General features: G+C 54.5%; 42 protein-coding genes, 1 tRNA gene and 1 pseudogene (1 of these 44 running past the window's edge). 31 read left to right on the top strand and 13 right to left on the bottom strand.

Annotated features, from left to right (window positions below; translation table 11 throughout):
* Both VH413_17085 and VH413_17080 read left to right on the top strand, forming a co-directional pair.
* A protein-coding gene (locus tag VH413_17085) for a glycosyltransferase (GenBank protein ID HEX3800411.1) crosses the window boundary here: on the top strand, window positions 1–4,560 show its 3' portion. Its footprint begins 1,353 nt before the window's first position; only the last 4,560 of its 5,913 coding nucleotides appear in the window; its start codon lies off the left edge, out of view; it ends in the stop codon at window positions 4,558–4,560.
* A gap of 180 nt (window positions 4,561–4,740) precedes the next feature.
* Window positions 4,741–5,976 (top strand): serpin family protein, encoded by a 1,236-nt coding sequence (locus tag VH413_17080; protein ID HEX3800410.1) that lies wholly within the window; start codon window positions 4,741–4,743, stop codon window positions 5,974–5,976.
* A gap of 7 nt (window positions 5,977–5,983) precedes the next feature.
* On the opposite strand, the gene VH413_17075 is transcribed toward VH413_17080, so the two are convergent.
* Window positions 5,984–8,788 (bottom strand): hypothetical protein, encoded by a 2,805-nt coding sequence (locus VH413_17075; GenBank protein ID HEX3800409.1) that lies wholly within the window; start codon window positions 8,786–8,788, stop codon window positions 5,984–5,986.
* A gap of 536 nt (window positions 8,789–9,324) precedes the next feature.
* Between VH413_17075 and VH413_17070 the strand changes: the two genes are divergently transcribed.
* The 6 genes from VH413_17070 to VH413_17045 all read left to right on the top strand — a co-directional run bounded on the left by VH413_17070 (window position 9,325) and on the right by VH413_17045 (window position 15,650).
* A complete protein-coding gene (locus VH413_17070; GenBank protein HEX3800408.1) occupies window positions 9,325–10,113 on the top strand; it encodes a DUF4412 domain-containing protein in 789 nt (262 codons plus the stop codon).
* A 3-nt stretch (window positions 10,114–10,116) separates the two neighbouring features.
* Complete coding sequence (locus tag VH413_17065) at window positions 10,117–11,493, top strand: MBL fold metallo-hydrolase (protein ID HEX3800407.1); 1,377 nt, start codon at window positions 10,117–10,119, stop codon at window positions 11,491–11,493.
* Window positions 11,494–11,622: 129 nt separating this feature from the next.
* Window positions 11,623–12,756 (top strand): glycosyltransferase family 2 protein, encoded by a 1,134-nt coding sequence (locus VH413_17060; GenBank protein HEX3800406.1) that lies wholly within the window; start codon window positions 11,623–11,625, stop codon window positions 12,754–12,756.
* 59 nt (window positions 12,757–12,815) lie between these two features.
* Entirely contained in the window at window positions 12,816–13,871 is a 1,056-nt protein-coding gene (locus tag VH413_17055; protein ID HEX3800405.1) for an NAD-dependent epimerase/dehydratase family protein, read from the top strand.
* A gap of 5 nt (window positions 13,872–13,876) precedes the next feature.
* The gene (locus VH413_17050) at window positions 13,877–14,950 is read left to right on the top strand and encodes an NAD-dependent epimerase/dehydratase family protein (protein ID HEX3800404.1); all 1,074 of its coding nucleotides are present in this window, start codon (window positions 13,877–13,879) and stop codon (window positions 14,948–14,950) included.
* A gap of 25 nt (window positions 14,951–14,975) precedes the next feature.
* A complete protein-coding gene (locus VH413_17045; protein HEX3800403.1) occupies window positions 14,976–15,650 on the top strand; it encodes a hypothetical protein in 675 nt (224 codons plus the stop codon).
* Between the two features lie 9 nt (window positions 15,651–15,659).
* Here the strand turns inward: VH413_17045 and VH413_17040 are convergent, their stop codons facing one another.
* Entirely contained in the window at window positions 15,660–16,556 is an 897-nt protein-coding gene (locus VH413_17040) for a DUF1559 domain-containing protein (GenBank protein ID HEX3800402.1), read from the bottom strand.
* 21 nt (window positions 16,557–16,577) lie between these two features.
* Window positions 16,578–16,886 carry a hypothetical protein gene (locus VH413_17035; GenBank protein ID HEX3800401.1) on the bottom strand — a complete coding sequence of 103 codons (309 nt, stop codon included), beginning with the start codon at window positions 16,884–16,886 and terminating at the stop codon, window positions 16,578–16,580.
* Window positions 16,887–17,452: 566 nt separating this feature from the next.
* On the opposite strand from VH413_17035, the gene VH413_17030 reads away from it, so the two are divergent.
* The 3 genes from VH413_17030 (at window position 17,453) to VH413_17020 (ending at window position 21,536) form a co-directional block, all read left to right on the top strand.
* The gene (locus VH413_17030; GenBank protein HEX3800400.1) at window positions 17,453–19,624 is read left to right on the top strand and encodes a hypothetical protein; all 2,172 of its coding nucleotides are present in this window, start codon (window positions 17,453–17,455) and stop codon (window positions 19,622–19,624) included.
* Window positions 19,625–19,733: 109 nt separating this feature from the next.
* Window positions 19,734–20,675 carry a prepilin-type N-terminal cleavage/methylation domain-containing protein gene (locus VH413_17025; GenBank protein ID HEX3800399.1) on the top strand — a complete coding sequence of 314 codons (942 nt, stop codon included), beginning with the start codon at window positions 19,734–19,736 and terminating at the stop codon, window positions 20,673–20,675.
* A gap of 129 nt (window positions 20,676–20,804) precedes the next feature.
* Window positions 20,805–21,536, top strand: a complete 732-nt coding sequence (locus VH413_17020; protein ID HEX3800398.1) for a hypothetical protein — start codon at window positions 20,805–20,807, stop codon at window positions 21,534–21,536.
* Window positions 21,537–21,573: 37 nt separating this feature from the next.
* Here VH413_17020 and VH413_17015 read toward each other — a convergent pair.
* Window positions 21,574–21,647, bottom strand: a tRNA-Gly gene (locus tag VH413_17015).
* A 466-nt stretch (window positions 21,648–22,113) separates the two neighbouring features.
* On the opposite strand from VH413_17015, the gene VH413_17010 reads away from it, so the two are divergent.
* The 4 genes from VH413_17010 (at window position 22,114) to VH413_16995 (ending at window position 25,790) form a co-directional block, all read left to right on the top strand.
* The gene (locus VH413_17010; protein ID HEX3800397.1) at window positions 22,114–23,484 is read left to right on the top strand and encodes a dihydroorotase; all 1,371 of its coding nucleotides are present in this window, start codon (window positions 22,114–22,116) and stop codon (window positions 23,482–23,484) included.
* Window positions 23,485–23,503: 19 nt separating this feature from the next.
* Complete coding sequence (locus VH413_17005; GenBank protein ID HEX3800396.1) at window positions 23,504–23,947, top strand: thioredoxin fold domain-containing protein; 444 nt, start codon at window positions 23,504–23,506, stop codon at window positions 23,945–23,947.
* An 80-nt stretch (window positions 23,948–24,027) separates the two neighbouring features.
* On the top strand, window positions 24,028–25,188 hold the full coding sequence (gene carA / locus VH413_17000) for a glutamine-hydrolyzing carbamoyl-phosphate synthase small subunit (protein HEX3800395.1): 1,161 nt from the start codon (window positions 24,028–24,030) through the stop codon (window positions 25,186–25,188).
* 74 nt (window positions 25,189–25,262) lie between these two features.
* A complete protein-coding gene (locus VH413_16995) occupies window positions 25,263–25,790 on the top strand; it encodes an FHA domain-containing protein (GenBank protein ID HEX3800394.1) in 528 nt (175 codons plus the stop codon).
* A 77-nt stretch (window positions 25,791–25,867) separates the two neighbouring features.
* On the opposite strand, the gene hemB is transcribed toward VH413_16995, so the two are convergent.
* Together hemB and VH413_16985 are read right to left on the bottom strand one after the other, a co-directional pair.
* Window positions 25,868–26,875, bottom strand: a complete 1,008-nt coding sequence (hemB, locus tag VH413_16990; protein HEX3800393.1) for a porphobilinogen synthase — start codon at window positions 26,873–26,875, stop codon at window positions 25,868–25,870.
* A 97-nt stretch (window positions 26,876–26,972) separates the two neighbouring features.
* Entirely contained in the window at window positions 26,973–27,656 is a 684-nt protein-coding gene (locus VH413_16985) for a hypothetical protein (protein ID HEX3800392.1), read from the bottom strand.
* 150 nt (window positions 27,657–27,806) lie between these two features.
* Between VH413_16985 and dinB the strand changes: the two genes are divergently transcribed.
* On the top strand, window positions 27,807–28,886 hold the full coding sequence (gene dinB / locus VH413_16980; GenBank protein ID HEX3800391.1) for a DNA polymerase IV: 1,080 nt from the start codon (window positions 27,807–27,809) through the stop codon (window positions 28,884–28,886).
* A gap of 880 nt (window positions 28,887–29,766) precedes the next feature.
* Window positions 29,767–30,363: a hypothetical protein gene (locus VH413_16975; GenBank protein HEX3800390.1), complete on the top strand. Its 597-nt coding sequence runs from the start codon at window positions 29,767–29,769 to the stop codon at window positions 30,361–30,363.
* Between the two features lie 141 nt (window positions 30,364–30,504).
* Here VH413_16975 and VH413_16970 read toward each other — a convergent pair whose 3' ends face one another.
* Window positions 30,505–34,563 carry a transglutaminase domain-containing protein gene (locus VH413_16970; protein ID HEX3800389.1) on the bottom strand — a complete coding sequence of 1,353 codons (4,059 nt, stop codon included), beginning with the start codon at window positions 34,561–34,563 and terminating at the stop codon, window positions 30,505–30,507.
* A gap of 291 nt (window positions 34,564–34,854) precedes the next feature.
* On the opposite strand from VH413_16970, the gene VH413_16965 reads away from it, so the two are divergent.
* From VH413_16965 to VH413_16955, 3 genes are all read left to right on the top strand, one after another.
* On the top strand, window positions 34,855–36,264 hold the full coding sequence (locus VH413_16965) for a TonB-dependent receptor (GenBank protein HEX3800388.1): 1,410 nt from the start codon (window positions 34,855–34,857) through the stop codon (window positions 36,262–36,264).
* A gap of 150 nt (window positions 36,265–36,414) precedes the next feature.
* Window positions 36,415–36,966, top strand: coding sequence for a hypothetical protein (locus VH413_16960; GenBank protein HEX3800387.1), 552 nt, complete (start codon window positions 36,415–36,417; stop codon window positions 36,964–36,966).
* Window positions 36,963–38,885, top strand: a complete 1,923-nt coding sequence (locus tag VH413_16955) for an Ig-like domain-containing protein (protein ID HEX3800386.1) — start codon at window positions 36,963–36,965, stop codon at window positions 38,883–38,885. Before VH413_16960 ends, VH413_16955 begins: the two co-directional genes overlap by 4 nt.
* 103 nt (window positions 38,886–38,988) lie before the next feature.
* Here VH413_16955 and VH413_16950 read toward each other — a convergent pair whose 3' ends face one another.
* Window positions 38,989–39,861: a helix-turn-helix transcriptional regulator gene (locus VH413_16950; GenBank protein ID HEX3800385.1), complete on the bottom strand. Its 873-nt coding sequence runs from the start codon at window positions 39,859–39,861 to the stop codon at window positions 38,989–38,991.
* 252 nt (window positions 39,862–40,113) lie between these two features.
* Here VH413_16950 and VH413_16945 point away from each other — a divergent pair, with 252 nt between their 5' ends.
* Window positions 40,114–40,617: an NUDIX domain-containing protein gene (locus VH413_16945; GenBank protein HEX3800384.1), complete on the top strand. Its 504-nt coding sequence runs from the start codon at window positions 40,114–40,116 to the stop codon at window positions 40,615–40,617.
* A complete protein-coding gene (gene tadA / locus VH413_16940; protein HEX3800383.1) occupies window positions 40,610–41,131 on the top strand; it encodes a tRNA adenosine(34) deaminase TadA in 522 nt (173 codons plus the stop codon). Before VH413_16945 ends, tadA begins: the two co-directional genes overlap by 8 nt.
* Window positions 41,132–41,140: 9 nt before the next feature.
* Here the strand turns inward: tadA and VH413_16935 are convergent, their stop codons facing one another.
* Window positions 41,141–41,461 carry an isoamylase early set domain-containing protein gene (locus tag VH413_16935; GenBank protein ID HEX3800382.1) on the bottom strand — a complete coding sequence of 107 codons (321 nt, stop codon included), beginning with the start codon at window positions 41,459–41,461 and terminating at the stop codon, window positions 41,141–41,143.
* Window positions 41,462–41,699: 238 nt separating this feature from the next.
* Here VH413_16935 and VH413_16930 point away from each other — a divergent pair, with 238 nt between their 5' ends.
* The 9 genes and pseudogenes from VH413_16930 to VH413_16890 all read left to right on the top strand — a co-directional run bounded on the left by VH413_16930 (window position 41,700) and on the right by VH413_16890 (window position 50,655).
* Window positions 41,700–42,497, top strand: coding sequence for a glycosyltransferase family 2 protein (locus VH413_16930; protein ID HEX3800381.1), 798 nt, complete (start codon window positions 41,700–41,702; stop codon window positions 42,495–42,497).
* Window positions 42,473–43,285 carry a glycosyltransferase family 2 protein gene (locus VH413_16925; protein HEX3800380.1) on the top strand — a complete coding sequence of 271 codons (813 nt, stop codon included), beginning with the start codon at window positions 42,473–42,475 and terminating at the stop codon, window positions 43,283–43,285. The genes VH413_16930 and VH413_16925 overlap by 25 nt, the downstream gene beginning before the upstream one ends.
* On the top strand, window positions 43,263–44,435 hold the full coding sequence (locus VH413_16920; GenBank protein HEX3800379.1) for a glycosyltransferase: 1,173 nt from the start codon (window positions 43,263–43,265) through the stop codon (window positions 44,433–44,435). Before VH413_16925 ends, VH413_16920 begins: the two co-directional genes overlap by 23 nt.
* Before the next feature lie 120 nt (window positions 44,436–44,555).
* Window positions 44,556–45,635, top strand: a pseudogene (locus tag VH413_16915) (DegT/DnrJ/EryC1/StrS family aminotransferase).
* The gene (locus tag VH413_16910; protein HEX3800378.1) at window positions 45,618–46,169 is read left to right on the top strand and encodes a GNAT family N-acetyltransferase; all 552 of its coding nucleotides are present in this window, start codon (window positions 45,618–45,620) and stop codon (window positions 46,167–46,169) included. The pseudogene VH413_16915 and the gene VH413_16910 overlap by 18 nt, the downstream one beginning before the upstream one ends.
* Window positions 46,166–47,365: a glycosyltransferase gene (locus tag VH413_16905; GenBank protein ID HEX3800377.1), complete on the top strand. Its 1,200-nt coding sequence runs from the start codon at window positions 46,166–46,168 to the stop codon at window positions 47,363–47,365. Before VH413_16910 ends, VH413_16905 begins: the two co-directional genes overlap by 4 nt.
* Before the next feature lie 83 nt (window positions 47,366–47,448).
* Window positions 47,449–48,513 (top strand): glutamate 5-kinase, encoded by a 1,065-nt coding sequence (gene proB / locus VH413_16900; protein ID HEX3800376.1) that lies wholly within the window; start codon window positions 47,449–47,451, stop codon window positions 48,511–48,513.
* Window positions 48,514–48,516: 3 nt separating this feature from the next.
* The gene (locus VH413_16895; protein ID HEX3800375.1) at window positions 48,517–49,182 is read left to right on the top strand and encodes a MazG family protein; all 666 of its coding nucleotides are present in this window, start codon (window positions 48,517–48,519) and stop codon (window positions 49,180–49,182) included.
* Between the two features lie 165 nt (window positions 49,183–49,347).
* A complete protein-coding gene (locus VH413_16890; protein HEX3800374.1) occupies window positions 49,348–50,655 on the top strand; it encodes a hypothetical protein in 1,308 nt (435 codons plus the stop codon).
* A 228-nt stretch (window positions 50,656–50,883) separates the two neighbouring features.
* On the opposite strand, the gene VH413_16885 is transcribed toward VH413_16890, so the two are convergent.
* The 4 genes from VH413_16885 to VH413_16870 form a co-directional block, all read right to left on the bottom strand.
* Complete coding sequence (locus tag VH413_16885) at window positions 50,884–51,945, bottom strand: Ig-like domain-containing protein (GenBank protein HEX3800373.1); 1,062 nt, start codon at window positions 51,943–51,945, stop codon at window positions 50,884–50,886.
* The gene (locus VH413_16880) at window positions 51,942–56,633 is read right to left on the bottom strand and encodes a LamG-like jellyroll fold domain-containing protein (GenBank protein HEX3800372.1); all 4,692 of its coding nucleotides are present in this window, start codon (window positions 56,631–56,633) and stop codon (window positions 51,942–51,944) included. The genes VH413_16885 and VH413_16880 overlap by 4 nt, the downstream gene beginning before the upstream one ends.
* Window positions 56,634–56,796: 163 nt before the next feature.
* Window positions 56,797–57,273, bottom strand: coding sequence for a hypothetical protein (locus tag VH413_16875; GenBank protein ID HEX3800371.1), 477 nt, complete (start codon window positions 57,271–57,273; stop codon window positions 56,797–56,799).
* A gap of 29 nt (window positions 57,274–57,302) precedes the next feature.
* On the bottom strand, window positions 57,303–57,551 hold the full coding sequence (locus VH413_16870; protein HEX3800370.1) for a hypothetical protein: 249 nt from the start codon (window positions 57,549–57,551) through the stop codon (window positions 57,303–57,305).
* Window positions 57,552–57,671: the final 120 nt, after the last annotated feature.

Below are 57,671 nucleotides of genomic sequence, written 5' to 3'. Positions count from 1 at the left end.
CTCGGCGTCTGCGACATCGGTTACAGCGCGTCGGCGCAAATGCAGATCCATCGCATTTTCGAACTGGAAAAAAATCCGACCAAACTCGTCGGCTGTTATCTCGTCACGTACGAACGCGCCGCCAGCCGCGTGCTCGATGGCATGGACATCCGCCATTTTCTCGGCGCGTACGGCAAGCCGGATTATAACTTTCGTTCCTTCATTCGTTCCCCGGCGTTTATCGAGCAGGCGCTCGTCGCGCCCATTGGCACGACGCTCGGCTACGAACGCCACGCTGATGGCTCCGTCACTCCCGTGCTCGATCGCACGCCGTTCGGCCCCGAAACTTTGCTCCGCCAGAAAGCCTTCAAGGAAGGCGTGCTTTTATTTCAAGACTTGTGGCTGAATTTTTGCGCCGCGAAACCAAACCTGCTCGGCGGCAAATCCGAATTGTCCAAGCGCGTGCTCAAGGACGTTGATGCCGTCTCGCAACCCATTCTTTTGCGCGCCACGAGTTTTCCGACCACTTCCGAACTCACTCATTTTGGCGCGCTCCCGCTCGACGATTATTATTTCGGCGATTCCCTCAAGCAGCTTTGCGGAACGAAAGACCGCGAGAAGCTTCGCCAAACCGGTTATGGCCGCTTGCTCGGCGATGCCGAAATCCATTGGCCCCAAGGCGTGCACGCGATGGAGAACCCGCGCAGCAATGCCGAATTTTTCTCTTACGCCAAGACGTTCATCATGTGCAATCCCGAGCGCGATGCCGATGGCGCCGACGTGGACCTCACAGTGTTCGTGCGCGGCCTCGCCAATCCCGCGATGTTGCGCGAATGCCTCAACCGCGTGCGCGGCGTGAGCAATCCCGAATTGCGCCTGGAGTTGGTCGTTTGTGTGCCTGCGGAAAATAAGGAATTGCTCGCCGCTGCCAAGGAATTCGCGCGCCAATTCAAACGCTTTCGCGTCGGTGAAATCACCAAGCGCGATTCCATCAATGATTTCATGAGTGGCGCCGCCGATGATTCGCCCGCGCCATACGTTTTATTCCTTCAGGAAGACACGTTGCTGCCCGCCGGCTGGGATAAATCGTTGTATGAACCGTTGCGCGCCAATGCCCGCGCTGCCGCGACTTTCCCTGCTTTGAAATCGGCCAGCGCGATCATCACCGACCCCACGGTTCGCTGCCTCCTCGTCCGCCGCGCCGCCTTCATTGAAGGTCTTGGTTTCAAAAAGGAACTCACGCCCGATGGTGCCGCGTGGAATTTGCTTCTCCGTCTCCAATCGCAAAACTGGAAATCGCTCCCGTGCCCGGACGTCATCGTTGAGAGCAAATCACTCGTCAAAAACCGCGACCTACCTTTCACCGATTCACATTTTCTCAAGCAACGCTGGCCCGATTACGCCGCGCGCATGCAGAAACTCGCGGATGCCGATGCGGTGCCTGCCAATAAATCATCCAAGGTGATCGCCCCGGCCATCACTTCCGCCGCTCCGCAAAATATCAAGGTGGACTGGATCGGTTCCTTTCTCGATTACGGCAGTCTCTCGCACGTGAACCGCGAATGTGTCAACGCGCTCGCCGCCGATTCGCGTATGCAGCTCAAGCGCATCGCTAATTCCGCGATTAAAACTGCGGATGCTCCCGCCGGTCTGCGCGATTTCGCCAAAACTCTTTCCAGCTCTGCTTCGACCGATGCCGCCATCACAGTGCGCCATCAATGGCCACCCGATTGGAGCCGCCCAAAACATGGCGCGCTCGTCGTGATTCAGCCGTGGGAGTTTGGCGCGCTGCCCGCTGACTGGGTGAAAGCCGCCGCGGGCGTGGACGAATTTTGGGTTCCGTCCCATTATGTGCGCAACGTCTATATCACTTCCGGCATCGCCGCCGAAAAAGTTTTTGTCGTGCCCAACGGCGTGGATACAGCGCATTTTAATTCCGAAGTAAAACCGCTGGAATTGGCGACTAAGAAAAAATTCCGTTTCCTCTTTGTCGGCGGAACTATTTCACGCAAAGGCCCGGATGTATTGCTCAAGGCGTATCTCGACGCTTTCACCGCCAGCGACGACGTTTGCCTTGTGATCAAGGATTTTGGCGGCCAGTCGGTTTATCAAGGCCAGACGTTTGAAAAGGAAATCGAAGCCGCGCGCACTCGTCCCAACGCGCCGGAGATTCTTTATCTCAATACCGATCTCGCGCCCGAAGACATGCCTCGTCTTTACGCCGCCTGCCAATGCCTCGTGCATCCCTATCGGGGCGAAGGTTTTGGCATGCCCGTGCTCGAAGCGATGGCTTCCGCCCTGCCCGTTGTCGTGACTCGCGGCGGTGCGACGGATGATTTTGTTCCTGAAAACGCCGGCTGGCTCATCGCCGCGCAAAGAAAAAATCTTGGCCGCAAACTTGGCACGATTGATCTCGCCGCCGAAGGCTGGTGGCTTGAACCGGACGCCGCGGATTTGTCAGCAAAGTTGAAACATATTTTCGCCCACCCCGGCGAGGCCCGCACTCGCGGCCAGCACGCCGCCGAAACCGCCCGCAAAAATTATTCCTGGGCCAATATCGCCGGGAAAATGACTGCGCGTTTGCAAACGCTCGCCGCCCGCTCCCATCCCGCCGCCAGCGCGAGCCCAAAACAAGTCACTCGCATCGAATTGCCGCCCGTCGCGCTCGTCGGCCATCTCGCCGCCGCTCGTGAAGCTTTAAAAAATAAGAAACATCGCGAAGCCTGGACGCTCACCACTGAAGCCATCAACGCCCGTCCGTTTCATCCTGAAGCGTGGCTGACGCTCGCCGAAATCGCGTGGGCCACCGGCGCCGCCGCTGAAGGCAAGCAATGTCTCGTGCGCGCCTGCCAGCTTGCGCCCAAGTGGAAGCAAGTCCAGCAAGCCGCCAAGCACGCGCCGCGTCATCCCGTGAAATCCGGCGTGGAACTTTCACCCCTGCCTGCGATTTCCGCCACGCCGCGTTTGTCCGTCTGCCTCATCGTCAAAAACGAAGAGCAGTTCATCGAGAAGTGCCTGGCATCCGTGCGCGACCTCGCCCATCAAATCGTGGTGGTGGATACCGGCTCGACCGATCGCACCGTCGAGCTTGCGAAAAAATTTAACGCCGAAATCCATACTTTTGCCTGGAGCGATGATTTCAGCGCCGCGCGCAACGAAGCCTTGAAGCACGCCACCGGTGATTGGGTTTTGAGCCTTGATGCCGACGAGGAACTTTCGCCCGAGCATCGCGAGACGATCAAACAGGAAATGCTCGCAAGCGAGGTCATGGGCTATCGCCTGCCGATCATTGACGACGGCCGCGAACTCGAAGGTTGCAGCTACGTGCCGCGCCTCTTCCGCAACGCACCCGGCCTGTTCTTCCTTGGCCGCGTTCACGAACAAATTTTCAGCAGCGTCGAAGTCCGCGCCCGCGAATGGAGCCTCGAAAATCGCCTCGGCAAATCCGCGTTGCTGCATCACGGCTATCGCCCGGAAATCGTTGTGAGCCGCGATAAGATCGCCCGCAATTTGCGTTTGCTGCGCCTCGCGATGGAAGAATTGCCCGGCGAACCGAACCTCGTGATGAATCTCGGGCTCGAATTGATTCGCTCCGGCGAAGTCGAGACCGGCATCCAGCAATATTATGAAGCCCTGCGCCTGATGGCCGCGCTGCCCGCGCCGCAAGTCGTTCCTGAATTGCGCGAAACCTTGCTCACGCAACTGACGAATCATTTGCTCAAGGCGCGCCGCTTCGCCGAAATCGTTCAACTCTGGCAGCAGCCGTTCCCGCGCGCCGCCGCGATGACTGCCTCGCAACATTTCCTGCTCGGCCTCGCGCACTTGGAACTCAAGCAACCCGCCGAAGTCGCCGGGCAGATGCGCGAATGTATTGCCAAGCGCCATCAACCCGCGCTGTCGCCCATCAACCAGGAAATTCTCAAGGCCGGCCCTAACCATTGCCTCGCTCTCTCGCTCGCCGCGCTGGATCAGCACGACGCCGCCGCTGAAGCGTTCCGCGCCGCGATGGGTGATGATGCCAAATCCCGCACCGTGCGTTTCGATTTCGCAAAGTTTCAATTCCGCCACAACGCGTCCGTCGAAGCCTTGACCCTCCTCAACGCGCTCGTGCAGGAAAATCCCGCCGAGATTCACGTCTGGCAACTTGGCGGCCAAATCGCTTTGAGCCAGCCGGAATTTCTGGAGTTCGCCCAAAACTGGACGAGCGAAGCCATCAAACATTTCGCCGAACAACCCGTGATCGCGTTGCAACACGCCGAGGCGCTCTTGTTGAACCAGCAAGCCGAAGCCGCGCTGCCCTTCTGGACTAAAGCGCACGCGCCCAATTCCGCCCGTCATCTGGCCGCGCTGGTTATCTGCGAATTTGCCTCCAGCGGAACCACCCGCCAATTTTCCGCCGCCGACGAAAAAATCGTCAGCCAAGAATTCCTCAAATGGTATCGCCAGTTGATCAAGTGCGGCGCGAACTCCCTCGCCAGCCAGATCAACGAAAAACTGGACGACCTCCACACCACCTTGCCCACCGCCGCCGCCATCCTCACCGCCGCGATGAAGCAAGCCGAAACCGCACAGCCCGCCTGACGCGGACACGCCCTGACGCTCCGTCTGCCAGTCGTTTCATATTCCGATTGCCGCAAAAATGACGCGGCGCAATTTTTTGGATTACGGCGTGGCAACGCGCCTTGGGCGATGTCAAGATGCGCCAGTCAAACTGATGAGCGAATTCTTCTAATAAATCGCCGGTTGCCATGTCGTATAGTTATGACAACGCTTTTCAAAGGACTATTTGCCGCGGCGGTGGCGGGCATCTTGGTGGCCGCACCAGCGAGGTCTGAAGAAGTTTCCACCACGAACCTGGTGTCAGGAAATAATGCCTTTGCGCTCGAGCTTTATTCGCGGCTGGCCGCGGGCGACGGGAATGTATTTTTTTCGCCGTATAGCATTTCGACTTGCTTGGCCATGACTTATGCCGGGGCGCGGGGCGATACAGCATCGCAAATCGGACACGTGTTTCATTTCGATTCGGACGGCGCGCAACTTTCCAGCAACTTCGCTGAACTTCAAAAACATCTCGACGAACTGGAGCAAAAGGCGGAGGTCAAACTGGACATTGCCAACGGCATGTGGGTTGAAAAAAATCAAAAGCTGCTCAAGGAATTTACTTCGGTGGTGCGGGATAGTTATGGCGCGGAAGTAAAGCAGGCGGATTTTCGTTCGTCCGCCGAGCCGACGCGCCGCGACATCAATGACTGGGTCAGCGAAAAGACGAGTGGAAAGATCACCGACCTTTTGCAGCCGGGAGTTGTAAATGCCGCGACGCGATTGGTATTGGTGAACGCCATTTACTTAAAGGGGTCATGGGTGCATTCGTTCAAAAAAAGCGCGACCGTGGACGGTCCGTTCAGTGTGAGCGACACGCAAAAAGCGACCGCCCATTTCATGCACCAGGATTCTTCCTTTGAATATGCCGAGAACGAAGACTGCCAACTTTTGGAAATGCCCTATGGCGATTCCAAGACCGGGATTGGCGGGAACAATTTGCTGGCGATGGATATATTGCTTCCGCGAAAAGCGGATGGTTTGAAAAAGTTGGAGTCGTCGCTGACGGAGCCGGCTTTGATCGCGCTGGTGGGAAAGGCGAGGCCGCAAAAAATAAACGTGACCTTTCCGAAATTCACCACGACGGCACAAATCAGCCTCGGACAAACTTTGGCGGCGATGGGCATGCCGCTGGCATTTTCGAATGAAGCGGATTTTTCGGGAATGGACGGCGAGCGTGATTTATATATTTCCGCCATTGTCCACAAGGCTTATGTGAAGGTTGACGAGTCGGGCACGGAAGCAGCAGCGGCGACGGGAACAGTGATGGCATTGACTTCGGTCATGCGCCAGCCATCACCGGTATTTCGCGCCGATCATCCCTTTATTTTTCTGATACGCGATACGCAATCCGGCGCGATTCTTTTTCTTGGGCGCATCACGGACCCGACGAAATAATGGGCGATCAAACTTTGGCGTCGGCGGACGGCGTTTCTTTTTCCTCGGTTTCGTCTTCGCTGCCGCTGACGATCAGCAGCACGGTAAGCGCGATGCCGATGATGATGGCCGTGAGGCTGACGTAAAGCGCGGTCAGCGACGGTGCGAAGTGGAATACCACAGTGTGCTTGCCCGGTGTCAGGAAAACGCCGCGCAAAATAAAATCACAGCGCAACAACTGGGCCGGTTGCCCGTCCACGGTGACTTTCCATTTCGGACTGTAACGCTCGCTCAATAACAGCACCGACGGAACTTTGACATCGGCCGAGACTTCGATGCGTTTTGAGCGGTAGTTGGGATTGATCTCGACTGCGCCAGGATTCGCGCTGACGTCGGCGACGCCGGGCTTGGGCAATCCCGAGTCGGCGGCCACGATCACTTTTGAGCGCGGATCGAAATTCTGGCTGGCGACGGTTTGGAGGGTATTGGTGTCGTCCATCGCTTCCCAATTCGGGTACAATTTTGCCCGGGGCAGCGCGCCGAGGAATTCCACCACGGCGAGGCTGCCGGTGGTGTTGGTTTTTGTGATAAAATCCACGGAATTCACGGGGTTCGCGCTGCGCGGAACAAAATCGAATTGGCGCACGACGCGGAAAGTTTTTCCACTGGGGTCAAGCTGTGTGCTCACGAAATCGCCGCCCGGCGCGAGGATGTAGCGGGTATTGGACAACGCCCAAAAACGCAAAATGTTGAAGAGACTGTTTTGCGGCAGGGCTTCGTTGAACCGTTCCTTGTCGGTCGAGACGCGCGGTTCCTGCACCACGTCGGCGCATTGGATGTTGTTGTAGAAAAAGAGTCCCTGCTTCCAATGGCTGCCGTAAGCAGCGTTCAGGAGAGCCATCTGGTCGGTGCCGGTGGGCACGGGCAACATGGCCACGCGATGTTCGTAAGGTTTATCCGCGAGGAACATGATGATCGGATCGTCGGCATATTTATACGGCACGTCCTGGTAAACGATCCACGGCGCGCCCGCGCGTCCGAGGTCGAACACAATCAATGCTCCCAGCAGCGTCGCCGCGATGATGCCCCGCATGCCGATTGAGCCCGGCAGGATTTCGGATCTTAGCGAATCTTTTTGTGGTGCCTGCGATGCCGCGAACTGCCCGCTGAAAATCAGCGCCAGCAAAATAACTGTCACCACCAGCAACAGCACGAACCAGCCTACGGCGTGAATACTGAACGCCGCAACTTTCGGCGCGATGTCTTCCGGGATGGCGACAGTTTGCAGATAGGCCACAAGTTGCTTGGTGTCCGTCGAATAAACTGCCCAGCCGAGAAACGAGACGATGACCACTCCGATGCAACCGCCGAGCCAGCCGCGCTCGAACGGGTTCGCTTTGGCCCACCAATTTTTGAATTGCGTGAGCACACCTCCGGCGCGGACCACCGGGTTTTTCAGATACAATTCGACCAACCCATGCACGCCAAAGGCGAAGACGATCAGCAACGCCCAGGTGAAGACGTGCATGAACTTATCGGGATTGCGAATCGCCGACGCGTAGGGCAGCGCGTAAAAAAACTGATAGAACGGCGCGTATTTGCCGTACGAAAACAACAATGAGATAAGCGTCGCACCGCCCCAAAACAAAATCATGCGCCGTTGGAATTTCGTGAAGGGCGATCTCTCGCCGCGAAACGCCTGGAACAATGCCCAGAGCGCGATCACAACCACCGGCACGCCCATGTAAAATCCGGTGCCGATGAGGCGCCAGAGCAAATTGGGGTTCTTCAGATAACCTTCCGCTTGCGCCTGCGCGTCGGGATTGGAACTCTTGAGAAGGTCTTGCGCCATGCCGATGTTTGGGTCTTCGCCGATGATTCCCCAATATTGATCTGCCTGCGGCTGGTCACTGTCATACATGTGCCAGGTGTTGCGATAACCGAAGATGCCCGGGATGATGATTTGGAATGTCTCGGCCTTGGGCAAACTCCATTCGGTCATCACGGGCCAGACTTTTTGCTTGGTGCTGGCGTCTTGTTTCGCGGCTTCAATGCCGCTGAGTTGCGTGCCGATCAGCGTGGTCAACGCCTGTGCGGAAATAAAGAGTGCGAACACCGCCACGATGGCGACGCGGACAAAGCCTTTGCCGGCCTTCGCGGGCACTTCGCCTTCGCTCATGAACAGCGATTGAAACACGATGAAGGCGGCGATGAACAAGCTGAACAGCGCGCCGATGTCGTACGCCTCCATCACACCGATGCCGACCGCCAAACCGGCGAGAATCACGCGAACCCATTGTTTCCACGAACCGTTTCCCGCGAGCAAGCCGAGCGCGACATACATCGCGCCGAAACCGACGGTTTGCGACGCCACACCCCAGCACGAGGTGGAGAGAAAATCGGAATTCAGCCCCACCGCCAGTCCGCCAAGGATGCACGCGATAGGCGATAATTTATAGCGGCGAAAACAAAAGCAGGCCGAGAGGCCCACGATGAACAATGACGCGGGCGGCAGAATGCGCGCGTAAGTAAAGGGCGAGAGCAGCCGCATGAACGTGGTGATCGCGGGTGCGGGCGCGAGGCCTTCGCTGCCGAGCCAGTTCAAGTCCACCCACAAACCGGTGAAAATGCGTGGCATGAGGTTTTGCTCGGCGACCATCGCGCCCAGCGGGCCGTCGTTGGAGAAGTGGACTTTGTTGATGTCGTAACTCTGGATGAAAAGGCCGGAGAGCACGGCAAACAGCAAAAATGCCGTCAGTAAAAGCGAGCATTGCCACCAGCGTTTCCCGCCAGCCGCAGCATTGGAAGATTTGGATTGGGTTGCAGTTTTCATGCCCGGCTTGATTTAACAGGGTTGGGACATAATTGCATAAATGCCAGCATAACGAAACTGGCAAGGGGTTTACAATGGCATAAAGTTGGGCGGTTTGGTGGGGGAATGGATTGGGACGCGCGACGAGTTTGTAACCTATGGAAGGGTGGACTGGCTTCGGAGATTGTGGCATGGTGGGGGCAGTTCTTTGAAAAAGGAAAAAGGAGATGAGAGTTTGCACCAAGGCCGATTTTAGTGATTCGGGGGGTTCTGAAGGCTGAAGTGGATAAAAATAGCCATTTGATGCGGCTGGTTCGGTTTGGCTCGGATAAGTTCGCAAAAATCGTTCGGATAAGTTCGCTTAAGTTCGCCTTGGCTCGGATAAGCTCGGATAGGTTCGCTTAAAGGTGCGAAAATTAAATTGGGAGGACCTTAGGGTGATGTCACTGATATCCATCAGATTCCGGGTTGGTGAACGAAGATGCGCTCGTTTGGCCTCGTTAGCCAAATTTAACTGGTTAAAATCACCGGAACGACTATGTTGACGCTTGAATAGCATGAAATCATTCAATTTTCTCGGGCGGGTATCCGGTGCCGGGCTTCTCGCTTTGCTCATCGGTTCGGCAACAGTATTTGGCCAGGTTCCTTCCACGGCGGATAAATCGGCGGCGGGTCCGGGCAGCGCCCCGGGCATGAACGCGGCGATGATTCGTTTCTTTGGCAGCAATACCAATTTCATTTCCAAGGCGGAAGTGCGCGTGCTGGATAAAAACCAGAAGGAAACGACCGCCATGAACATGGGTTTCCAAATGCTCGCGGGCAAGATGCGTGTGGACATCAATATGGCCGAAGTCAAAAGCAAGGAGATGTCTCCCGAATTCGCCGGCATGATGAAACAAATGGGCATGGACCAGATGTCCACCATTCTTTTGCCGGAGCAGAAAGAAATCATTACCATTTATCCCGGGCTCAAATCCTACGCGCTCACGCCCATGCCGAAGGAAGAAGCCGATGCCGCCGCGATGACATATAAGTTGGAAAAATCCCGCATCGGCAAGGAAACGGTGGATGGCCATTCCTGCGAAAAGGACAATGTCACCGTGACCGACACGAAGGGCAATCAGCAGCATGCCGTGGTTTGGTATGCGACCGATCTCAAGGAATTTCCCGTGCAGATGCAAATCCCCGATGACGATTCCACGCTCATCATGAAGTTCAAGGACGTCAAACTTGGACGCCCGGAGACAAGCCAATTCCAGGCTCCCGCGGGTCTGGCCAAGTATGACGATGTTGCCGCATTGATGTCGGATGCCGTGACCAAAAAAATGGGCATGGCCCCGAAATAATTTGTGAGAATCGTTAATCTGAATCCTGACGCCGACATTGGCGCCAGCTCGTGGTTTGTTGACCTCGAGGGCCACCGGCTGCTAATGGATGCCGGCACGCATCCCAAACGCGAAGGCCGCGCGAGTCTTCCGCTCTACGACCTCATCGCCAAAGAGGATCTCGATGCCGTGGCGCTTTCGCATTGTCATCATGATCACGTCGGTTCGCTGCCGGTGGCTTTGCGGCATTTTCCCAAGGCGCACGTGCTCATGTCGGAGCTGAGTTATTTCATCGTCGAGCGCGTGCTGCACAATTCCGTCAATGTCATGACCCGCCAGCGCGACGAAGCGGGCATCAAGGAATATCCGCTCTACTCGCACGACGAAGTGGACGAAATGGCGCCGCGTTTTCAAGGCTTCAAATACAATCGCCAGATCGAATGGGCTTCGTACGCGAAAACGCGCGCGGGCATGCCTTCGCCGACGCTGGAATTTTATGACGCCGGGCACGCGCTCGGTTCCGCCGGAATGATGGTGCGCGGCAAAAAGGAAACTTTGTTTTTCACGGGCGATGTTTCGTTTGGCGACCAGACGATTTTGAAGGGCGCGCGTTTTGAAGACGTGAAGGCCGACGTGCTGATCATGGAAACGACGCGCGGCAATCGCGCGGTGCCGCAAGGTTTCACCCGCGCGGGCGAACTGGAGCGGCTTACCCAGGCGATCGAACATGTTCAAAAACGCAAAGGCTGTATTCTCATTCCGACGTTTGCGCTCGGACGAACGCAGGAAATTTTGGCGATGCTCGCGTTGCTCACGCGTTCCGGACGGCTCAAGCATCAGCCGATTTATATTGGCGGTCTCGGCCGGGTTTTCACCGAGATTTACGATCTCGAATCGCATCGCACTCATCGCCAGCACAGCAGCCTGCAACTGCGCGAAGCCTTGAATCTCGTCGTGCTCGAAAAGGGGCAGCTTGAGAAAATGAAACTTTCTGGCGGGCGCATCTTTGTCATCACCGCCGGCATGATGAGTGAAAATACCGCTGCTCATAATCTCGCCACGCGCATGATCGGCGACGAGCGGCAGGCGATTTTCTTTGTCGGTTACGCGGACCGCGATACTCCCGGCGGACGCCTCAAAGCCGCCAAACCCGGCGAGACATTTATTTTCAGCCCCAGCGCCGGCGAAGTGACGCGGCGTTGTGAACTGGACGACTTCGATCTTACGGCGCACGCGAACCGCGATGAACTTTTGAATTTCGTCGGTCAGGTTTCTCCGCACACGGTTCTGCTTGGCCACGGCGATGCCGATTCGCGCCAATGGTTCGAGGAACAGATCCGCGCGCGCCATCCGAAAATGAAAATCATCCAGCCCGCGCCCGGAAAAAGCGTGGAGGTTTGATCTCCTTGCCAAAATCCACGCGCGGATTTTTATTTTTTCCCGCCAACAAAAGGTTCGCCATTTTGACGCGCTCTTACTACATTGCGCGACCATTAATTAGTGTCAGAAAGCTATGACATATCTGTAGTGATGCCGTGCTTGAACGAAGCCGACACGCTGGCAACGTGCATCCAAAAAGCCCGGCTTGGCCTCGAACGCGCGGGCGTGCGCGGCGAAATTCTTATCGCGGATAACGGCAGCACGGATGGCTCCATCGAAATTGCCGAACGGCTCGGCGCCCGCGTGGTGCGCGTATCGGAGAAAGGCTATGGCAACGCGCTCAAGGGGGGCATCGAAGCCGCCCAGGCCAAGTGGGTGCTCATGGGTGATGCCGACGACAGTTACGATTTTTCCGAGATCACCGGCTTCATCACGAAATTGCGCGAAGGCTGCGACCTCGTGATGGGTTGCCGATTGACCGGCGGCGGCGGCAAGGTATTGCCGGGTGCGATGCCGTGGTCGCATCGCTGGATTGGCAATCCGATGTTCACTTTGATGGCGCGGCACATGTTTGCTTCGCCGATCAACGATGTGTATTGCGGGCTGCGCGCGTTCACCAAGGATTTGTATTACCGGCTGGACCTGCGCTGCCAGGGGATGGAATTCGCGACCGAGATGATCATCAAGGCGAGCATCCGCGGAGTGAAGATCGCCGAGAACCCGATCACGCTGCACCCCGACGGCCGCAAGGCGCACGCGCCGCATTTAAAAACCTTTCGCGATGGCTGGCGCACGCTGCGCTTTTTCCTGATCTTCAGTCCGCGCTGGCTGTTTTTGTATCCTGGTATTTTGCTGGGAATTTTTGGGCTGGCTGGTTACGCGATCGCGCTGCCCGGACTTGAGATACACGGCATAACATTCGATGCCCACACGCTGCTCTTCGCGAGCCTGGCAATATTGCTGGGCTATCAATCCGTGTTGTTCGCGGTGTTTGCCAAGACCTTTGCCATCAACGAAGGTCTGTTGCCAGAAGACCCGGCGATGAAATATTTTTTTGATTTGGTCTATTTGGAACGCGGACTGGTGATAGGGGTTATGGCGTTTTTGACCGGCGTTATTTTATTAGCGTGGGCAGTGGCGCAATGGTGGAACGTGCATTTCGGGCATCTCGAATACAGCCGGACGATGCGCCTGGTGATTCCCGGCATGACGCTGACGGCCCTGGGTTTTCAGACCATTCTATCCAGCTTCTTTGTAAGCATTCTCGGGATGAAACGGCGATAACTTTGAGACGCGTTCACTTTGGAATTGCCACCACGCCGCGTGGCTGATATTCAGCACGGATGTCCGTGATTATTGTGACCGGCGCTGCCGGATTGATTGGTTCGGAAACTTGCCAGCGGTTCCATTGCGAAAATCTGGGGGTGGTTGGAATTGATAACGACATGCGCGCCCGTTTTTTTGGCGCTGAAGCTTCCACCAGCCATACTCGCGAACGCCTCGAAAAAAATCTCAAGAATTACCAGCATTTTTCCGCTGATATTCGCGACGCCGCGGCGATCGAAACCATCTTCAAAAAATTTGGCAAGGACATCAAAGCCGTCGTGCATACCGCCGCCCAGCCGTCGCACGATTGGGCCGCGCGCGAACCGCACACGGACTTTGGCGTGAACGCCGTGGGCACGTTGAACATGCTCGAAGCCACCCGCCTGCACGCGCCCGATGCGGCGTTCATTTTCACGAGCACGAATAAAGTCTATGGCGATACTCCCAATCGCCTCCCGCTGGTCGCGGAGGAAAAACGATGGGAAATCGAACGCGGCCACGGCTATTGGAACGGCATTGACGAGACGATGTCCATTGACCAAACGAAGCACTCGCTCTTCGGCGCGAGCAAAGTGGCTGCGGATATTTTGGTCCAGGAATACGGCCGCTATTTTGGCATGCACACGGTTTGTTTTCGCGGCGGATGCCTGACTGGTCCGGGCCACGCGGGCACGGAGTTGCACGGGTTTCTTGCTTACCTGATGAAATGCACGGTGACGGGCAAACCCTATCGCGTATTCGGTTACGGCGGCAAACAGGTGCGCGATAATATTCACAGCCATGATTTGGTCGAGGCCATCTGGCAATTTTTTCGCGCGCCGCGCGTGGGCGAAGTTTATAATCTCGGCGGCAGCCGCCACTCGAATTGCTCGATGCTCGAAGCGATTGACTTGTGCCAGGAAATTAGCGGGCGCAAACTCAACTGGACTTACGTCGAAGACAACCGCATCGGCGATCATATCTGGTGGATCAGCGACGTGCGCAAATTCCAATCGCATTATCCCGACTGGAAATATCGCTACGATTTGCGCGGCATTTTGACCGAGATCAACGCCGCCTGCCAGGCGGGCTGATTCGCTTGAAACAAAAAATTCTCATCAGCGGTATTTGCGGGTTCGTCGGCAGCACGCTCGCCGCTCGGCTCAAGGAGAGCGTTGAAGGCGCGGAAATTTTCGGCTTCGATAATTTCATCCGGCCCGGCAGTGAACTCAACCGGCTTGAATTGAAGCGGCTTGGCATTCGAGTGCAGTACGCGGATGTGCGCAGCGCGGCGGACATCGGCGCGTTGCCCGCGGCGGATTGGGTGGTGGATGCCGCCGCCAATCCCAGCGTGCTCGCCGGCGTGGATGGACAGACAAGCAGCCGACAGTTAGTCGAGCACAACCTCAATGGCACGGTTAATCTGGTCGAATATTGCAAGGCGCATCGCGCCGGTTTTACGTTGCTGAGCACCAGCCGCGTGTATGCAATCAAGCCGCTGGCAGCGCTGAAAGTGCGCGCGATCAAAAATGCTTTTCAGCCCGACGCCAAGGCGCGCACGCCGGGAATTTCCGCGCAGGGAGTTGCGGAAAATTTTTCGACCGCCGCGCCCATTTCGCTTTACGGCAGCACCAAGCTCGCATCCGAGGCGCTCGCGCTGGAATATGGTGAGACCTTTCAATTTCCCGTGTGGATCAATCGTTGCGGCGTGCTGGCGGGTGCCGGACAATTTGGCCGCGCCGACCAGGGCATCTTCAGTTTCTGGATCAACTCGTGGCTGCGCCAGCGTCCGCTGAAATATCTCGGCTTCGGCGGCAAAGGTTTTCAAGTGCGCGATTGTCTGCATCCCGCCGACATGGCGCCGTTGCTTTTGAAACAGATGCGTGTGGGCCTCAACGCAAAACAACCGCGCACCATCAATGTCAGCGGCGGAGCCGCCAGCGCCACTTCGCTCGCACAACTCAGTGCGTGGTGCAGCAGGCGTTTCGGCGCGCATCACGTGGAGACCGACGGCAGTTCGCGGCCATTCGATATTCCGTGGATGGTCCTCGATTCCACACTCGCCAAAAAAACCTGGGGATGGAAGCCGGCGTCCTCAGTCGAAAAGGTGCTCGAAGAAATCGCTCGGCACGCCGAGAAGCATCCCGATTGGCTGGACATTTCCGCGCCTTAATTCAGCAACGCCGCACATCGGTAAAATGATCATCCTCGCTCATCGCGCCAATTTGAACGGCCCGCATTCCGTGGTGGAAAATTCCGTTGCCGCGTGTGCCGATGCGCTCGCGCAAGGCTTCGGCCTGGAAACCGATTTGCGCCGCGATGCGGCGAATGAATTTTATATCAGCCACGATGCCGCGCCGCGCACGCCCGAAAACAGTCTTGCCGCTTACACTGAATTATTTCAACGGCATCCAAATCTCGAACTCGCGATCAACGTCAAGGAACTCGGTTACGAAGCGGCTTTGATTGACCTGATGAATTCCGGACGGCTCGGCGCGCGCAGTTTTTATTTCGATTTTGAATTATTGCAACCTAAAACGCCGGGCGCGGCGCAATGGAAAATAAAATTATTGCCGCATAGCCACAAGGTGCGCCTGGCCGCGCGCCTGAGTGACCGTAAGGAGCCGTTGTCGCAATGCCTTTCCATTCCCGCCGAAGTCGTGTGGGGCGATGAATTCGACACCTTGTGGCTGACTGAAAAAGAAGCTCGCGCGGTGCGGGAGGCGGGCCGATTGTTTTATTTGATTTCGCCGGAGATACACGGCTTCGATCTCGCGACGATGAAAAAGCGCTGGGCGGATTTTAAATCATGGGGCGTGGACGGTGTATGCACGGATTACCCACTGGCGGCAAAGGAATTTTTTGGAGGGTAACATTTTCTTCTAATCCCCCGCGGCGACGGTCCACATTCCCTTGGGCAACGCGAGCGTGCCGGTGCCGATGGTTTGTTCCACCTTGAGCGGCGCGACGTGGTTGTCGTGAAAAAGATAATTGAAACGCGCACCATGCGCGGCGTAGAGCGCGGCGCCCTGGTTTTCCGTGTCGTTGTTGTCGAGTTGATAGAGTTCGCCGTTGCCCTGGCCGGCGGTTCCTTGCGGGCCAAACGAAATGCAGGGCCAAATATTATCGGCCACGTTATCCCCGCAAGGTTGTTCGACGAGCAAAATGGTTCCGGAGGGATCGGCGACCACTGCTGACGTGTAGCCGGGGATGTCCCAGTTTATGTTCGGAAAAATGGCGTCGTCCCAATAGATGCCCACGCCGTGGTCAGGCGGTGGAATGGGTTTGCCGGGCTGAATCTGGTATTCGGTCCCGTAGGCGGGGCCAACGGCATTCATCGCATACGTGCGGCGCGCGAAGACGCCGGGATAATTCGCCACCCAGCCACTGTCCGCGCCGCGGTCCGCCGGGCAATGTAAAACTCCGGGTGCCTGGTCGGTATCCAGCGTGCCGCCGTCGAGGTCGGTGTGGGCCAAATTACCGCCGATATAGTTATTTATGAAACCATCCCACGCGACCTGGTTGTTGGCAGTGGAGTAACCGGCGGGCGGAAACATGTCGGTGTGATCGGCGGCGAAGAGCGACACGCCCAGGCCGAGTTGTTTCATTTGCGAAACACATTGGATGCGGCGCGCCTTGCCCTTCGCGGACGCCAGCGCGGGCAAGAGCAACCCGGCGAGAATGGCGATGATGGCGATGACGACCAGCAATTCGATCAGTGTGAACGCGCGCGCGAACGGCTTCACCGCGTTTGCGTGGGGGAAATCTTTTGTTGTCATAATTTTAACTGCGAAAATTTTTCATTTGTCCACGAGCACGACCTTCCACTTTTCACTGATGGCGTATTTTTTTCCTTCCGGCGGCGGTGGCACGGTCAAATGGCGCAGGGCGGCGAACTCGTCGAAATCGCGGTTAAGCTTTTGGCCGACCATCGCGTGGCGCAATTCATGAGTAAGCTGGGCAAGATGCGCGTTGACCTCGGGATCCGAGGAGGTTGATTCGCCCAGAGCCTCCGCATGTTTGCTGCACGCCACCAGGCTGGCGGCGAGAAATAAGACCGCAAGGAGAGGCCAGCGGCAGCGGGCAGAAGTTTGTGTGAACGGATTCATTTCGCAATTTGTTGGCGCTGCAAATTCGTTTGCCGATGGCGCAATAGTTTGGATGGACACGGTCAACCTAGCTCAGAACGGCAAAAAGGGGATGTCATCAAAACATAGTACAAAAGTATTAGCCTCGGCCGTCCAAATGGTGTCATCAAAATATGGGACATACGAAAGGGAGAAAAAATTCCAGAGAATTCTACCGGGGAATTGGGCTATCCATAGATTGTCAGGAGCACTTACGAGTTACTGAAAAACGGAGCTAAGTCGTTGTAGAAGCGGACTAAGTTGGTGTTACAAGAGAAAAAAATCTCGCGGAATAATTCTTAAATGACTTGTTTGCGACCGTTCGGAGGCAATGGAGAAAACTCCACAAAAGCCTTTATTCATGAGCTATTTCGCTTGTGTCATCAATTTTCACGACATGCCAGCAAAAACGGGACTGCTATGGTGGGCACAGATCACCCCGGCTGTGCCTCTCGGTAGAGAGTAGCGACGTTGCGAATCAATGCGCGCAACACCGCCGGAAAATGCCGCACCAACCAAATAAGCAAAGCAGACATCAACTCACCGTTATGAAATTCAACCGATACACAAAAACAGCGTTGCTGGCCGCGGTCGGCTTGGCGCTGGCCGCTTCGAACGGCCAAGCCCAGAACTATGTCGTGGATACTTTCGACAATTCCGCGCAGGCAAGCCTCTTCAGTTATGATTACGGCCCAGCCGCGGGAACCACCACTTTCTCCACGGACGATGCCAATGGCAATGCCTCTTCCGGTTCACTCAAGCTGACCATCACTTACACGCCGACACAGGCGCAACATGCCTCGTCGTATAATTTACCCGGATCGGTTGACCTCTCGCACGCCACCGCTTTGGAATTTGACGTGAAGGTGGATCCGGCGTCCGCGCTCGACCAATACGGAACTGCGACCCACTTCCAGTTGGATGCTTTCGTCACGGCCAATTATAATTTTGTGGGCCTCTACGGCGCCGACATCGCGCCCGTCTCCACGAACAACGGTTGGCAACACATCGTCGTGCCGCTGCCGACGGGCTTCGCGAACGCGATAGATACCCGCAAAATCACCATTGATCCGTACGACGGAAATTATACGACCAATGGCACCGCGATTATGTATGTGGACAATATCGTGTTCGACATTCCGGCGGCGACGTATCCCGATTACACCGCCTTCACGTTCGACAACGCGAACTTCCTCGGCGGCGTTTTCACGAATTGGTACGGCCATCCAGTAACGGTTGCGTTTTCCACCAATGACGCGCACGGATTGAGCACTTCCGGTTCGGCGGAAATCGTCAGCGAGATCGCGCCCGGGGATAATAACGACGTTATCGCGATGTTTTTCGACACGAATAATACCGGCTTCAGCGTGAGTCCCGAGACCAACATGATTGACGGCACGCATTATCAGGCGGTCGAGTTCGACGTGATGTGGGACACGAATTTGTCCACGATTGACCTGACCGCGTTCAACCAGTCGGGAGATATTTCGGGAATCCCACTGGGACTCACGGAAGGCCCGCTCACCGGCAACAACGGCGAGGAAGATCTCAGTGGCGGCACGACCAATCTTTTCATTCCCAATGGCGCCTCAAACGGCTGGGTTCACATGCGCGTGCCGATCATCAGCAGTTCCTCCGGCCTGACAGACATCATCGGAATATTTTTCAAAAAATATGGCAACATGCCGACAAGCGGCACGGCGGCGTATTTCATTGATAACGTCGTGTTCAAGGGCGCAGTCATGGCCATCACGCGGCCAACGGTTTCCATTTCCAAGCCGGTGCAGGGTTTGAACATCCTCAACAACAACGGAGGAGCGTATGACCGGGAAAGCCTGGAGACGGCGAATATCAATGCGATCGGCACGAATTATTCGTGGGTGGACCAAAGCGATCCGGTGACTTATACCATCGGCATCGCCGGTTTCCCCACGACGAATTATCCGAACTACGACGCCCGGATTTATCTCGTCCCAAATAATCTCGCCACCGAAGCCGAGCCGGATTATGCCGAACCGAACGTGCTGATGATTGACATCAACCGGAACTCGGACAACTCAGCTACGACCACCCTCCGTTGCAAAACCAATAGCGCCGGTGGCAATGGCAATCTCTATGACGGGGGCCTGCCTTCCTTCCGCGCGGCGGGGGGAGTTATCGGCAACTGGTCTTACACCTTCACTGGCAATACGAACATTCATGTCGTCGCGCCGGATGGTTCCAGCACGAACCTGCCCTTCCCGCTCGGCTTGTCTTCCTCCGATGTGGAAAATTATTTCGGCGGCGGCATGGTGGTGTATTTCGGCGGTTACAACAATGGCGGCGGCAATGTCGGCCAGCGGGTCGTATTGAGCAACGCGTCCATCTCCAACGGCGGCACGACGCTGCTCTCGGACGACTTCCTGACCGACACCAATATCAACATCAACGCGGGTGGCGGCGCTTCGGGCGACTGGGTTTATGCGTCGGATTCATCCGTTCCGACGAACGCCATTTTCCTGCCTTCGCCGGACTTGAAGTATTACGTTGACTGGACAGTGCCCGCGAATGGCTTCGTTCTTGGCACCCGCACGAGCCTGACCTCGGGCACCGTCAATACGAACACGAGCGTCACGGCATTGCAGTTGGGTGATCATTATCACACCGAATTGAGCAGCAGTAATCTGCCGCCGAGTGGTAATCTTTTCTTCGAGCTGGTCCATCCCGGACTGACTCCTTGATCTGAATGAAACATGGGGCGCCGGCGTTCGCGTCGGCGCCCCTTTTTTAAACTTCACCCGATTTCATTTCACCCGACGATTTCCAATTTTCCACTCAAACCATCGAAACATGAAAATTTTAAAACAGGCGCGTGGGCCGGTTGTTACAGAGCGGAAAAGTCATCGCGTTCACCGGGCCTTCACGTTGATCGAACTTCTCGTGGTGATCGCCATCATCGCGATTTTGGCGTCGCTGCTGTTGCCCGCGTTGAGCAAAGCCAAGGCGAAGGCGCAGGGAGTTTTCTGCATGAACAACACCAAGCAGATCATGATCGCGTGGAACATGTACGCGGGCGATAACAACGATTTGCTGGCGCCCAATGATTTTTATTCCGGCAGCGGCGCGCCGCCCAAGACCTATTTCGGACCGCCGCTGCAACTGAACTGGGTCGGCGGGGGCGTGGATAACACGTCCGGCAATAGCCAGGCCACCAATGATTTTTATCTCACCACCGGCTCGTGCCTTTACAAATATGATTCTTCCCCGAGCACTTATCATTGCCCGGCAGACCACAGCGTTGTGCAAGGCGCGGGGCCGCGCAACCGCAGCGTCTCGATGAATTGCGCGGTGGGAACGATTTGGAACACGTCCAGTTTCACCCTTGCCAAAGGCCTGCCGGTGGGCTCGACCTGGCTCTCAGGCTCGTACCAGGGTGACGGCGGCAATACCTCGGACTGGCAGACTTATGGGAAACTCGCGAACATTCCGAACCCGTCATCGCTATTCGTCATTCTCGATGAGAATCCCGACAGCATCAATGACCCGGTGTTTTCCGTCGGCATGGGCAAAGCGGATGCGAATGGCAATCCGACCTACAGCCGGTGTGTGGATATTCCTGGTTCGTATCATAACAACGCGGCGGGTTTCGCTTTTGCGGATGGGCATTCGATCATCAAACATTGGATGGGCGGAGCCATCGCGGCGGCGGTCACGAATAATATTTCGATGCCGAGCGCGGCTGACTTGGCCGACTTGTATTGGATCCAATCGCAAACGTCGTCGGTGAAATAAATTGGGTTTTGCGCGCGAGGGACGCGCAGGATGGGAAATCTGTGCGGCGGCGGCGGCGGGACATCGCTGCCGCACATTTTTTTTAATTATCGGTTGCGAACTACTGTCTGCCGGACTACAGGTTGTTTCATGGGACTTGATGGCGTCGAAATCGTGATGAAGGTGGAGGAAACATTCGATATTGCCATTGCAGATTCTGAAGCCGAAAAAATTGTCACACCAAGCGAGCTGATAGATTTAATATTTAGCAAAGCCGGCCGCATCCAGGATGCTTCCTGTTTAACCCAGCGTGCCTTTCATCGGTTGCGAGCTTCGCTCATCCGGCATGGCGGGGTTCAACGCAGTCAAATCAGATTGGAAACCTCGCTGGCGACTCTCTTTCCGCGAGCCCGCCGGGTAACAAATTTCCAGGCAGTTGCGACAGACCTCGGTTTAAGCAAGGAGATGGAATTCGTCCGCCCAAGCTGGCTTGTTTCTCTACTGGTTACAGCGACGGTTCTCGGCAGCGTTGTTACGGCAATTTCGTTGACCTGGCATCCGATATCCTCAAGCAGCGCTCTCGTTAATTTCATATTCGCATCGCCAGCGATTTCAGCGTTTGGCTTTGCGATGATTTTTGGCTGGGCGATTTTTTATTCCACACGTTGGATGCGGATCGAATTCAAATCGCCCTGCACCGACGTGGGGCATCTTTCACGCTGGATCGTTGCTCATGGGCCTCACGTCGTCCAGTCGCCGCCCGGCCAATGGAGCCGGGAGCAAATCGCGGAAACCATCCGAGAGATTGTGATTGAGATTCTCCATTGTGAGGAACAATACCGCGAGGATGCCCATTTCATAAAGGATCTGGGCTTGAGTTAATTTTTTTGATTCCCACAAACTCGTCGAAGAAATTGAATGGAGCGGGTGAAGGGAATCGAACCCTCGTGGCCAGTTTGGAAGACTGGAGCTCTACCATTGAGCTACACCCGCGTCGAATTGATAGTAGCGGGCGGGGGCGGGTTGTCAATCGCGGGGCGGGATTGATTGAGGCTCGCGAGTACGCTCGCCCTTCCCACAGGAGTGTATTTGTAACCTATGGAAGGGTGGACTGGGTTTGAGGGATATGGCATGGTGGGGACGGTTCTTTGATAGAACGCAGAGGAGAGAAGACGGAGGGGTGATGCTTGGATGGATAAAAAACGCCATTAGGCGAGCCGAAAAGCGGGCGGAAGCGGACGATGGTTCGGATAAGTCCGCTTAAGCTCACGTCAGCTCGCTTAACGGAGAGAAAAAAATTATGGGTGAAGGGGGCCCGTGCCGAGGGGTTTGCTCATAAAAATCGCCTTGGCCGGTGAATCTCAAAATCTCTCGCCGGGTCGCTTGTAATTTCATGCGTTCCTGTTAGATGTATCGCATGGCTGATGCGAATGCTTTGTTGCTAACCGGTGGCCGAGTCATGGATCCCATTTCAAACCTGGATGCCCGGGCGGATGTGTTGATTGCCAATGGGAAAATCGTGGCGGTTGGCGCCGACGCGGCCGCCCGCGCGCCGCAGGATGCGGTTCGCCGGGATGTGAGCGGGTTGGTCGTTTGTCCGGGGTTGATTGATTTGCATGTGCATCTGCGTGAGCCGGGGCAGAGCGCGAAAGAAACCATTGCCACAGGCACGGCGGCGGCGTCGCGCGGCGGTTTTACTTCGGTGGTGTGCATGCCGAACACTTCTCCCGCGATTGATAATGCGGGCACGGTGGCGTTGATCCGCGAAAAAGCGGCGCGCGAAGGTGTGGTAAATGTTTTTGTCACCGGCGCGATCACCAAGGGAATTGCCGGTGAGGAATTGGCGCCGATCGGTTCGCTCAAGGCGGCGGGGATTGTGGCTATCACCGACGACGGCCATTGCGTGCAGAATAATGATCTGATGCGCCGGGCGTTGGAATACGCGCGGATGTTTGATTTGCCGGTGATGGATCATTGCCAGGATTATTCGCTCGTGACGGACGGCGTGATGCACGAAGGTTATTACAGCACGGCACTGGGTTTGCGTGGCTGGCCGGCAGCGGGCGAGGAGATGATTGTGGCGCGAAATATTTTGCTGGCGGAATTGACCGGCACGCGCGTGCATTGCCAGCACATGAGCAGCGCGGGAAGCGTGGCGTTATTGCGCGAGGCCAAACGCCGCGGGGTGCCGATCTCGGGCGAGGCGTGTCCGCATCATTTTGTTTTGACGGATGCCACCATCGCGGGCAGCGAAAAATTCTGGTCGAGCGACGGCAAGGGTTTGTTCGGTTACGCGACGGATGCGCTGCCGCAATGGCCGAGTTACGATACTCATTTCAAGATGAACCCGCCGCTGCGTTCGGCGCGGGACCGCGAGGCGATTTTGGAGGGACTCGTGGACGGGACGCTGGAAATTTTGAGCAGCGATCACGCGCCGCATTGTGATTATGAGAAGGAAGTGGAGTTTGATTACGCGCCGTTCGGCATCACGGGGCTCGAAACGGAATTGGCGCTTTCGCTGATGCAGTTGTATCATACGAAGCGGCTGGGCTTGATGGAAGTGCTGCGGAAATTCACGGTGGCCCCGGCGAACTTGCTGAAGCTGGGCAAGGGGACGCTGCAAGCCGGCGCGGATGCCGACATCACGGTTTTCGACCCGGATCGCGAATGGATATTTGAGCGCGAACGGTCCGCGAGCAAATCGTACAACAATCCGTTTTACGGCTGGCGGCTCAAAGGCAAAGCGGTCGCAACCATCGTCGGCGGCAGAATGGTTTGGGATGAACAAGAGACATCGGCGAGTGTCAAAGAATTAGCGGTCAATCATTAATCAAGGAATGGAGAACCTCATGAAAAAATTATTCTTAATCGCGGCGATCTGCTGGCTCGGCATTCAGGCGCGCGCTGACGACTGGCTTACGAATCTGCCGCAGGCCATCGCGAAGGCCAAGGCGGAGAAAAAAGTGGTGCTGATGGACTTCACCGGTTCCGATTGGTGCCCGGCTTGCATGGAGCTGCATAAAAAAGTTTTGTCCACCACGGAATTCAACGGTTATGCCAGCACAAATCTCGTTTTGATGCTCGTGGATTTTCCGAGCCACAAGCCGCAGTCGGATGACTTGAAAGCGGCAAACCAGGCGCTTCAGGAAAAATATGGCATCGAGGGTTATCCCACCCTCGTCCTCCTCGATGGCGATGGCAAGGTGCTTTACAAACATATTGGATATGATGAGGAACCCATCAAGACGGTCATCGCCAATCTGGAAAGCGCGAAATCGGGCAAGGGAAAATAAGTGAGTGCGCGCGCGTGGAGCAGCTTAATTCTTGACCGCGCGCGCCGCCGCCCTAGCATCGCGCGGCACATTTGAAAATGATGAAGGCAATATTGGCATTGGAAGACGGCTCGGTTTTTCGTGGCGAAGGTTTTGGCGCGCGCACCTCGGCGTGCGGCGAAATCTGTTTCAACACTTCGATGACCGGCTATCAGGAGATTCTCACCGACCCTTCCTACAAAGGCCAGATCGTGGCGATGACTTATCCGCTCATCGGCAATTACGGCGTCAATAACCAGGACGTCGAGTCATGGCGTCCGCATGTCTCGGGATTTGTCATTCGCGAACTTTCGCCGATCGTCAGCAACTGGCGCGCGGATTATTCGCTCGCGGAATATCTGGAGAAGAACGGCATTCCCGGTTTGCAGGGAGTGGACACGCGCGCGCTCACGAAAAAATTGCGCGTGCGCGGCGCGTTGAAGAGTTTTATTTCCACGGAAGATATTTCCGATGCGGATGCCGTCGCTAAGGCAAAATCATGGCAAGGGCTGGAAGGCGTGGATTACGTCAAGGAAGTGACGCACAAAAATTCTTTTCGCTGGGATGAAAAGGACGAGCAGAGCGCGAGTTTCGATCTCACGCGCGGCTCCGCCAAAACCGAACCGCGCAATGTCCGCAAGCCTTTGCCGCCGGCGGATATTCCGATCGTCGCGTTCGATTTTGGGATGAAATATAATATCCTGCGGCGGTTGCGGCAGCATGGGTTCGCGGTGCAAGTGCTCCCCGCGACAGCCACCGCCGCCGAAGCGCTCGCGCACAAACCCGCGGGAATTTTTCTCTCGAACGGTCCCGGCGATCCCGCCGCGCTTGGTTACGCGGTGCAGGCGGTGAGCGACCTGGTGAAGACGGGCGTGCCGATTTTTGGGATTTGTTTGGGGCATCAAATTTTGGGGCAAGCCTTCGGCGGAAAAACTTTTAAATTAAAGTTTGGCCATCGCGGCGCGAACCAGCCGGTGAAAGATTTGGAATCCGAGCGCGTTGAAATCACGTCGCAAAATCACGGGTTCGCGGTGGATCCAAAATCATTGCCGTCAGACGTGCAGATCAATCGCATCAACCTGAACGACCAGACGGTCGAGGGCATGCGCCACCGGACGAAGCCGATTTTTTGTGTGCAATATCATCCCGAGGCATCGCCCGGACCGCACGATTCGACGCCGTTGTTTGCGGAGTTTCGGACGATGCTGGAGAAAAAGGGTTGAAAGTAAGTATTGCTGTGCGCGGAGAAATGCGTTTGACTTGGAGAAAGCGATGCGGATAATCAACAGCACAGTCTATGGCCAAACTTGTAGTGCTCAGTGAAGGGATGACCGGACAGTCGTATGAGCTGAAAGTGGATAAGACCACCATCGGCCGTGTGGATGATAATACCTTTCCAATTCCGCACGCGTCTGTTTCGAGCCATCATTGCGAAGTCCTGCTGCGGGGCAGTGACGTGGTGGTGAAGGACCTGAACTCCACCAATGGCACGTTCATCCAAAATCAGCAGATCACCGGCGAATCGGTTTTGAAGCCCGGCCAAATCCTGCGCCTCGGCCAGGTGGACATCCGCCTCGAAGCGCCCGGAGCCTCCGCGAGCACCAAAAAAGCGCCGATTGATTCCACGATGGTTATTTCCAAGGGAGTTAGTCTGGAGCAGTTGGAGCAGGGGCCGCAATCTTTCGACACCACGAAGGGCGTCTTCACCAAGAAGACGAATAAAGCCAATAAATATATTTTTATCGGCGCGACGGTGTTGTTGCTGGTAATTGTGGTGGCGATATTCGTGGCTTACAATTCGCTTAGTAATCATCCCAGTCACTGAGTATTTCCCGGGGGTGATTTTTATCTCGCATGTGTTATGGCGTTCCGCCGAACCCATTTTCTACTCGGTCGCAAAAATTATTTTTCTGCGAGCCATCGCGCCACGTCCGTCGCCGCGTAGGTAATTAAAATATCCGCACCGGCACGGCGCATCGCCAGCAGGCTCTCCATCGTGACAGCGCGTTCGTCAATCCAGCCATTCGCCGCCGCCGCTTTCACCATCGAATATTCTGCACTCACCGCGTAAGCCGCCGTGGGATAACCAAATTCTTTTTTCACGCGATACAAAATATCCAGATAGGCCAGCGCAGGCTTGACCATGATCATGTCCGCGCCTTCCTGGATGTCCATCGCCACTTCGCGCAAAGCTTCGTTCGCGTTCGCCGCGTCCATCTGATAACTGCGCCGGTCGCCAAATTGTGGCGTGGATTCCGCCGCTTCGCGAAAGGGTCCGTAGAACGCTGAAGCGAATTTCGCCGCGTAGGAAAGGATTGGCGTGTCCGCAAAACCGCGCGCGTCCAATTCTTCGCGAATCGCCCGCACCCGGCCGTCCATCATATCGCTTGGCGCTACGATGTCCGCGCCGGCGTCCGCATGGCTCGCCGCCGCGCGCGCGAGCAGTTTCAAACTGGGGTCATTCAAGATACGCGCCCCGCGGTCATCGCGCTGCACGATTCCGCAATGCCCGTGTTCCATGTATTCGCACAAGCACACGTCCGTGATCACCAGCAGCTGCGGCAGTTCCTTTTTCAGCGCGCGCACCGTTTGTTGCACGATGCCCTTGTTCGCATACGCGCCTGAAGCTTTTGCGTCTTTGGTTTCCGGAATGCCGAATAATAAAACTGCCGGCACGCCCGCCGAATGCGCGATTGTTGCTTCGCGAACAATTTCGTCCGGCGAAAGCTGGAACACGCCGGGCATCGCGGCGATGGGGCGACGCAATTTTTTTCCTGCGCGCGCGAACAGCGGCAACACCAGTTGCGCCGCGCTCAAGTGCGTTTCACTGACCATGCGGCGCAACGCCGGAGATTGCCGCAAACGCCGCGGCCGGTAAGCAGGAAATTGCCCCACAGAATTCACTTTCATGAAGCTACTCTAATTTCAAAGCCAAAACTTCAAAGCCTAATTTGGCTCTCGTGCGGGCCGCGAGTTTGTCGCACTCGCAAACCATCCGCCGCTTTTCTCATCGCTTCGGCGCGGTTCGCAAAGCTTTAATCGCCTCTGGCGTTTTGTAATGCCGTTTCAAACCCACTTCGGTCAGCAATCCACCTCCGACTCGCGCGATGAATTCCGGGAAGCTGCGTTCAACGCGATCACGAATCAATTTCTGCCCCATCTTCGACGCCCAAAAATCTTCCTCCACTTTAGACAGGGCGATTCCCGCCTCGTCCGGCGACAGGTTTTCGCGCTTGGCCAGCAGCCACACCAATTCCTTATCGCCCGGCAGGCAAACCGGGAAGGGGATGAATTTCAACGTCACTTCCTGTTCGTCGCTGCCCGCGGCGGCGACGGGTCCCACTTTGATTTCGCTGCTGAACTGGTTGCCGTCGGGCAACGCCACTTCCACGGACAAAGTTTTCTCTTTTTTATTGGGCTTGAGCGTGATGTCGCCGTCGCCAAAGGACGCCGCTAGTTGAAGTTTGACGTCCTCGATCGTTTTCGGTTCCAGGTCGGGCAATTCAACCTTGCCGCAAAATTTCTCGAACGCCAGCGTGCGGGCCTTCGCTTTCAATTCCGCCTCGATGGCCTGATAAATCTTTCCGGCGAGTTGCGCATCGTGAGTCGCTTTCGGCAGCACGCGCTTCAGCAAATCCAGCAGTTGGGATTCGTTCGTTTTCTTCGGTTCTTTTTTAGATGCTTTTTTCATGATAAAAATGGGAGCGGTGTTGTGCCGGATTTTGACGCGAAGTGCAATGACTTATGGCGGGCAAAAGCGAAAAATATTTTTTGACAAACTGCCGCATCAATCGTTGCGGATTTGCGTTTGAGCGCGACCGCTCTTAAAATGAGCGCGAAAATGTTTCGGGTCATTTTGCATTTAGACATGGATGCGTTTTATGCGTCCGTCGAGCAGCGCGACAACCCGGCCCTTGCAGGCAAGCCGCTCATCGTGGGCGCGCCGCCCACACAACGCGGGGTCGTATGCGCCGCGAGTTACGAAGCCCGTAAATTCGGCGTGCGCTCGGCCATGCCCAGTTCCGTAGCCGGGCGGCTTTGCCCGAATGGAATTTTCATGCGCCCGCGCATGCAGCGTTATCGCGAGGAATCCGCCGAGATCATGCGGATCATCGCGTTGCCGAATGTGATGGTTGAGCAAGTTTCCGTGGACGAGGCTTATTTGGATTTCTCTCCGATCTGCCAGCAAGCGGATGCGGACTTGAGCCTCGCTCAGGCATTGCCATTGGCAGACGAATTGAAACGAAGAATTTCGGCCGAACGTGGATTGACGGCGAGCATTGGCATCGCCGCGAATAAATTGCTCGCCAAATTAGCCAGCGATTTTAAAAAGCCTGATGGCCTGACGCTGATTGCCGAGCGCGATAAGGTGGCTTTCCTGCGTCCGCTGGAAGTTCGCGCGTTGCATGGCGTGGGCAAAGTCACCCAGGAAGTGCTCAACCGCGCGGGCATCGAAATCATTGGCGATCTTCAGGATTATCCGGGCGACTTGAGGGCGCTGATCGGCTCTTTCGGCCCGGTGCTGAAACGGTTTGGGTTTGGCGAAGATCATCGCCCGCTCGACAGCAGTGACGAAGTGAAAAGCATCAGCAGCGAGAACACCTTTCTTCGCGATACTGATGATCGGAAGATCCTGCGCGCCTGTTTACGAGAACAAGCCGAAGACATCGCCGCGAAATTAAAACGCCACCGGATCGGAGCCCAGACGGTGCAAGTGAAATTGCGTTACAGTGATTTTACGACCCTGACCCGCCAGTTGAGTGTGGAAGAGCCGATCACGGAAGCGGCTCAAATCTATCGACTCGGATGCTACATCCTGGCGCGCGACCGATTGGTTTCGCGACCGTTGCGACTCATTGGGCTGGGAGTAAGCGGCCTGGGAGAAACCATAAATCACCAACTGGCGCTCGCGCTTAAATAGAGAAGCTATCTTTGTCACGCACTTAGTTAGGGAATTAAGTAAATCTCAATTCAATTAAATCCATCTACTTATCCGAATATGAGAATTAAAGAATTGCCAATAAAAATGGCGGAATGTGGAAAATAATTCTTGCGCTGTCTATTACTCATAGATAGAGTCACGCCACGAAATAAATGATGACACATGCAAACATATCAACCCCGGAATGGCCAATGATGCCGACGCGCTCATGCCTTTTAAGCCGTGGCTATATGTTTAATCCCGGTGCATCCATCAAAGGCCAGAGCCAGTCTTTTGAAGCTGGATTTGATAGAGTGGAGGCAGGCAGGTAGAGGAATTTTTAAGCTTTCTCACCCTGCTTGCCAGAAAGGAAGCAGGGTTTTTTGTTGTCCACGTAGTATTGCAAAAGCAAATGACAGTAACGAAATATTCAATAACTGTGAACTATAGAAGCGCGACGTCTAAATGATGTCTATCAGTGATAAGTCAAATTTAGCGCAGGCAAGCTACGGCTGGCCGCCTATGAGGTGTGCCGATAAGTGGCCGGATGACGCGCCAGATAGTAAAACCCGATTTTTAGCAATCAAGGGCTTCGCAGGAGGTGTGCCCCTAAACACCGAAACAACCGCCATGAAACCGCGGGTTGGGATCGCATAGATCACCAAGAGGTGTTTGTTCTCTATTGCACGCATGTGACCGGGGGTGAACGACTCCCGGCCTTTTAATTTTTAGCGAGCTTAATGGCGCTACACCGAATCACTTTCTCTCAACTCAATAAACCGCCTTGGAGGTAGGAACTCGCGCGGGCGGAAGCAAAACTTCCGCCCGCCTCTTTTTGCCATCTCATTATTTTTACAACGAAACCTAAATTAACAACGCTATGAAAACACGCACGCAACCGCGTTTCTGCAAATTCGAACTCAGAATTTTGTCATACGCGAATTCCTATTACATCGAACGGATTAAAAAATTGGAACGGCTCCTCGCGCGCAAACCGCGCACCGTCAAGATAGACATGATCGGCATTGGAGAAATTCCGGCGGACTTGGCGCTGCTCATGCGGTCGGTGCTGCTTGCCCGCTCGCCGAAGACGCGGGTCATCACCAATGCGCGTTCCAGCCTGCAAAATGGCTCGGTGCTGGTTTGGCTGCTGGGCGACCAACGGCTTATCCGCGAAGACGCCCGCGTTTTTTTCCGTCCGGCTGAAATCGCGGAGGAGAATGAGACAACTATCTATGCCGGCCTGAATGACAACGAACCGAAATATAAAGATTCGTTCTCCGGGATAGACCCGGAGGAAGGCGATTGCGCGCGTGTCCTGCAAGCGATCAACGAATTCCTTCCGGTCAGGGAATTCACCGGCAAACTCATTGGTACTGCCGTGCTGAAACAATTCGGGCTTATCGAAAACGAGCGGCTTGACCTGTTCTTGGCGACCGCTTTCGGAAAAACCGAACGCGAGGCCGTGTTTCGGTGACTGAACAAAAGATGAGTCATTCGTCAGGCAGGCGAAGGCGAAAAATCTTTGCCCGCGTTATCAACGCGCAGTCGAGCCAGCGCTCAGGCACGCGTTATAAGCCAGCCGCGCCCGGGCCAGCCACCGGGGACTGCGACCATTTCAATGTTTATCAGCCATGAATACGACATCGCGTTCGAGCATTGATAGCGCTTGCGCAATCGTATCGCGATACGCCGCATAATCAGCCGCCGCGAAGTGCCCGTTCTTTTGCTGGTAAGTGAAGTTGAGAACCATCTGATTGCTTCGCGTTTGAAAATCGCTTTGGGCGGTTGCAAACCGAGGATCCAATTTCACGTGCAACGCTTCCGACGGCTCCAGATGAAAGCCAGCGGGAAGGTCGAGGTATGTTTTGGAATCCAGGGTATAGCGCGTCCGAATTTCAAACGGCGAGACGCGGTCATCCGCCGGGGTGGTTTGGAGATAAAACCGGGAGAACCCCCCGTGCAACACCCCGCGCAACTGGTCGTTTGACTGGCGAAATTGGCCCTTGATGGAGTAGCCGAAAGTCAGCCGCAAGGGCGCATCGGGGGTATTGAGCCCATCAATTTTCGCGTCTGTAACGTGCGCGTCCGTCATGCCCATTTGCGTTTGCAGCCATGCGCGCCGGCCGGATTCAGAGATTTGCAGCAAGTAATCGCGCCAGACCGCGGCGGTGTCTCCGCGAAGCGTCAGCGTGTCCTCCGCCGCAAGGTCGGTCGTCCCCGCCAGATGCAGATGACGTTCCACGGAGACGGTCGAGGCATCGCCGGGAAAATTCGGCACGGTGACAAAGCGCGGATTGTGTTCGTCGAGCACCAGCACGTCCCGCCCGGCCATGTAGGCGGGAACCGCGTGCGCGACACTGGCGCCTTTGGAAGTGCAATCCAGAAAATAATTGCTGCCGCCACCGGGAACAAAAACAACCATGTGATCGAACTGATCGAGCGAAGGCAAATTCTTTTGAATCGGCCCGACAAAATTGAACAGCGCCAACTGGGCCGGTATGCCCGCATCGGCCAGCATTTGTTGAAGCAACAGGGAGTGGTCTTTGCAGTCGCCATATTTATTGCGAAGAATGTCCGCCGGTTTGTTGGGCATCCGGGCGCGGCGGCCAAACTCAATCGCTTTGTAACTCAAATTGGTTTGCACATAAGCCGACAGCGCGGCGATTTTGGCGTCCGGGTTGTCCAGGCCAGCGGTCAACTTTTGGGTTTGTTTGTCCAGCGCGGGGTCTTTCTCCAAACGGTCTTGAATATTTGTCAGGTAATCTTTCACGAGCGCGGGCCATTGTGCTGATGCGTCCGAAAGCCACAGCATCGGCAGGAAGGTGGTGAACGGCGGCTGCAAGGACTCATAGCGCACGACCATCGGGTCCGTAACGCGCCAATATAAACCGCCGGAGGATTTCTGGGGTTCGATGCCCGGCGACGATTGGTATTTCACCCGGTCGGCGCCATTCGCGAGGAAGAAAATATTTTCGCGTTCAGGAAAAGTCGCGGAAAAATAATGATCAAAAAATGGAAATTCGTCGGTCGGGCCCAACTGGCGGCGCGTGATCGTGGCGGTCAACTGGCAGTTCGGTTGCAATCCAGACACGGGGATGTTCAAAACTTTTTTCTGGCTGGCGGACGATTCGCGACGGTCGTCGAGCACATAATAATTGGCGGGATCGCCGGTTAAGATCGTTTTGCCCGAAGCATCCATGACCCGCAAGTCGTTGACAAAAACCGCTTCTGTCACCGGATCGAATTTCACCTGGATCGTGCTGAAGGCGGAGACGCCCGAGGCATCGAGCATTTGCACAAGAATGTAATCCGTGTTTTTGATTTCCTTGCCGGGGATGTAAGACTCCGCCACCAGATGACGCAAATAATACGCGCCATATTTTTTTCCGTAATCGGCGGGAACCGGCTGGGTGGGCGCGTTGGTGAACTCCGCCGGGAAGGCCACCGGCTCGATCGGATCAATCGTGGCGGTGTTATCGCCTTCGCCGAGCATGCTGCTGACATAATCGAGATACGAACGATAATCCTTATTCGCGGGAGCCAGTTTTGAGGCTTCGGCAAAATCGGTTTTGGCCTCGCGATACCATTTGAGGCCCAGTTCGCTGCGGCCTTTGAGAAAAGTGACATAGGCGGTTTTATTGTCCTTGGCCAGATCGCGGCAAATGTCCAGCGCGTCAGAATATTGGGCGGCGGCGAGATAATTATTCACCAGCGCTTCCGCCACCTGGGCGTTGAAGGGATTTTCATCCCGCAATTTTTTGAGAGAATCGGCCGCCTTGGAATAATCTTTTTTCCGGGTATAGATTTCGCCTTCGAGCATGCGGATGGTCACAGGGCTGCCGGGGCGGAGATAATTTTGCACTTCCTCAAGCGCGGCGTCATAACGCTTTTTTTCCATTAGCAGACTGACGTATTCCGTAAAGCTTTCGTCATCGCGATAACCGGAAGCGAAGACGGATTGATAATTCGTGATCGCGCCGTCCACATCGGAGGCTTGCGATTGGAAATACGCGCGTTTGGTTTTGACCGCCGGCAGAACCAGGATGGAGGTCGGCTGCCACTTCAAAAACTCGAGCGCTTCCGCCGGACGGTCGAGATGTTCCCACGCGAGCAAGGCGTTTACGATATACAAGGATTGCTCGCTATTTGCTTTTGCCGCCGCGCGAAAAAGGGGCAAGGCTTTTTCATATTCGTTTTGGCGTGTATAATATAAACCCGCCTGGTTGAGGATGTAGGAGCGGGTTTTAAGTTCTTTTTTGGTCGCGGTTTCGGTCATGGATACCAAAGCGACGGAGTTGCTCACTGGAACGGAAATGACGCGGTCCAGCGCATCATCCAGGACGCCTTCGGCGCCTTCGCCCTCGCGCTGGGTCCAGGCCATCACAAGATTGGCGTCATCGCCGTGTTCCGAAATTTTGAGACGATAAATATATTTTCTGCCGTGGATCTCGCGCGGGTAATCGAATTGCAATGCATCCGCGCCGGAATCCTTGACCATGCGCCGGTTGGTGATGTTCTCGTTCGGATAGGCGACATCCAGCGTTGCGAGATAAGCGGAACTTAAGGCTTCGAGGTCCGGCCTTTCGCCGTCGAGTTTTATGGGCATCGTCACAAAGCAACTGTCGCCCTGGGTGGCCGCGAATTCCGACTGCGCGAAAAGTCCTTCGGAAGACGAATAGGGCCGCCACGACGAGCCTTTGACCTGCACCGAATAATGATGGTCACGCGAATAAAAATTCGTGGTGAAACCGCCGGAAGTTGAGGCCATCCGGCCCGGATCAATCACTTCAAAGCGCGTGAACAGGTCGTCGAGTTGCTTTTTGACTACGTTTTGATCTTCGCTGCGACTGAAGCCGATCAACTGATACGCATAACCGTTGGTCACTACGTACCAGTTGCGATAGTGCAGCGAATTGGCACCGACCTGGGCTTCGGTTTCGACCATGACACCGTCCAAGCTGCCGACGCGATAGGGCGTTTGATTCACCACGCGGTGAGAAGTGGAAGCCACCTCCATATTCGCCTTGCCCGCTTCGGCGAGTTGTTCGGAGGTGAAATTCAAGTTGCCAATTTTTTCGGCGGTGATGGTGAAATAGCCTTCGGGAAACTGGCGCACCAGGGAAAGCTTGCTCGCCTTGTTTATTTTGGAAGCGTCATATTGTTTCCACGGGTAACCCGGCGTGCGGAATTGGAAGTTAAGGTCCTCGAACTTGACCAGCTCATTTGCTTTTTCGTTACTGAAACCATGTGCGCGTTTGTAGCCCGTCACCGCTCCCTGAATGCCAAATATCAACATGAAGACCGTCAATCCCAGCGCCGAAATCGCCTGCGACCGGCCCTGGTTATAAGACTCGCGATGGCGTGAATATTCCACCAGTCCAATGATCGCTAAAATAATTGCCGTGACTATCAAACCAAATATGACCAGGCCAAGAATACCCGCCACCACGCGATTTGCAGGAATATAGGGAATAAAGCGGCTAAGGATGGCGTGGGTTCCGGTGATCAGGAACGCCACGCATAGAAGCATCAGGGACAAAGCGCATTTGGTATTGGTCGTGGGACGGCGGGAAATCGTCCAGCACTTGATCGTGGCCGCGAGCATGAGCACCACCAGCGTGAACTGGCCCGCAAAAGAACTGGCCGCCATCGCGGAATTGGGATCATTCAGCATTTGATATTATCGCCTTTTTTGCGGTGGTGATTAAATGGCCCTGGAAACTTTTCGGAACACACATTTTGTGCGGCCATGCTGCGTAACTTTACTTTTCGGAACAAGGAAATTCGGTCTTTCCTGCCTTCTGTCTCGTTTCTTTAAATCCACGCGCACCACCCGGTAGTGTTACCTTTTCACGCATAAAAAACGGTTGCCCGTGAATCTCGAAATGGGTGCTTGCCCTGCGGGAAATTTATCGCTTTGATTGCCGCAGGGCAGTGGCAAAGCAACTTTGCAAATACCGATGCTATGAACGACGAAACGCTCAATACAAATCAAAAGGCGCTCCAACTCAATATGGACGCCAAGGTTTACGGCACCTTCGCCGAAATCGGCGCGGGCCAGGAAGTCGCGCGGTGGTTTTTTCATGTCGGGGGTGCCGCGGGCACGGTGGCCAAATCCATTTCCGCTTATGACATGGGCGTGAGCGACGCCATCTACGGCCCGAGCGAACGCTATGTCAGCCGCAAGCGGCTCGAGTCCATGCTGGCTTACGAATACAAGCTGCTGCTCGAACGCCTTGACGCCAAGCGCGGTGATAAGTGCACTTTTTTTGTGTTTGCCGATACCGTCGCCACGCATAGCTTCACGCGTCATGACGAAGGGCAGGGGTGGCTGGGCATTCGTTTCCAGGCGGAGATGAAGAGCGAGCCTTCCGAGATCATCATTCACGCGCGCTTGCTCGATCCCGAAAACGTCCGCGAACAGGAGGCGCTCGGCATGCTGGGCGTGAATCTGATTTACGCGGCATTTCACTATAACAAGCAGCCGGAAGTTTTGATCAAGTCCCTCATGGACGGCCTCACGCGCAATCGCATTGAACTGGACATGATCCGTTTTTCGGGCCCGGCATTTGCCAAGCTGGACAATCGTTTGATGAGTTTGCAACTCGTCCAGCAGGGGTTGACCGACGCGGCGATGTTCACGGCGGATGGCGAAGTCGTTCAGCCGATGGACATTCTCTACAAAAAACCGGTGTTGGTTGAGCGCGGCAGTTTCCGCCCGGTCACGAACACCACGCTCGACATGCTCGACCGGGCGTACGAACAATTTGTCGAGGAATCCAACGTCAAGGGCGACCAGCCGACGGTGCTGATGGAAATGACGCTGCGCAACCTGCTTTCGGACGGCGGCGTGGATCATAAAGATTTTCTTCAGCGTGTGGATGTATTGAGTGCGTTGGGCAAGACGGTGCTGATTTCCAATTACGCGCGCTATTATAAACTGGTGGCTTACCTTGCCCGCTACACGCAAAAACCGATGGGCCTTGCGCTCGGCGTTCCCAGTCTGCGAGAAATTTTCGACGAAAAATTTTACACCGATCTTGAAGGCGGCCTGCTGGAATCGCTCGGGCGCCTGTTCAAGAATTCCGTGAAGCTTTACGTTTATCCGTGGCGCGATCCGGTCACCGGCAAAGTCACCACGGCGGAAAGCATGAAGGTCGCGCCGCATCTGCAAAATCTGTACGCGTATCTCATCGAGAACCATTACGTTGAAAGCATCCAAAAACATAACGTGGATTATCTGCCGATCTTTTCCCGCGATGTTTTGGCGCGCATCCAGACTTACGATCCTTCGTGGGAATCCATGGTGCCGCCGCAGATCGTGGAGATCATCAAACGCGACAAACTTTTCGGTTTTCGTGAGATGAGAAGTTAAAAGGAGTTTGCTGCAAGAAAACTTTAAGCAGCCGCGATGGCTTGCGGTGCGAAACTTGACGGGCTTATGAAAGAAAGCGGCGGGTCAAAAAGTATTTTGCGCAACCATCGGCACTGCTTCATTGCAGGGCTGCTACTATTTTCTATTTGCGTGGCTCATCCTCTGGCGGCGCAGGACCAACCCGAAATCAAAATCCAATTAGGGGATCTCGCCGGGACCGCGTGGGAGCAAAGAATTTATTTTGGCAACCAGGCGCAACCATGCGCCACGCTTCGGACGGCGTGGCTGCACAAGGATTTTGAGCGCCGCGGATTTTTTCGCATCGGACTGTTTCCATTGATCGCGATGGAAACATTTCAACTGGATATTCCCAATCCGGGATCGGCGGCCTACGGCTTTGCACAAATCCAAAGCCTCCTCAAAACTGCCGCCGGTGGCAGCCGGATTGAACTCCGCAATGTGCGCGTGAGCGTCGGAACGGCGCGAGTGGTTTGCGGGCGGGTTCGCTTTGCCGCCAATGGCGATTGGGAATTACTCGACGGCGTGAGCCTGCATAACGAAGCGAAGGAAACCCACGCCGCCAAGGGAATCTTTCACGCCAGCGGTCCTGGGCTTGGAACTATTCTTTTGAAAGGCCAATCGCGAACATTAGCGCTTTTTTCTCCGGCCGATGCGGAAACCCAATCAGAAAAAACTCCATGAAAATAAAGTTGTTACTCCTGTCACTATTGTCCCTGATGTCCGCAATGATTTGCCGCGCGCAAACCGCATCGGACTATATTACACAAGGGCGAAGTTACCTTGCCGTCAGCAACATCGTTTCGGCGAGCGTCAGTTTTTCCAACGCCGTCGCCTTGTCGCCCAACGACCCGACCGCAAATGTATTTTACGGCCTCAGCCGTTTATTTGCGCTGCCCTCGCAACCGGCCGTCAGCAATTTTTTGACGACGCTCGGCGTGCCAACTACTGGCCGGAATATTTATCAATGGAAAGCGCGATTGCCGCACGACGCGCAACGCTTTCCGATCGCGCCTGCCGGCGTGAGCCTGTCCGACTGCACGGCCCTCGCGCGCGGAAGTGTGCTTAGCGAAATCATCGGCGCGGAAGCGAATCTCGCCGTGGTCACCGATACGAATTTCACGCTGGCTTTGACCGTGCAGGACACGAGCATCACTGCGGTGACAATGGATTATGGTGATATTCAACTGATCCGCTCTTTCCTCGATGGTATGGAATATTTTGTTTACAATACTTATGACTGGAATCTTGACGTGCAGTTGACGGTTTTGCGGTCGCTCTATTCCAGCAACACATTTGACATCGGCACGCTTTTGTCCGAATACCCAAGCCTGCTGACGTTTTCCACGACCAATGATTTGTTGAGTGCCAAAGCGGCTTTTGTCAAAAGCGCGAATACTTATTTCACGGCTTCGAGCATCATCCGCAATCGTCCGGCCGATGTGACGCGCCTTTTCAATTACGCGCCGGACGATGCGCAGGATGAAACGCCATTTCGCGAGACGCTTTTTGATGTCACCAGTTCCTTGACTAATGGCCCGGTTTTATTGGAGGTAAATTCCAACTATTCAATATTGTTGTCGTCCACTTTCAGCGGTGCGCAAGCACCTCGGGCTTTTCTTCCGCGAATATATGGTCGCGGGTTCGTAGCCGGCTCACTTCCTGACGCCACGTTTGGCGGTATAGTTGGAGGACTTTCGGATCACTCTGCGGAAGGAGGTTTATCTGAGCATTTTAACGCCATACCAGAAATCATTCCGGGCCAAGGGCCAGGCGTTCAATTTCATATTCATGGAATTGCGGGGCGTGGATATATCGTCCAATCTTCGTCGAATTTATTGAATTGGTCGAATGTATTTGCACTTGTAGCTTATGACGGAAATTACCCATTTACAAATCGTCTGGGTAACAATCAATCTAATAGCTTTTATCGCGTCGTAGACAGCACGTCTCATATGCCACCGCCAATCAACGATAATTTTGCGAATCGAATTCCTGTTTCAGGATATGGTTTGTTAGGAACAAGCTACGACATTAATGCCACTACTGAAAATAGCGAACCGGGGAATGGTTTTGCTTCGATATGGTGGAGTTGGACGGCTCCGGCGTCAGGGCAAGTGGTAGTACTTGCACGTGGAACTCCCGGGTATCCTGGAATGGACATTTATACAGGCAGCGAGCTTGGAGCTTTAAATCAAGTTCCAGTAATCAATAGTTCATATTACCACAATGGTACTTTATTTCAGGCCTCGGCCGGGCAAAATTATAAAATGCAAGCCTTATCGTTTGGTGGACAAGGAGCCGTTCAACTAGTAATTGGTGCTCTTCCGAATTTAGTAGTGACCAGCCCGATTACCGGAACTATCCTTTCAAATCATTCTATTACTATTTCAGCTTCTGCTAATGATAGCATAAGTCAAATTACCAGCATCAGTTATAGTATTTATAGCAATGTGTTTGTTGTGCAAAAAGGAACTGTGAATGGCTCCTCCATGAATTTGATTATAACTAATCTAGCATCTGGCTTTTATTCAGTCAGTGAGACGGCATCAAACCTTTTGGGTTTGAATATCAGTATGGGGCAAGGCGTAACTTTGCAATAGACCTATTTTTACCTGTCAACCGGTTAATCACCTTATCTTCGATTTGTTCGGAAGAGTGACCGTTACATGACCGGTTGATTTAGTGAATGGAATTTTTTTTTATTTATACGGGGAGCATGCGGATGAGCTTTTCGCGGGGGGCGGGGCGGCGGGTGTTTTTTTGACGCCATTTTCCGGGGCTGACGCCAAAATGTTTTTTGAACATGAGGCTGAAGAGGCTGTTGGATTGGTAGCCGCTGGTGAGCGCGACGTCTATCACTTTGGCGTTGGAAGTGGCCAGCAACTGGCATGCTTTGGCGAGGCGCATTTCGGTTTGTTTGTCGCGGAAGGAGGCGCCCATTTCCTGCCGGAACAGGCGGCTTAGGTGGCGCGGGCTGCAATTCATTCGGGGAGCGAGATCGGCCAGTGAGAGGTCGAGGAATTCGGCGGCGGCGGTTTGATTGAGAAATTGCTTTAAGCGTCCGCGTCCGTCCAATTCGATTTCCGGCGTGGAGGGTTCGTTGGTGGTTTCCATCTCGCCTTGGAACAGGTCGAGCACGAGTTGGAGTAGTTGCAGGCGGAGCGAGAGGCCGCCGGTGGCGTGGTTGGCGCAAAGATTTTTAAAGCGTTGGGCAATGGTGTCCGCGGGCGGGAGGACGCGCACGGAGAGCGGGCGTCCAGCGGCGGCGGCTTTCATGAGCGCCTGCTGTTCGCCGAGGGTGAGGAGTCCGGCGAGTTTTTCGGGGTCGAGGCAAAAGTAATCAATCTCAACGTCGTTTAATTGGCTGGCGCGAAGAGCGCCGTGGGTAGTGCCGGTGAGGACGAGGACGCTGTCGGGTTCGAGTTCGCGCACGCATTGGGTCTGTTGCCAATAGCTGATGCCGCTGCGAATCCGAATGAAAGCCCAGCCGTGAAGTTGCGGACGCCATTCGCTGCTCTTCGGCAGCCGGAGTTCATTGACGATCAAATGTGGCTCGAAGGAGCGTCCCGCTTTCATGTTTTAGCGAGCATGAAAAGCGAATGTGACGAATGCCGGTCGAACGTGTGACGATTGGGAAACTAAACGAGTGCGGAATGCGGGATGGGGCGGTGGGGAAATGAGAAGCGTGGGACGAGCGGGTTTGATTTGGTTTCAGCGGGAGGGGCGCGGCAGTGCCACCTTGCCATTGGGGGCAGTGCCGGATGCCCCGTTGACCGCGCACAGGGGTTACGCTTGCCCGTCCGCGTCCCCCCTGCTTCACTGTCGCCGATGACGCTGCCCTACAAAATCGCCACGCTGCTCTATTGTTTCAATGAGCGCGACGAAGTCCTGCTGCTCGAACGCGCGCAGCAGCCGAACCTCGGGCTGTGGAGTCCCTGCGGGGGCAAGCTGCACACCGAAGCCGGCGAATCTCCCTACGTCTGCGGCTGCCGCGAAGCGTGGGAGGAAATGGGCGTGAAACTCGGCCCCGGCGATTTGCATCTCACCGGCATCATCGCCGAACGCGGCTACGAAGGCCAAAGCCATTGGCTCCTGTTTTTGTTCGAGGTGAAAGTGAAATTAAAATCCGTGCCCGTGCCGCATCGCGAAGGCCGTTTCCAATTTTTTTCCCGCGAACAACTCGCGGCACTGAAAATGCCCGTGACCGACGTCGAACAAATCTGGCCGTTGTTTTGGAAACATCGCGGCGGATTTTTCGCAGCCGATTGCGAATGCGGCGCGGATGGTCGCAACACCTGGATTGTCGAGGAAAGCCTTCCCGCTCATGGCTGAAGAACCGATCATTGACCTGCAAAGCGACCAGTATTTCATGGGCGAAGCCTTGCGCCAGGCGGTGCGCGCTTATGAAGCTGAGGAAGTGCCCATCGGCGCCGTGGTCGTGCGCAACGGCCGCATCATCGCCCGCGCGTTCAACCAGGTGGAATTGCTCAAGGACGCCACCGCGCACGCCGAGATGCTCGCCCTCACGCAAGCAGAAGAAGTCGTCGGCGACTGGCGGCTGACCGATTGCACGCTCTACGTGACGAAAGAACCCTGTCCCATGTGCGCCGGAGCCATCGTCCACGTGCGCCTCGCGCGCGTCGTGTTTGGCGCGAGCGATCCAAAAGGCGGCGCGGCGGGCGGCGCGTTAAACCTGTTGCAATTCCCCACGCTCAATCATCAATGCGAAATCACCCGCGGCGTGAAAGAAACCGAATGCCGTGCGCTGCTCCAGACTTTCTTTGCCGAGCAACGCGCGAAAAACCAGAAGCCGCCCGCGAACGGCGGCGCGCTCGAAAACAACTGAATGGGCCGGTCAACTGACCGACATCAGCGAAACTTTTTCGTTCTGTTCATTGCGGGCGATGCCTTGCGCGCGCGGGTCGAGCGTCGGCTTGCCGTCCACGAGAAACTGGTAATGATGATGGCCGTGATTGAGTGGAATCTGCACGTGCCACGCGCCGTCCGGCTGGCGTTTCATCGGGTAGGCATTGGGGTCCCAGTCATTGAAATCACCGATAAGCGTGACCGCCTTGGCCTCCGGCGCGTTGCAAACGAAATTGACCGGCTTGGCCATTTTCTTGGCGGAATAACGGTTGAGTGCGCTGGCGGGTGGAGTCGAATTTGAATGGTGCATCTAGGTTACTACAATAATTGTTTGTTCGCGGATGCCGCGCGAGTTTCCCTAAGCCCGCGAAACACCCAGCGCAAAAAAAGTACAAAACATTTTACGCCAGACAAGTCAAAAAGCAAAAAATCGTTTTAGGCTTTTCACCGTGTGAGGAGAATGTTTCACTTGTTTCCATGAAAAATTCGGGCGCACTTCCGCGGCCTCTCCGACTGCCGCGCCCTTCACCAATATTTTCCCATCCGGCGTGAACCAACTCCCCATCAGCGTCAGCATGATTTCGGGCGCCGAAGCCGCGCGCATCGGCCGCGCCCTGGAGAGCGTCTCCGGCTGGACGAGCGAAATCATCATCGTTTTGAATGAGGAAGTGCGCGATGCCACCGAAGAAATCGCCTTGAAGCACGGCGCAAAAATCATCCGCGAACGCTGGCAGGGATTTCGCGAGCAAAAAAATATTTCACTGCAACATTGCACGCAACCGTGGGTGCTGTGCCTGGATGCCGATGAGGAAGTCTCGCCCGAATTGTTCGAGTCCATCCAAAAATTTTTCGCAGGCGATCAGGAACATTTTGCCGGTGCGTATTTCGCGCGCAAGGTGTGGTTCCTCGGCCGCTGGATCACGCACGGCGATTGGTATCCCGACCACGTCCTGCGTCTCATCAAGCGCGGCGCCGGCAAGTGGGACGGCAGTCCGGAACATTGCAAAATCGAACTCATCGGCCCGCAAAAAAAAATCGCCGGGGATTTGCATCATTACACAAATCCGACGATCAATAGTTATGTGCAGAAGATGAGTTACTTCTCGGACATTTTTTTGCAGCGCCAGCTTGAGGCCAAGACCGGCTGGTCCGCGCCCGCCGTGATCGTGCGTTCGGGCTGGCGGTTTCTTCGCGCGTATATTTTTCGCCGCGGATTCCTTGACGGCTTTCCCGGATTTTTCATCGCGGTTTCGACCGCCTACTCGACGCTCGTCCGCCACAGCCGCCTTTACGAGCATCTTCACTCCGAACCGCCCCCGCCATGCCCGGCCCCAAAATCTCGCTGATCATCAGCACGTATCAACGGCCCGATGCGCTGGAAAAGGTGCTCGACGGTGTGGCTCGCCAGACCCTCAAGCCCTACGAAATCCTCATCGCCGATGACGGCTCCGCCGAACCCACGCGCGAGCGCATCGAGCGATGGAACTCGCAAATCGAGCTTCGCCACCTCTGGCACGACGACCTCGGATTTCGCAAAACCATCATCCTCAATCATTCCCTGGCCGCCGCCACCGGCGATTACGTTGTCCTGCTGGATGGTGATTGCGTGCCGCACGAGGAATTCATCAGCGACCACACCGCGCTCGCCGAGAGCGGCTATTGGGTTCAGGGCCGCCGTTGTTTCGTGCAGGAAAAATTCGTTCACGACTTCGATTCCTTCCGCACGCCCATTTTAAATTGGTGCCTGCACGGCAAAATCACCGGCATCGCCAAGGCCTTTCGTTTTCCGTTTCCGTTGGTGCAGCGCAACCGCAAACATCGCGGCATCATCGGCTGCAACATGGGATTCTGGCGCGAAGATTTGCTGGCCGTGAATGGCTTTGACGAGGAATACACCGGCTGGGGCATCGGCGAAGATTCCGATCTCGGCGCGCGGCTGTATCATTTGGGCCGGACGCGCAAATTCGTTTATGGCCGCGCGATTGTTTACCACTTGAACCATCCTCAAGCCCCCAAGGATCACGTCCCCGCCAGCCAGCAGCGTTTGGCCGAAACCATCGCATCCAACAAAATCCGTTGCGAACGCGGCCTCTCGCAATATCTCCCCCATCATGGCGAAACCGGCGGCAAATAATTTGCGCATCCTGCATCTCAACACGCTCCTCACCGGCGGCGGCACGGATGACCAATGCGTGAAGCTTGCCTATGGCCTGAAACAACTCGGCGAAAACGTCAGCATCGCCGGGCCCGATGGACGCGATTTTTCCCGCGTCATCCGCAATCTCGAAATTCCGTTTCATGTCACGCCGCCGGAAGGCTGGCTCAAACTTCGTTACATCTCTTACACAGCAAAACTCATTCGCCGCGAAAAAATCAATATCGTCCACGGCCATCATGGCCGCGACATCTGGCCGACCCTCTTGGCCGCGCAATTGTCGGGCGCGAAACCAAAAATCATTTTGTCCCGTCACCTCGCCAAAAGCCCGCGCTCCTGGCTTAGCCGCGTGCTGCTCCTTCGGCAATGCGATGCCTTGATCGCCGTGTCCGAATTCACTGCGCGCGTCCTGCGGGACGGTTTTTATGAGCCCGCCTCGCCGGAAAAAGAGCGCCACAGCCGTCCGCCCGTGTTTGGAAACCATTCCAAGGTTCACGTCGTTCACGGCGGCATTGACACCGCGCGCTTTCGTCCCTTCGACGCGGAAGCGCAGCGGCGCGAATGGGGATTGCAGCCGGGCGATTATGCTTTCGCTGTTGCCGGCGGATACGACCTGCCACGCGGCAAAGGCCAGCGCGAATTTCTTCAGGCGGCGGCACGCATCCACGCGCAAGTTCCGGCCGCGCGTTTTCTCATCATCGGCCGCGGCAGCATGGGCGACACTTTGCGCGCGGACATCGAACGGCTCGGCCTCGCGGGCAAAGCGTGGCTCACTCCTTACTGTCAGGACATGCCGAAAGCGATGAACGCGATTGATTGCCTCGTCCATCCGCAAATCGGCACCGAAGCCTTCGGGCTGGTCTTGCTCGAAGCCTTTGCGTGCGGCAAGCCGGTGATCGCGTCCGCGCTGGATGGAATTCCCGAAGCTTTCGAGGTCGGCAATTTTGGCCAGCTCGTCCAACCGGAGTCCGTCGAGGAATTGGGCGCGGCCATGCTCAAGTGGGCCAGCACGCCCGCGCTCACCGCGGCTCAAAAAAACGCCCTGCACGAAAAAGTCACGAAAGACTATTCGGTGATCGCGCTCGCGGAGCGGATGCAAAAATTATACGCGGAATTGTTGCCGGCGTAGCCCATTTGAAGCGGCGCACGCGAAACCATTCATATTTTCTTGTGGCATTTAGCATCCGAGTGCCTATCCTTTTTTTATGAATATGACCCCAGTCTTTGCGGATTGGCCTCTTACGCCGGCATGAAATATCAAATCCCCGTTTATCAACCCGACCTGTCCGGCAACGAGAAGCGTTACGTCATGGAATGCCTCGACAGCACCTGGATTTCCTCCAAGGGCCGCTTCATCGGCGAATTCGAAAATCAATTCGCGAATTTCATTGGCGCGAGCCACGCCGTGGGCGTTTGCAATGGAACCATCGCGCTCCATCTCGCGTTGGTCACGCTCGGCATTGGGCCCGGCGATGAAATCATCGTGCCCACGCTGACCTATGTCGCCGCCGTCAATGCCATCGCTTACACCGGAGCCACGCCGGTGTTTGTGGATTCGATCGCGAACACGTGGCAAATGGATCCCGAAGACGTACGCCGCAAAATCACGCCGCGCACCAAAGGCGTCATGGCTGTGCATCTCTATGGTCATCCTTGCGACATGGATCCGCTCACGAAAATCTGCCGCGAACATCGTATTTTTTTGATTGAGGATTGCGCCGAGGCGTTTGGCGCGCGTTACAAGGGCCGCCACGTCGGCACGTTTGGCGATATCGCCGCGTTCAGTTTTTTTGGCAACAAAACCATCACGACCGGCGAAGGTGGCATGGTCGTCACCAATGATAAAACGCTGTTTGAACGCGCGCGCCATTTCAAAGGCCAGGGCCTCGCCGCGCATCGCGAATACTGGCACGATGTCATCGGCTACAATTATCGCATGACGAATATCTGCGCCGCCATCGGGCTCGCGCAGTTGGAACGCGCCGAAGAATTCATCAGCAAAAAACGCAAGCTCGCCGAGATGTATCGCACCGAACTTGCCGGTCTGCCGGTGCAGTTGCATGGCGAGTTTGGCGAAGTCACGCATGGCCATTGGATGGTTTCCCTGCTGGTGCAAACTCCCGAAGTGCGCGAACCGCTGCGCGAACATCTCACCGCTGCGGGCATCGAAACGCGTCCGCTATTTTATGCCGTCCACACGATGCCGATGTATGCTTCGCGTTATCAAAGGCATCCCGTCGCGGAGGATCTCGCGTGGCGAGGAATCAATCTGCCAAGCTGGCCCGGACTGACTTTGGAGCAGGTCAAACTTATCGCCAACACCATCCGCAGTTTTTTTGAGCAAAAAAATTCCAAGGGCGCAACACCGGCGAAAACGGCATCGCCCGCGTGCCAAAAAATTATTCCCGAACATGCTCAGGCGCTCGGCACATTTTTCGAGCGTTTAAAAGCATCGGGAGCAGAAGAACATTTTCATCCGCATCCGCTGACGGGCGAGGAAGCCAAGAAGAAATCGGCTTATTCCGGCAAAGATTTTTACTGCGTGTTGATGGAGGGAAAGGAAGTCATCGGCTATGGAATGTTGCGCGGCTGGGACGAAGGCTACGAAGTGCCGAGCCTGGGCATCGCGATTGATCCCGCCGTGCAAGGCCGCGGCTACGGGCGCCGCCTGATGCAGTTTTTGCACGCCGCCGCCGCCGAACGCGGAGCAAAAAAGATCCGCCTCAAAGTTTATCCGGCCAATGTTCGCGCGGCGGGTTTGTATCGCTCGTTGGGATACGTTTTTCAAGGCGGCGAAGACGAACAGTTGACGGGCTTCTTTCAAATTGCCGAATCGGGCTCGCAGAAAGAAACCGCCCGGTGAAAATCGGCATCCTCTCGCAAGACTTTATCGGGTGGAGCGGCGGGGTGGATTTCCTGGCCGGAGTGGTCGAATCACTGCTCGCAAGTCCGCGTTCCAAGTCCGCGGAGTTTTATTTGATCATCGCGGATTCGGGGCCGCGCCTGCGCTGGCGGCAATTCAAGCGCCGCTGGAAAGATAAAATCTCCGGCAAAACGCCGAAGCCCGGTTTTGCGCCTTCCGCCGAAGTCGTGCGCGAAGCGTTCGCGCCGTTTGAAAATCAGATTTCCATCCAGCACATTGACGTGGGCCGCAGCGCGTTTCGCCGCGCGGTTGATAAATTGAAACTCGACGCCGTGCTGCCCGCGTTGAATCCGCCCGCTCGCCATTTCACCCGCCCGTGGGTGGGTTATGCGTTCGATTTTCAGCACAAATATTTTCCGCAAAATTTCACGCCCGAAAGCTGCCGCTCGCGCGATGAACATTTTGTGGCGATGCTGACGACCGCTAAAGCCGTGATCGTCAATTCCCGCGCCGTCGCTTCCGACATCGCCAAATTTGTTCCGCAAGCCACCGCTCGCGTTTTTGCGCTCCCGTTCTCAGCCGCGCCGCATAGCGATTGGTTTGAAGATATTTCCGGCGTGCCCGCGCGCTACGGCATTAACGGGCCTTACTTCATCATCTCGAACCAATTCTGGCCGCACAAAGATCATGCGACCGCGTTCGAGGCCTTCGCGTTGCTCGCCGCACAAAAACCGGAAGTCCAACTCGTCTGCACCGGGTCCACGCTGGGCGCGAGCGATCCGGAATACTTTCCGAATTTGATGCGGAAGATGGAAGCGCGCGGTTTGAAAAAGCGTGTTCACATTCTCGGCCTGATTCCAAAACGCGATCAGATCGAACTCATGAAAAATTCCTGCGCGGTCGTCCAGCCCACGTTATTTGAAGGCGGCCCGGGTGGTGGTTGCATTTATGACGCGGTGGCGCTCGACCTGCCCGCCATTATTTCCGACATCCCGGTGAATCGTGAAATTGAGAACCAGCGCGTCGGATTTTTTCCGGCGGGAAACGCCGAAGCGCTCGTGGCACAAATGAATTCACACTTGGGGCGGAGCAGGGGACGCCCGGATGCCAGCGCTCTTTTATCCGCCGGACGCGCCCGCCGCGCCGCGTGCGGTGACATGCTTTGGCAGGCGATTGATTTTGTATTGGATAAATAAAAAGCCTCGAAAGTAGTTCCGTCACACAACGTCTCCTCGACACATCCACGCGCATTTGCTACGTAACTTCCGTGCGAAGCCAGTTGCTACAAAAAATCAATCGTATCGTCGTCAAGCTCGGCACAGGTGTGCTTACGGACAGCCGCAAGCAGCCTGATCTCGAGCAGATGGCGCAGCTTGCCGCGCAGATCGCCGAGCAACGCCGCGCGGGTTGTGAAGTCGTGCTGGTGACATCGGGCGCCGTCGGGTCCGGCATGGGCGCGCTCGGTTTTAAAAAACGTCCGCGTGAACTTTCCGAATTGCAGGCGTGCGCCGCAGTCGGCCAGTCGCGGCTGATGGCCACGTATGAAAAACTTTTTGCAAAACACGATCTCCATGTCGCACAAGTCCTCCTCACGCACGAGGATTTGCAGGACCACACGCGGCATCTCAACGCGCGCAACACCCTCGTCACTCTGCTGTCCCACGGTGTTGTTCCGATCATCAACGAAAACGACGCCGTCTCCTCCACCGAATTAAAGTTCGGCGACAACGACAAACTTTCGGCGCTCGTGGCCTCATTATTGCCAGTAGGTTTGTTGGTGATTTTGACGACGGTGGATGGCGTCATTGAAAATTTTGGCAAGGCGAACGCGCGCACGATTCACACGGTCGAGCAGATTGATCAATCGCTCGAACGCAGCGTGGGCGGGACCGACAGCGAAACGGCGGTCGGCGGCATGTCGTCGAAAATTCAGGCGGCGAAAATTGTCGTGCGCTCGGGCATTCCGCTGGTGATCGCGTCAGGCCACAAAAAAAATGTGCTCGCGCGAATCATGGATGGCGCGGAGGAAGGCACATTGTTTATCCCGCAATCCTCGCGGTTGCAGGGGCGCAAACGGTGGATCGCGTTTTATCATCATCCCAAGGGCACGCTGTTCGTGGATGCGGGGGCGAAGGTGGCGCTGTGTGAAAAGGGGAAAAGTCTTTTGCCGCCGGGCGTGTCAAAGCTCGAAGGCGATTTTGAGACGGGCAGCGTTTTGCGTATCTGCGATCTCGATGGAAATGAATTCGCGCGCGGCATCGCCAATTTCAGTTCGGTGGATATTCGCGAAAAACAGACGGGGCGCGGCGAAGTGATTCATCGCGATAATTTGGTCATTCTCTAAGCCATGCCAAAAAAAGCTGCGATTACGGAATTGCTCGAAGTGATGGCACGGCTGCGCGGGCCGGGCGGTTGTCCGTGGGACATCGAGCAGGACCATCGCACGCTGCGCTGGCACGCGGTCGAGGAAGTCTATGAGTTGATGGACGCCATCGAAGCGGGCGACGATCATGAGATGGTGGAGGAACTTGGCGATTTATTGTTGCAAGTGGTTTTCCATTGCCAGATGGCGAAGGAACGCGGCGCATTCGATTTTGAAAAAGTGACGCGCACGATCGCGGAGAAATTGGTGCGAAGGCATCCGCACGTTTTCGGCGATGCGAAAGCGAAGACGGTCGCCGCCGTGTGGACGCAATGGGAGCAAATCAAAAAAGCGGAGAAGCAAGGCACGAAGCACGAACGTCCTTCCGCCCTGGACGGAATTCCAAAACATTTGCCCGCGTTATTGCGCGCGGAAAAGCTCGTCAAGAAAGCGGCGAAGGCGGGTTTACTCGCCAAGGGTGCGAAGGCGTTGAAAGGACGCGACAAAAGTGAAGTCGCACGGGAATTGTTTGCGTTGGCAAAATACGCGCGGGAAAAAGGCTGGTCAGCGGAGGAATTGCTTCGTGGGGAAACGCAGAAGCAGGAGCGCGCGTGGCGGAAGCGGGAGAAGGAAAATTTGAGAAACTGTTGAAACAGTTTCTTGCGCGCACGGGAGCGGGTTTCCCCCAACTGAAGTTGGAGGTTAATGAGAAGCGTTGGGCGAGTATGGAAGTTTTGGTTCCACACTTGGATTTCTTTCGTCCCTGCCGGGACTTGTTTTAAAGGGGAATTCAACCCAGCAATAAATTGCTGGGCTATGATACCGTTTCTGCTCTCGATTATTTCCTTCAAGAATAAACGGCAGAGAATAATGGTCGAGAAATTGAGAAGAGTATTGGCAATTGCCGCAACGAACGAAGCAAATCTGCTTGATGAGACGACCATCAGTGCATTGGCGGAGCATATTCGCCAAATAAGGCCAGGCTCAGATCGTTTGTTTCGACGCCTCTACCAAACAAGAGGAGCTTCAAACCATCCGCTCAACGCTACGTTTTTGGATTCAGTGTTAAGGCCCATGCCTGTCGGTGAGCGTGACCTTCAATGGACAGAGTGGGTTCGGCGGAACTTTCCAGACAGGTTTGGATTTGAGCGTGTTCTTGACGTTGCCGCCGACGTGCAATCTTTAGAGTCTCGTTGGAAAAGTAAAATTGAAAAACGGACACAATCTGACTGCCTTCGAGCCAAATGGCTCTTATGGCTTTTGACCACCACAGTTCGTAATTTTCGCGACAGGGTTACGCGCGCCTTATATTGGTTCGGACTTGGCGACCCTGCTGCGTTGTTCGAATTAACCGAGGAGGCGTCCGAAATCAACGACCCTTATGTTTTTGAGAGATCATTGGCGGCGAGCTATGGGGTTGCGATGGCAGCGCATTGTGCTAACGCTATTCCAGATTTCCGCAGAAAAATACTTCCTGCTCAAGCACGGCGTTTCTTTGACCTCATGTTCAAATCAAACGCGACCGGAAGGACAACACATCTGCTTACCCGAGAATATGGGCTGCGTTTCATCGAATTAGCGCGTTTCCATAATCCTAGGCTCTTCACGAAATCAGAAAGTCGTATGCTTCGCCACCCGTTTACAAATGGAGGGCGCATTGAGTGGCCAGAATTCGAGAATGGAGATGCCGTCATGGAAGGGCCAAACATGCTCGTTGATCTTGGTTGCAAGGAGGTCAAAGGCGACAAAAACATTCAGTCACTTGCGAGGGTAGAAAAGCTGATTGAATATTTTCAACCGGGAATTTTGCTGCTTCCAAATGTGGATTCCAAAAGCTCTCGCCGCGCTCCCCGGATCAAGACGTTACAGCAGCAAATCATCAAGGCGGCAGGGAAGCGCAAGCTAAAAGTGGGATTGCTTTCTGTAAACCAGTTGCGAAGTTCGATCTTCAGCAACTCAAAGTGGACAAAACACCAAATGGCCGAAACTCTGGCAAGGCAGTTTCCCGATGAACTTGCGTCACGTTTACCGCCAAAACGTCGCACGTGGACAAATGAAGATCGTCGCATGGACATGTTTGACGCTGTGGCGTTGGCTGTCACGTTTCGGATGCGAGGGAAGTGAGGAAGGACAGGAAGGCCACAGCGACGATGTGAAAACGTCATGCCGTCCCTTCGCCAGCGATACCACGACGATAATCATTCGGGCGACGCACTTCCTGGTTTTTTCGGCTCGTCTTGCACTGTGGCAACTCCGCGAGAAGAGAACGGCCACAGTTCACCAGTCACAAGGTTCCACAAAGCCATGAACTCTGACCACCGCTAAAAATCACTGCATTGAGACACCAATGAATTAGTGTGCTGTTGCTTCCCAATTTCGAGAGCCGTTTGCATTCGCGACTCCTTTGAATTGAAGCCACATCATACTGCCTGGGTCGGAATTAATCCCAAAATCAACGGAAACTTTGCTATAAACCTGGCCGCCTCTGCTCGTTAGAAAAAACACTTTTTGGATATTGTCGAACCAATCGGGATTGTCGTGATTCATCTGCACTAAAAGGCTGTTTTGGTAGCCATTTTCGGGAGCACTAAAAGCAACTTGAGAGGTGTGATAATCAGACTCCATGATTCCTCCGTTGACAGGCGCAAACTCTACAGACCAATCGCCATGATTGACTTGCGTGATGGCACCGGCGGCGCGCTTCACGATAATCTCTAAATCTCCGCCGGTTGATACGATTTTTCCTGTCACCAAATCAACAAAGATGGGCGCACCCGTGAATGGGATTTTGTAATGTTGGTCTATAGTCACCAACGGCTCTGCGCCCTGCAGCTTCCACATTTTTATCACGGTTGGATTTGCAGCATCGGGCACATACGGATGTTCTTCCAGTTTTGAGTATTTAAAGGATGTGCCGCTGCCGGTCGTCGCCAGGACATAGCCCATTTTTTTTGGAACAAGCCCCAACTCTTGCCCTCGATATCCCGAGACGGTAAAAAAGCCGTCGGCATCCGTCATTACCTGTCCACGCTTCACGGTAGATTCTGTGCCATTATAAACTCGAACATCAAAATTGACGGTGGCATTTGCCACAGCGTTACTGAACTGATCTTCGACCCTGCCGTAAAACACTATCGGAACATCGTTATAAGTGGAAAGCATTCCGATTGTCCGATCTGCCTTGCTCAGCGGCGGGGATAGCGACAGGTCGGCACCTTTGGCAGGTTTTGCCGCGGGTGGGCTGCTTTGCGGAGGCGCAGTCGCTACGGAGGGAGTGGTAACTTGTGGCGCAACATTCGGTTCATCCACTTCGGAGGATGGTTTCGCTGAATTTTTGCTCTCATGCCAAATTATCAATGCGATCAGCAGCGCAACTATGGCAACGAGACTCAATATTGAGTTACGGATTTTCATGGGTTACTGATATTAAAACCTGTCGTTGGAGAAGTTAGAAGCGTATGCCAATAATTCCACTCCGGCGGGGCGTCGCCTCGAAATTCGGCACTGTGATAAAAGTGGGAGCCGTAATTATTCCCGAGAGGGTCGGGCGAAGGCCAAAGAGTCGTTAAATCAACATTTGCAGCCACATGGCTTACGGAGGTTGCGCCCAACGCCGTCGTGTAGGATTGCGCTGCATAAGCAGTGACTTCGTAAAGATCATTCAGGCTCGCGACAATGTTGAAACTGATCACTGTGCTCCCGGTGAATGTTTGCTTATAAAAATGATTCCACGGCGGCGGGTCACCGATGCTTCCGCTATATCCGTAATACCAGTTCGTAGTGCCTTCAAGCACGTCTTGGTCTGGCTTAAATAACTGATTAAGCTGCCAATGGGGGCGCGCCAGAGCATAATCATTAGTGTTGTAAAAATTGATGATACGCCCTGCTCCGCTGCCATTGAGTCCAGCAAACCAATTCCCGTAAATATTGGGCGTGTCGGGTGAAGACGAAAAAGGAGGATAAGAAAATGAGTAAATGGCAGCATTCGTATCGTAGGTGTGCGCCGAAATCGCCCCTTGGCTCGCAACGTAAGTATTGACCACTTGTCCGCCGGACAGTCGCAACGCCTCGCTCGCCACGATATTGCCCATGCTGTGAGCCAGAAGATATACGCGGCTAGGATATTTCCCATTTAAGGAGGTTAAAAGATTTGTCAAACCGGATGCAGACTGCCAAGCGTTGAACTCGCTGCTGTCGTAATTGTCTTTTTCCGTGAGGTTAGTGGCGAGAGAACCAGCCCCGATAAACCCATTTCCTGTCGGCCAGCGGAACGCACCAAATCTGCCTTGGTATCCCTGCCAATACAATCGCTTGAAGGCAGTTTCAGCAAAGCGGTCCTTATCCCACGTCGTCATGTTCCAACCGTGGACGTAAAGGATGTAGGGCTTGTTCGTGTCCACAGCGGGATTGTATGGATATTGGAAACCGACATTTTGACCAGGAGGCAGATCGTCAACTGAACATTGAACAATGTTGGTCGGCGGGAATTGAGCACGTTCTCCCACTGTCCATCGTTCATACAAGTTTTTGATATCCACCAGTTGGATATATGCCGTGGCCTGACCAATTACATTCCCGTTTCCATCAACGGCTTCCAACACCACATAGCTGGTCGTTGCTCCGATGCCGCAGAAAATAAAGTGCTCAGTTAAATTCGTTCGTCCACTTAAAATAATATGGGATGAGCCATCAAGCGTGCCAAGATACAATGAGGACGAGTCCGAGACTTGAGCATTAGCGGTGGTGCTGTCGCTCAAATAATTTGTTCCTCCGTCGCTTTCTACCGCTGAATAAATCCTTATTCCGTAGCCACTCAAGCGAATCGTGTAATTAGTGGAGGCTGCTTGTAAAAGCGAGGTCAAACCAGGAATCCATAGTCGCGCGTAATCTTCGAGGTCTCGTGTGCACGGTATCGAAGGCAATCCATTCGTGGAATATGCAAAATCAGGAACCCGCTGTTGAACCGGCAACGCATTTATGTCCACAGGATCAAGATCGTCCTGATAATATGCGTCATCGTCCTTATCAAGTTTAAATCTGTCGTAATTATTGTTGACCCAAAAAACGTAAGGGTGATCGGGCGACGTATTGTCTGGCCCTGTCAGAGATAAATCCATTTGCCCGTCATGGTTCACATCGAATTGTAATTTGACCACATGGATTATATTCGTTCCTCGTTGCCCGGTGTCACTGTCTGGTAATGTCACAAGCGCCGCAGGTCCCGGTTGAGTAGCGTAAAAATCGCCAAAGGGAGACAAAATGCCAGTCTGAGTAGAAGTAGCGACACCATTAGTATCTGCCACATAAGCTTTGTCGAAATACTGCTGTAAATAAGCATACACGCCGGAATAGCCGTTCGTGACGGCCTGCTTTGCCCACCCCGCCACCAACATTGATTGTCCGCAGCCTAACATAAACAATTGGGTTTCCGAAGCATTTGAAAAACTGCCCTCTCCCGGATTGCTGCCAATGTTTTCACTTTGATTGAAATAATAGCTTACGGTTTCAAGACTTGGAATCGCTGCGTTCAGGAACAAACAAGACGGTTGATTCGTATCGAGTGGGCCTATTTCCGAACCGGCAGAAAGAGTAACCGACCGATTGCTGTTTAGGACTAAAATGCTATTGATCGTCAACCCATAAATGTTACGCACCCCGCTCGACATCTGCAAAGTCCCGTTCAGATGCGGCGTGATCCCAACATCCGCAAATCCGCCCGTTACATCGTTCGTGATGACCAAGTCGCGGTCGAAAATATTATACGGAGAGCTATTAATCCCGAGCGCTGATTGGATCGGATTTGTGTATCCACTGAAAAGAAAGGGCGGATCGAAAGCAATGTGATTCGTTTCGGTCGTTGTGTCTAAAAAGGACACTCCGGTGCCGCCCCATCCGATTAAGCTGTCATCAAAATCGCCAGCAGGCGGATAATATATGCCCTTTCCAAACGAAGAATTATATACAAAATTATTGAATATGAAATTCTGTTCGGCCGGCAGCATTGCATCATAAACCGTATAATTCCTAAATCCGGAATAAACGTAGTCATTTGCGCTGCTCGTGAAGTAAGGTGAATAACTGATTTGACGATTAACAAAATCTGCGTTCCCTGTATCGCAATTAAATGCACTACCTACAGTAGCCGCCCTCAATAAAAATTGGATGTTTTGCTTCATCTCCGTAGAGGCGTTCGGAAAGTCACTATGCGACGTTGTGCCGGTTTCTGCCAACCAAGAAGAGCTATCAAGATAAAAAAATGATGGATTGCTATAATCTCCGGTGCTACTGATTCCACGAGCATATACGGCAGTATAAGCAAATGCAATGTCAGTGCTATTTGTCGGCAGTGCGGCAATTCCGTTTGTGAAGGCGGTTATCGGAACGTCAAAAGAAGGAAAGGTAGCGTCGAATGTGCTTTGTCCGTCCGCATATCCGAAAATACGAACCGTAGCGAGATTGGTCGCCGGGCTGATTATGGTGAGATACAGTTGCCCTTGAGGCCCTCGGATGAGATTGATTTGCTTCCACAAATAATTGTCCGCGACAACGACTGAACCTATTGATGATCCATAAGAGGAAGTTGCGGAAATAGTGTATCCGACGGGAATATCATAGGAGGCATATAAGTCAGAATTGGTGAATGTCAGTGAACTCACGGAACCAAGATCGCCATATCCTAAACTATTTATGTCATAGCCCGTAATCGGCCCCGGACTTCCGGCCCAAGAAATGATGACATTTGTCCCGCTCGGATCGAGTTCCTCAAAAGCATTTTGCGGCGGAGGCGGACCATCAGGCGAATTAGGATTGCTGCCGTTTACGTATTCTTGCAGATTATTCCACCCATCACCGTCGGGATCGGCGTAAGGGTCAACGCCTAAACGGCCGAAATATTTTAGCTGCCACCAATCAGGCAATCCGCCTTGATCCGTATCCAAAAACGAAACGGCTTTGAAATACAATGTAGGCCTATTTCCCATCGGAATGATCGCCACCGTTACATTTGTATTGGGGAACCCGATGACATTTGTCTCCAAGACCCAATCAGTCATTCCTGCCTGCAAATTCGTTGTGCTCCAAATTTCGTAAGCGACAGCAGAGAGGGTTCCATGAAGCAATACGGTTATATCATTTGTGTTATTATTGAAAGAATTCGTTCCCAAAGGAAGCGCTTGGAGATAAAAATCATTTGTTCCATAAACCCGCGAAGAAAATCCAGGGCCGGGGTCTAAATCGTCTAATGAGTTGCTTCCACCACCAGGGATGGGCGGTGGTCCGGTTGAGTCATGATGAAAGCCGCCGCCGCTCGACGGCAAAGGATAAACACTCTGTGAATCGTAGGCGTAGTTGTTGGAGATCGTCTCAGGATCAAGCTGATAATTATAGGTGATAAGGTTGTTGAAAACTCCTCGTGCTTGGAGGAGGCCAGTGCCGTTTCCGTCGCTTCCGATTGAAAAAGAGTTGCTTCCGACCGATAAGTTCGTAGCAACTCCCGCTCCACTGGAGACGAGGGTGCCTTCTAAATATAAGGCGGAGTTCGTAGGAGAATATGTGACGGTCAAATAGTGCCAATCGCCGGCATTCCAAGAGATCGGGGCGTTTAAATAATTGGTGCCGGAATTTGTGGTTTGGGACGAAAAGTAAATATTCGATCCGTCCGGCGAAAGATATATACCCCATGCTCCGGTTCTCAGGGTCGCGTTGGTGTTCCAAGTTCCAGCTTCGAGTAAGGTGCCCCAATTGCCGATGCCGTCGCTCGAATTCCAGTCTCCTGAAAACCACAATTCAAGAGAACCGTTGAGCAAGGAAATATTTGTCCACCCATTTGTTGCCACGATTGCGTAGTTGAGATACGCGGAATTTGAGGAATCCAGAAGAAGGCCGTTTCCGGCCCAATCGGCTGTGAGAGAAAGATTGGAAAAGGAGAGCGGCTCATCGCGAAAGAAACTAACCCAATTGGTGGTTTGAAATTCCCACGCGTCCAGCACTCGGCCTGGCGGTGGCATGGGAGGAGTCGGCGGATTTGATTGAGCAAGAATCCGACCTTGCGTGAGACAGAGCAAAATTAAAAAACACCCCTTTATCCAATTTCCAATCTTCATATCATTCCTTCTAAATACGAACCGGCGCCGAATATTAAAACGGCTTTAAATAAAGTCCACTGTTTGTTTCTCCAAAAAGGACGGCTCTCCTTCCAGAATTCGATCCATATCGCCACGACGCTACAAATACCCGTTTAACGGACACGATGGTGTCCGGAATTTTTTACAGCCCTTTTTCGACCTCTTCGTAAAGCCAAGTTTCCAGTTTCGTTGCCCGCTCGCGGTTCTGCGAAGTCACATCCGTCCATTGGCTCGCGCCGGAGCCACCCTTGATCGTGCTCTCAATTTTGCAGAGAATGTTGAGTCGGACGCTGCCATTAGACTGATTACGTAAAGCAAGATTGAATTTATATCGCGTGCTCTGCGCTCCAACAAATCCACCGGCGATGAGGGCGCTCGGCCCCTCAATATAATCGGTTCCAATGGTTCCCGACGCCTTTTCCATGCTCGTCGTGGCAATGCGATTTTTGTCGAGGGCGTTTACGCTTGCATCCCACACTTTGTCGTAGGGAATCGCATAAGTGTCTTTTGGCGTAAATCCCGCAGTTGGCTCGGGAAATGTAGTTGTGCCAACCTGGGTCGCGCATCCGGCGAGCGCAATGAGAACGAGGCAAAGGAAAAGAGAGTGTGTGATTTTCATGTATGGTTTTAGGAAGAGGGGCTAGTGATTTATTGCTTCGGCATTTTCTCCGCCATCTTGGTTGCGATGAGTTCGGCATTTTGCGTCATTATCTCAGTCCTTTTCCTTCGTCCCAGGTCACGAGCGGCTAGGAATATGGCAACAATCCACATGATGATGGATACAGGAAGAAGAATCCCTGTCATGGCAAAACCGAGCGCAAAGACAAACATCACGCTCGTAAGCAAAAACATCCCGATTCGTTTGTTGAGGAGGAAGTAAATGGGCGGAATGAACACTGCGAATATCATGAGAACTCCTGTAGGTTGGTGGTTGAACTAAAAAGGGAACGCTCGAAAGACCCCTTTCGCGCGTTTGAAAAGCGTGAATTTTCCCTTACTTGCATCCCCTAAGTCTGT

Source organism: Verrucomicrobiia bacterium (assembly GCA_036268055.1).
GTDB lineage: Bacteria > Verrucomicrobiota > Verrucomicrobiia > Limisphaerales > Pedosphaeraceae > DATAUW01.
The sequence above is the reverse complement of the archived record's forward strand: the minus strand, read 5'-3'. Positions and strand labels throughout refer to the sequence as shown.

Excerpts from the sequence above, each read along its gene's own strand:
- VH413_16985 (HEX3800392.1), bottom strand. The coding sequence starts at position 27,656 with ATGAAAAAAGCATCTAAAAAAGAACCGAAGAAAACGAACGAATCCCAA.
- VH413_16945 (HEX3800384.1), top strand. The coding sequence starts at position 40,114 with ATGACGCTGCCCTACAAAATCGCCACGCTGCTCTATTGTTTCAATGAG.
- VH413_17040 (HEX3800402.1), bottom strand. The coding sequence starts at position 16,556 with ATGACAACAAAAGATTTCCCCCACGCAAACGCGGTGAAGCCGTTCGCG.
- VH413_16880 (HEX3800372.1), bottom strand. The coding sequence starts at position 56,633 with ATGAAGATTGGAAATTGGATAAAGGGGTGTTTTTTAATTTTGCTCTGT.
- VH413_16950 (HEX3800385.1), bottom strand. The coding sequence starts at position 39,861 with ATGAAAGCGGGACGCTCCTTCGAGCCACATTTGATCGTCAATGAACTC.
- VH413_17020 (HEX3800398.1), top strand. The coding sequence starts at position 20,805 with ATGGGACTTGATGGCGTCGAAATCGTGATGAAGGTGGAGGAAACATTC.
- VH413_17045 (HEX3800403.1), top strand. The coding sequence starts at position 14,976 with ATGATCATCCTCGCTCATCGCGCCAATTTGAACGGCCCGCATTCCGTG.
- carA (HEX3800395.1), top strand. The coding sequence starts at position 24,028 with ATGAAGGCAATATTGGCATTGGAAGACGGCTCGGTTTTTCGTGGCGAA.
- VH413_16890 (HEX3800374.1), top strand. The coding sequence starts at position 49,348 with ATGATACCGTTTCTGCTCTCGATTATTTCCTTCAAGAATAAACGGCAG.
- VH413_17025 (HEX3800399.1), top strand. The coding sequence starts at position 19,734 with ATGAAAATTTTAAAACAGGCGCGTGGGCCGGTTGTTACAGAGCGGAAA.
- VH413_16885 (HEX3800373.1), bottom strand. The coding sequence starts at position 51,945 with ATGAAAATCCGTAACTCAATATTGAGTCTCGTTGCCATAGTTGCGCTG.
- VH413_17070 (HEX3800408.1), top strand. The coding sequence starts at position 9,325 with ATGAAATCATTCAATTTTCTCGGGCGGGTATCCGGTGCCGGGCTTCTC.
- VH413_16995 (HEX3800394.1), top strand. The coding sequence starts at position 25,263 with ATGGCCAAACTTGTAGTGCTCAGTGAAGGGATGACCGGACAGTCGTAT.
- VH413_16920 (HEX3800379.1), top strand. The coding sequence starts at position 43,263 with ATGGCGAAACCGGCGGCAAATAATTTGCGCATCCTGCATCTCAACACG.
- VH413_17005 (HEX3800396.1), top strand. The coding sequence starts at position 23,504 with ATGAAAAAATTATTCTTAATCGCGGCGATCTGCTGGCTCGGCATTCAG.
- VH413_16975 (HEX3800390.1), top strand. The coding sequence starts at position 29,767 with ATGAAAACACGCACGCAACCGCGTTTCTGCAAATTCGAACTCAGAATT.
- hemB (HEX3800393.1), bottom strand. The coding sequence starts at position 26,875 with ATGAAAGTGAATTCTGTGGGGCAATTTCCTGCTTACCGGCCGCGGCGT.
- VH413_17060 (HEX3800406.1), top strand. The coding sequence starts at position 11,623 with ATGCCGTGCTTGAACGAAGCCGACACGCTGGCAACGTGCATCCAAAAA.
- VH413_17055 (HEX3800405.1), top strand. The coding sequence starts at position 12,816 with ATGTCCGTGATTATTGTGACCGGCGCTGCCGGATTGATTGGTTCGGAA.
- VH413_17010 (HEX3800397.1), top strand. The coding sequence starts at position 22,114 with ATGGATCCCATTTCAAACCTGGATGCCCGGGCGGATGTGTTGATTGCC.
- VH413_16935 (HEX3800382.1), bottom strand. The coding sequence starts at position 41,461 with ATGCACCATTCAAATTCGACTCCACCCGCCAGCGCACTCAACCGTTAT.
- VH413_16925 (HEX3800380.1), top strand. The coding sequence starts at position 42,473 with ATGCCCGGCCCCAAAATCTCGCTGATCATCAGCACGTATCAACGGCCC.
- tadA (HEX3800383.1), top strand. The coding sequence starts at position 40,610 with ATGGCTGAAGAACCGATCATTGACCTGCAAAGCGACCAGTATTTCATG.
- dinB (HEX3800391.1), top strand. The coding sequence starts at position 27,807 with ATGTTTCGGGTCATTTTGCATTTAGACATGGATGCGTTTTATGCGTCC.
- VH413_17080 (HEX3800410.1), top strand. The coding sequence starts at position 4,741 with ATGACAACGCTTTTCAAAGGACTATTTGCCGCGGCGGTGGCGGGCATC.
- VH413_16965 (HEX3800388.1), top strand. The coding sequence starts at position 34,855 with ATGAACGACGAAACGCTCAATACAAATCAAAAGGCGCTCCAACTCAAT.
- VH413_16895 (HEX3800375.1), top strand. The coding sequence starts at position 48,517 with ATGCCAAAAAAAGCTGCGATTACGGAATTGCTCGAAGTGATGGCACGG.
- VH413_16875 (HEX3800371.1), bottom strand. The coding sequence starts at position 57,273 with ATGAAAATCACACACTCTCTTTTCCTTTGCCTCGTTCTCATTGCGCTC.
- VH413_17035 (HEX3800401.1), bottom strand. The coding sequence starts at position 16,886 with ATGAATCCGTTCACACAAACTTCTGCCCGCTGCCGCTGGCCTCTCCTT.
- VH413_16970 (HEX3800389.1), bottom strand. The coding sequence starts at position 34,563 with ATGCTGAATGATCCCAATTCCGCGATGGCGGCCAGTTCTTTTGCGGGC.
- VH413_17075 (HEX3800409.1), bottom strand. The coding sequence starts at position 8,788 with ATGAAAACTGCAACCCAATCCAAATCTTCCAATGCTGCGGCTGGCGGG.
- VH413_17030 (HEX3800400.1), top strand. The coding sequence starts at position 17,453 with ATGAAATTCAACCGATACACAAAAACAGCGTTGCTGGCCGCGGTCGGC.
- VH413_16955 (HEX3800386.1), top strand. The coding sequence starts at position 36,963 with ATGAAAATAAAGTTGTTACTCCTGTCACTATTGTCCCTGATGTCCGCA.